A 57,671-nucleotide genomic window follows, 5' to 3' on the forward strand; every position below is an offset into this window, starting at 1 on the left:
TTCCTCTTGCGCGTCTCAAGCGGCTTCCAGGCCGCTTCACCCTTTTCTTCCATGTTCTCCCGGCGGGCGTGCAATTCGGCGAAGGTCAGATCGACATCGATCTTCCGGTTCGGAATGTCGATGATGATCATGTCTCCCTCTTCAACCAGGCCGATAGCTCCGCCTTCGGCAGCTTCCGGCGAAATATGGCCGATGGAAAGTCCCGAAGAACCACCTGAGAAGCGGCCGTCGGTGATAAGCGCACAGGCTTTGCCGAGTCCCTTCGATTTCAGGTAGCTGGTCGGATAGAGCATTTCCTGCATGCCCGGACCGCCACGCGGGCCTTCATAGCGGATAAGCACCACGTCGCCTTCCTTGACCTTGTTGGTCAGGATGGCGGAAACGGCGCTGTCCTGGCTCTCGAAAATCCGGGCCGGGCCCGAGAATTTCAGAATTTCCTCATCGACACCGGCCGTTTTGACGACACAGCCGTCTTCCGCGATGTTGCCGAAGAGAACCGCAAGGCCGCCGTCCTTGCTGTAGGCATTGGCCTCTTCACGGATCACGCCGGTCTGACGGTCGAGATCCAGTTCATCCCAACGACGTTCCTGGCTGAAGGCAACCTGGGTCGGAACACCACCTGGAGCTGCCTTGAAGAAATGGTGGACGCTTTCCGAATTTGTCTGGCGAATATCCCAGCGCGCCAAGGCTTCCCGCATTGAAGCGGAGTGCACCGTGGGCACGTCAGCATGCAACAGGCCGGCGCGGTTCAACTCACCCAGGATGGCCATGATGCCACCTGCCCGGTGAACGTCTTCCATGTGGATGTTTTCAACAGCCGGAGCAACCTTGCAAAGTACCGGCACCTTGCGGCTCAGCCGGTCGATATCATCCAGATTAAAGCCGATCTCACCTTCGTGGGACGCTGCCAGAAGGTGCAGGATCGTGTTGGTCGATCCGCCCATGGAGATGTCGAGGCTCATGGCATTTTCGAATGCCTGGAAATTGGCGATGTTGCGCGGCAGCACGCTTTCGTCGTCCTGCTCGTAGTAGCGCTTCGCCAGATCAACGATCAAATGCCCAGCTTCAACAAACAGGCGCTCGCGATCCGCATGCGTTGCCAGCGTCGAACCATTGCCCGGCAATGCAAGACCCAATGCTTCGGTCAGGCAGTTCATGGAGTTCGCCGTGAACATGCCGGAGCAGGAGCCGCAGGTCGGGCAGGCATTCTGCTCCATGGTCAGCACGTCGGCATCGGAAACATTGTCGTCCGCGGCAGCGACCATGGCATCGATCAGGTCGATGGACTTGGCAACACCGTTTTCAAGAACGACCTTACCGGCTTCCATCGGTCCACCGGAGACAAACACGACCGGAATGTTCAGCCGCATGGCCGCGTTCAGCATGCCCGGGGTGATCTTGTCACAGTTGGAAATACAGACCAGCGCATCGGCGCAGTGGCCATTGACCATGTATTCCACCGCATCAGAAATGACCTCGCGCGAGGGCAGCGAATAGAGCATTCCGTCGTGGCCCATCGCGATGCCGTCATCGACAGCAATCGTATTGAACTCCTTCGCGACGCCGCCTGCTTTCTCGACTTCACGAGCCACCAACTGACCTAGGTCCTTCAGGTGAACGTGACCCGGTACAAACTGGGTGAAAGAGTTCGCAATCGCAATAATGGGTTTGCCGAAATCGTCATCCTTCATACCAGTCGCGCGCCAAAGGCCGCGCGCGCCCGCCATATTGCGGCCGTGGGTGGAGGTTCTGGAACGATACGGGGGCATTTACGTCTCTCCCTATAGTATCGGGCGCCCTCGTCTTTGCCGGATTTCTTCAGACAAAAACAGAACAGGAAGTCGCGCCCAGATTTCAACTTGATATGGGGTTTGACAGGTTTTTGGCCAGAACGAAAGGCCTGTTTGCACAAAAAGAGTACGCTCCGGTACGGTTCGTGGATTTCGCGCCCGATTGCCCGAGAAATGCAAGGTTTTTCATGGCGAGAAGTTCCCTACTTTTTTTGGTAGCAGCACTTGTCGTCCGCATTCTGGACTTGCATCCAGGACCCTGCTTAAGTGAAGCATTAATGCAAACCATTCGCAGACGTTGCAGAGCCGCTACTTTGTCCAAATGGCGGTTCTCTTTCGGGGAGAGGCATATTGCTCATTCTTCTGGCTGTCCTGGCCGCTTTATTCGGTTTTTTGTTTGGCACTGACGTCGGGGTCATTTCAGGTGCGCTGCCCTTCTTGAAAAAGGAATTTGCATTTACGGCACAGAGCGAAGGTTTCATGACCGGGGCCGTTCCGTTCGGAGCTATCTTCGGAGCGCTCGTCGCCCTGATATCGGTCGACAGGTTCGGTCGCAAACCGGTACTGATATTCAGTTCACTTCTGTTTGCAGCCGGCTCCCTGGCCGCCTCTTTGACATTCAGCCTCTGGTTCCTGACGTCGGCGCGCCTTGTCATCGGCATGGCCATTGGTGTGTCGTCGCTGGTTGCTCCGATGTATCTGGCCGAAATTGCTCCCGCCCGCATACGCGGCGCCGTCGTCTCGGCCTTTCAGCTCATGATCACCGTCGGCATCCTGGCCGCGTTCGTCATCGATTGGGCATTTTCCTATTCCGGTTCCTGGCGCTTCATGCTCGGTTTCAGCCTGGTCCCGGCCGCCATTTGCCTGGCCGGGATCGTGAGGGCTCCGGAAAGCCCGCGCTGGCTGGTCCTTGCCGGACGCAAGGAAGACGCAAAGAAGGTCCTTAAAACAGTTCAACCCGACATTCTTCCCGCAGACGTTGACAACACCATTCGCGAGATAGACGAGAGTCTGCCGAAAGATCACAAGGAAGAAAGCTGGAGCAACTTCAAGGATCCGCGATTGCGCGGATTGCTGATCTTTTGTGTGGTGGCCTTTTTGCTTCAGCAGTTCAGCGGTATCAATGTCATTTTAAACTACGCGCCGCGGATCATGGACAATGCAGGGCTGCATGGACTCGCCAACGAACTGATCGCGACTGCGGGCATTGGCCTGCTGAACATGCTGGTCACGTTGCTCGCCATGGTCGCGGTCGACAGGCTCGGGCGCCGCCCGCTTTACATCTTCGGCTTTGCAGGGGCACTTCTGAGCATGACGCTCATCGCCGTCCTCTTCAAGTTGAACAATCCTGAATTTGCCTGGATCACGCTCGTCGCTCTGTTCAGCTTCGTTTTTTTCTACGCAATCAGTCTGGGGCCTCTTCCCTGGCTTTACATGTCAGAACTGTTTCCCCTGCCGCTCAGAGGTAAAGGGATGATGGTTGCGTCGCTGTCCAACTGGATCTGCAATTTTCTGGTGGTCTTTCTCTTTCCCGTTCTTGCTGCCGGACTTGGTGAAGCGGCGACGTTTTCCATGTTCGCGCTCTGCTGTGGCTTCGGGCTTTGGTATTCCTGGCAGTTCGCGCCGGAAACAAAGGGGATCGTCCTGGAAGAGGTCGATCAGACCATTGCGGAACAACAATCGGATCAGGTCTCCCGAAGCGCCTGACCGTAAGAAGAAAACCGGTGCAGGCTCGCGCCTGGCACCGGCTCGCTATCAGACCGCCCTGGAGGGGGTGGATGTCGGGCGGACTGATGTCTTCAAGACCTACTCGGCTGCGACCTGGCTTTGCGCCAGGGTCGGATAGTCCGTGTATCCCTTGGTTCCGCCACCGTAGAGCGTATCGGGATCAAGCTCGTTCCACCCGGCATTCTTCGCCAGCCGGTCGACCAGGTCCGGGTTGGAAATAAAGGGGCGGCCAAAGGCAACGAGGTCGATTGCCTCATTGTGAACGGCATCTATTGCAGTTTGCCGGTCGTAGCCGTTGTTGCCCATCGTTGCCCCATCGAACAAGGCATAGAGTGCAGCCAGATCTCCTCCTTCCGGGATGTCGCGCGGACCGCCGGTCTGTCCTTCGACAAGATGGAGATAGGCCAGGTCATAGCCATTCAACAATTTCACGACGTGAGAAAATGTCTCCTGCGGATTGCTGTCGGCGATATCGTTGGCGTTGGAGAACGGGCTCAAGCGTACGCCGACTCGCCCCCCGCCCCAGACGTCAACGACCGCGTCCATGACTTCCTTCAAAAAGCGGGCGCGGTTTTCAACAGATCCGCCGTAGTGATCTTCCCGCTTGTTGGAGCCATCACGCAGAAACTGATCGATCAGATACCCGTTGGCCGCATGAACCTCGATTCCATCAAAACCTGCACTTCTCGCGTTTTCCGCTGCCTTTCGATAGTCCGCTACGATTCCCGGAATCTCATCAACGCTCAGTGCACGCGGTGTCGGCGTGTCAACAAACTGCGTTCCGTCGAAGGATTTGGAATTGGCTGCAATCGCTGAAGGTGCGACGGGGTCTGCCCCTTCGGGCTGAAGGACCGGATGCGAGATGCGTCCGACATGCCATAGCTGAATAACGATCCTGCCACCCTTTTCGTGAACGGCATCCGTTACCTTTTTCCAGCCTTCAATCTGAGCATCTGAATAGATGCCTGGTGTCCAGGCGTATCCTTTTCCTTGCGGAGAAATCTGGGAAGCCTCGGTGATGATCAGCCCCGCTTCGGCGCGCTGGCCATAATATTCAGCATGCAGTTCAAATGGAGCATCGTCTTCGGCACGTGCACGGTTGCGCGTCAGCGGCGCCATCACCACTCTGTTCTTCAATTCGATGGAACCGGCTTTTGCCGGGGTAAACAGCTTAGCGTCAGACATCGTCAACATTCCTTCTGGCTGTCTTTCGTCAAGTTTTTTGAATTTTTTGGACTGATTAGTCCATAATTGGGCATACCTCACCAAAGTCCGGCAAGGTTTGCCTTGTCTCTGCGGTCTCTTAGGACGAGAGGATCGTTTTTGCTTGTTTCAGTGTATTGGCGATCCGCTCCGCCGGCATTCCGGCCTTGCGTAACGCCAAGGTTCCGATGGCGAGGGAGGAATAGGCGCTGGCCTTGTCTCTCACCGATTCCGGGTGCTGCGGATCAATGGCTTTGGCGAATGTCTCTTCGATACTCTCCAAGTGACGGCGGCCTATTTGAGCCACCTTTTCATCATGTGGGGCAAGTTCAGTAATGCAATTGATCAGCATGCACCCTTGCGGGCCGCCTTTTGGGTCCGACAGGGCTTGCATCATCGCGTCTACGGCGTCGTCCTTTGCTGTGTCTGCAACCTGTCTCAAGTTGCGAATGCCATTTCTCGAATAGTGCTCAAGCGCTTGCAAAAACAGGGATTGCTTGCAGCCAAATGCGCTGTAGAAACTTGACCTGCTCAATCCCATGGCCTTGGTCAGGTCATCCAGAGACGTCGCCTCAAACCCTTTCTGCCAGAACACCTTCATCGCGGCCTCGAGCGCCGCAGCTTCATCGAAGTTGCGCGGCCGACCTGGTCCTGATGTCCGTTTGTCTAGTGCAGAATTCTGAGCTTTGGTCTCTGTCATGCCCCAAGATATGGACTGGCCAGTCCAGAATACAAGTCCCCGTGTGATTATTTCTGGACCGGGCGTTTCAAAATTGGCAGTTCAGAAGATTGAGCGCAGACGATCAGATCCTGCAAGATCCGGAAAAAGCGTCACCAACATCATCAAACACGCGGGCAATGGCTTCCATTTCGTAAAGCTTGCTCGTGCGCCGGACACCCTCAACGAGATAGAAATCCTGAATGGGAAATTGATTGGAGTTAAAGCGGAAGTCTCCTCGCACACTCTCAAACGGAGCTGCACTGATGGCAGAGAGCAAGGCTTCCTTATCCTTGACCCCTCCGGTCAGCTCAAGCGCGAAGTGAATGAGTTTGGCGGCGTCATATCCCTGGGCGGCATAGACGGAAGGTGCGTAGTCATAGGTCCTGCTGAACTCGCGCACAAAACGCTTGTTGGCAGGATTGTCCAGGTTCGGAGCCCAAAGGGTCGCAGAAAACAGACCTTCGGCCATTTCCGACGTATAAGGCAGCGTCACCGCGTTGACGGTGCGCGAAGACAAAAACGGCACAAGGCCCTTCAATCCCGATGTGTGGAACTGGTTGACCAGCTCAACGCCCATTCCACCCGGCATATAAGCGAAGATGGCATCGGGTTCGATCTCCGCGATTTGCTCAAAGTCATCGGAAAAATCCGTATCGCCAAGCTTGGGGAAAATCTCGCGGGCAATTTGCCCCTTGAAATGCCGCCGGAACGCGGCGACGGCATCGCGTGCCGCTTCGTAGTCCGGTGCGAGTGTCACTACCTGCTGATAGCCCTTGAGGCTGGCATAGCGCCCCATGGTTTCATGCACCTGATCATCCTGTGACGCGGTTGAAAAGAAATACCGGTTGCAGTTGCGCCCAGCGATCGGAGCTGGACCGGAATGGGTGCCGATGAAGGGAATTTTGGCGCGAACGACCGGATCGTGCACCGCTAGCATCACCCTTGAGAAATTTACACCGACCAGAACGTCGATACCGTTCTGCTCGATCAGCTTGGTCGCCTGTTCCACCGCATAATCGGGGTCGAGCTTATCGTCCACGACAATAACATTCGTCGGCACTCCCCCCAACGCACCATTGGACTGGTTTACCGCCAGCATGAAGCCATCGCGCATATGTTCCCCGTACGCTGCGGCGGGACCGGACAGGGTTGCCATTAGGCCGATCTTCAGATCCTTCGCCTCCTGGGCAAAAGCGGTCTGGCATGCAAGAGCCAGTGCCGCACTCGCTCCTGCCGCCTTGAGAAGAATGCGCGAGATCTGTTGTCTCATGATGTGTGCCCGCCTGCCTCAATCTGACCACAACAGAAGGTATTGTTCCCTCCGTCCGTGTTGTCCGTTGAACTGATCATGACAAAGACTGGTTAGGTATTTGCAAACGCCCAACCGGGGATAGGCACGGAAATCACATCCTCGTCATATTTGCCCGAAAATTCCTCAGTGACGCCGCAATCCGGCCCGTCTGCCGACGCATTAACAAACATTAATGCGCCGGTAACCAAAAAACTGGCATCCGCTCTGAGCGTGCCTGATCCGCAAAACCTGGAGGGCCAAATGTATTCTGTAATCGCGCCAGCCGCCGGTTGCGACAACCAACAAGGCCACAGAACGGACAATGCAAATCAAGAAAACAAAAAAAATGAGCTCAAGCTTGTAAGCTCTGCCTCCGCTGAGAGCTCTGATGGTCAGGGAGAATTGCAACCGCTTGATCCAAGTGAAATCGCGGCGAAAATCCTGCAGATGCATGCAACATCAGATGACGCGAAATCAGCATCGGCCCGCGAACCGAAGTTGGTCGACAACCAGGACGAAACGTCGTTTGAAATGCCAGGCGTTTTGCGCCGTCCTCGAGAGAGGGATGGCTATTCCGCACTCGAACCAGACGCCGTTCCGGCACTTGAAAACCGCTCCAGGCGCCTTGAATTCAAGCCGAGCGGGCTAAGCCTCAAGATTGCGGTTTGCAGCGCTCTTCTGATTGCCGCAGCCGGCGGGGCCGGTATTGTCTTTGCGATGCCGAGCTTTCTTTCCCAGGAAGAAACCTCATCGCGCCCGGTGGATACTCAAAGCATCGCAACCGAGCCAACCATAGAAAGCATTATCGCTTCGGAAAACGTCGCCACGGCAGAAAACACCACTCAACCAGCTACCGCTCCCGTAGTCGCCGAGACACAAGCAGCACCAGCGGTCGACCCGGCAACTCCGCAGCAGATTGCAAACGCCAAGGATCGTATCAGAAACGCGTTTGCGGCTGGTAACGAGAGCGCACCGGAACAGTCAGGTCCGACGACACAAACGGCGCAAACGACACCCGTCAACGACCAACCCGTGAATGCTCTGGCAAACCAGGCACTGGCGAGGCTGGAACGAAATGGCGACCCGGAAGTTCCGAATTCTGTTGATAGCTCAAACGGCCGGTTGCCGGTATTGGCAAGCACGTCCCGCACCGTGCCGATACCGCAAAGCCTGATGCCCGCACCACCTTCAAGCGGCACCGTTCCGCAGACGAGCGAGGATGTTCCCGTAACCCGGGAAACCGAAGCAGCTCCGCAAACAACGGCCGCCGTGACTTCCGACCCGTCCTATCCGAATGTCGCGACGACATCGGCTTCGGTGAACCTGCGGCAGTCGGACGACAAGAACGCGAAGATCATTGGCGTCATTCCGGAGAACGCCACGGTGCAGTTCAGTGAATGCGGCAAGTGGTGGTGTGCTGTTTCTTACGACGGAAAGACCGGTTTCGTCGGTCAGCGGTATCTGGAAAGGACCGCACAGTCGGAGTGATCTGAACCTTTGCAGTAGTTGCTTGTTAAGTCCGGCAATCTACTGTGACCTGTGAATGTGGCGGTGAGGATTTGCCTGCCGGCGTGCCGATGACGGCAGATGCTGAGGCAAACCAACCGCTGCGAGCAGGAGGCAGATCATGAATATCCGGACAGCTGGCAGTCTTGTATCAATCCTGATTGTTTTGTCCTGTGTTGCCATCGCGCCCGCTCAGGCCCAGGGAACGAACTGCGTGGTTTATGCAACGGACTACGCCAATGCCCGTATGGGCAGCGGCGATGTCGTCGGGGATGCGGTCTCCGGAGGTATGGCAGGAGCGGTCGTCGGCGGCGAGTGGAAAGGCCCGGTTGGAGCATACCGGGGAGCCCGTGCAGGAGGCGCACTCGGCGTTCTTGACAATCTGGGGTCACTTCCCGGTGGTTGGCAGGCACTCTACGACATGGCCTACCAGATGTGTCAGCAGCAGACATCCGGCGTAAACGCCGTCCCTCATTACGGCACGCCTTATTATCCTTCCGGCAACTTGCAAGCACCTGCCGGCGATTGTCGCTCTCGAGCAACGGTCAATGCGCCGTTGAAGCGCGGACCTGACGGAAGCATCATCGCCGGCTCAAGCTTCGGAAACTGCCCCTGACAAGTCGTTCCACTTCATGCCGGAAGGAAGCGGACTTTGAATTCATGCCGGCTGTTGACCTTGCGGGCGAAGCACAGTCAACTATGCCCGATTTCAGCCGGGCTTTTCCCGCGCTTTCGCCCAGATAAATGACAGGACTTTTCATGACCCGCCGTGCGCTCTCAGTTCCCAGCCTCGCCGCCACTTTCATGGCCGGATTTTTCGTTGTTTCATCTCCGGCCATCGCGCAGCAGTGCGGTGGCGATTTCCGGCAGTTTCTGGCGGGTGTGAAAGAAGAAGCCGTGGCCAAGGGACTTTCAGCCCGTGCGGCGGACCGTACGTTGGCAGGCGCCCAGATTGACCGCAAGGTTTTGTCTCGTGACCGGGCCCAAGGCGTCTTCAAAATGACCTTTCTGGATTTTTCCAAGCGGGTCATTTCCAGCTACCGGATGAAGAACGGCGCGGCAAACATGAAGAAATACGCCGGCATTTTCCAGCGGACCGAGCAGGAGTACGGTGTCCCTGCCCCGGTCATCACCGCGTTCTGGGCGCTTGAGACCGATTATGGAGCCGTTCAGGGCGACTTCAACACAGTCAATGCACTGGCAACGCTTGCCCATGACTGCCGCCGGCCGGAGCTGTTCCGTCCGGAACTGATCGCCGCGATCGAAATGGTGCAGAACGGTGATCTGGATCCGCAGCGCACCACTGGCGCCTGGGCCGGCGAAATCGGCATGGTGCAGATGCTGCCCAAGGACATAATCGAGTTTGGCCGCGACGGCGACGGCGACGAACATGTCAAGCTGAAACAGTCTGCTCCCGACGCAATTCTGACCGCCGGTGCCTTTATCGAACACCTTGGCTGGCAACGCGGCCAACCCTGGCTACAGGAAGTGAATGTGCCGCAAAACCTCAACTGGGCGGAAACCGGCCTTGGAAAAACAAAGACCGGCGCTCAATGGGCTGCTCTCGGCGTTCAGCCGCGCTGGGGTGAAATTTCTTCCAACCTTCCCGCTTCCCTGATCCTGCCTCAGGGCCGCAAGGGACCGGCATTTCTCGCCTATCCGAACTTCAACATCTATCTGGAGTGGAACAAGTCTTTCATCTACACCACATCTGCGGCCTATTTTGCCACACGTTTGGCCGGTGCTCCGCGCTACAACGCCGGAAATCCGGATCAGGGCCTGAACGATGCACAGATGAAGCAATTGCAGACCAAGCTCAGAAACATGGGATATGACGTCGGCAAGATTGACGGCATCCTGGGATCAGGTACACGCGCTGCCGTTCAGGACGTTCAACAGAAGCTGGGAATGCCGGCTGATGCCTGGCCGACGCCTCAGCTGTTGAACCGGCTTTAATCGGCCAGCTGTTCCGGAAACCGGGCATGCAACAGTTTCAGAAGCAGACTGGTCTTTTGCGAAAGAGCCGTCTGCTTCTGGTGACTGAACTCGCAGTTCTGGTCGCAGGGCCTGTCCTGCTCATGGGATTGCCGGTTCAGGTTCTCAGGTTCTCGGCCGTCTTCCTGCTCGCCGGATACTGTTTCTGGCGTTTGAAGACCAACAACGCGGCCCGGACCTACCTGCGTTTCAACTGGCCTGGCTGCCACGCCGCAATTCCAGGCATTCTTCTGCGCTGTTTTGTTGGGTCAGCCGCAATCGCTGCGATTGTACTTGCCATCAGCCCGGAACGTCTGTTCTGCATTCCGCGTGCGGATCCGGTGCTCATGCTCCTGATCGTGGCTTTCTACGGCCTGATCTCCGTGCTGCCGCAGGAAATCGCGTTTCGTGGGTATGCTGCCTGGCGACTTGACGCTTACAACATCCCATTTGCGGCCGGAGTCGTTCTGTCATCCGCACTGTTTGGCTGGGTTCACATACTCTTCGGGTCCTGGCTTTCAGTGGGCTTGAGCTTTGCCGCAGGGCTTTCGTTTTACCGGACCTATCGCAAATATGATTCGCTTGCGGCTGTCTGGCTCGAGCACAGCCTTATCGGCATCGCCATTTTTGCAATCGGACTGGACCATCTTTTCTATCTGGGGCCAACACCCGAGGCTTTCGCCTCGGTGTGCTCAGCGACGGCGCCCGCGAATTGAACGGGATTGGTAGCCACATCAATAAAGACCGCGAAACGGGTCCCGCTTGAGTGGGAAAGCCGGTTTGTGCAGGGTGACATAGTCCTGAGTCTGAATGAGAGGACGACCCGGGCGCCAGTAATTCTCAATCACGAACTCGGTGATCTCGATACGTTGCTCCAGAGAATAATCATGTCCATGCGGATAAAGCAGGATCATCCAGACGACCGACATGAACGCCTCAAAATCATCTACCCAGAACTCGACCTCCCTGATCTCAGCATCGATCTTGCATCCTCGCATGTCCGGATCTTCAGAAAATGTCCGGCGAAGCTGAAGCAGGTCCTGCTCGGTTGAGGAACCGAAGAACTTTCCGGCGAAGTGATTGTAGAGCCAGGTTGTCGTACCAGGACGTTGCTCCCGTGCGGACATCATGACCATGTGCATCGCTCCCTGTGGAGCAAGCACGCTGTGGTAGATCGCCTTGATGATGCCCGGCCACTCGGATGCACAGCAGTAATAGAGGCAGTGATGCAGGGTCACGAGATCAAGCTTGCGACCTCCCAGAATGGACTCCAGGGTTTGCGCGGCTACCAGTTCGTTTTCGAAGTCCCGGCTATAGTCTCCCTGCAGCAGGTAAACCTTATCGATTGACTGACGGTCCAACCGTTCCTTGATCTTGGCCAGTGCCGCACCGTCAATGTCGTAAAGCCAGAGCCCACGTTCAAAGGCTGCCTGCAAGATACGGAATTGGGGTTCGTCCCCTGCCCCGATCGCAAGCGCCGACAGTTTGCGGTCACAAGGTGTTCTGGAATGCAGTTCCCGGATTGCCCGCATCAGACTGATTGCAACATCCGGCTTTTCGCTCGCAAAACGTGCCCAGATTTTGTTCTGCTCGAAAATCCTGCACTCGGCGGCCTTCAGACCACGTTCAACCAGACTGTTTTTCGTTGCGACCAGCATTTCATTCCTCCAATTGGGACATGCGCCTCAAGTGGAGCAATTTCTCCTCCTCTCTGCGCCCTTGCGGGAATAAATACTCGAAAAACGCTACGTCATGTGTGAAATCTTGTTCATGTTTCAAACAAACAGACTAGATTGTTCCAACCAATAGATAGAATCTCTGACTCACGGTACGCGAACCGGCAACTTCCATTTACAGCGAGGCGGTAATGACACTGACTATTCGAAGAGCTCAAGAACAGGATACCGGCTCCATGGCGGAAATCCTCAATGAGATCATCGAAAAAGGCGGCACGACAGCTTACCGTGACAAGTTCGATCATCGGCGCATCAGAGAAGAATTCATGCCAGCCAAACTCGGTATCAGCTGTTTCGTTGCCTTGAGCGGGTCAGAAGTGGTCGGGTTTCAAGCTCTTCTGTGGTGCGACCCTGACTGGCCGGGAGACAATGCCTTGCCGGAAGACTGGGCGGTCATTGCCACTTACGTCGATCCAACCACGCAGAAGGGCGGGATCGGACGGGCCTTGTTCAAAGAATCATCACGGGCGGCAAAGGACGCCGGTGTTCGGTTTATCGACGCAACCATCCGCAGGGAGAACAAGGGCGGACAAAGATATTACCAGGGGCTGGGATTTTCAGACTACCGTTCTGACGCGAATTCCGTTTCGAAGAAATTCGCGCCAGTTTGAGAAATACCGGTTACTGGACCTTCGGTTGAGTTGCCCCAGGAGCATCTTCGGCGACAACCGGTTGCGCATCGTCCCCCAGCAGGAAGACGGCCAGTATTTTCAGAGGACCTTCGCCCGTGTTTTCCCCCCGGTGCGTGACGTCCATTGCCTCAAGCAAGCCATCGCCCTGTCGAAAAAGCTTCTTGCCAATTCCGTCATAGGTGACAGTGATCTCACCCTCGAGAATGTAGGCGAAAAGTGGTGTATTGTGCTTGTGCCACCCGGTCACTTCTCCCGGTTCCATGGTCACGACAAGGGCCTTCACCGAGGGATTATCTTGCGGAAACCGCAGCTTTTCACCGGCAACTGTGGTGTTCCCTGAAAAGACTTCCCTGACCTTGTCATAAGACCCTTGAGAGACATCTGCCTCAAGCGCGGCCTTGGAGCCAGGCTTTGCGTTCGGCTGCGAGGGAGCTGGCTTGCCATCCGGAGTGATCGACTTGTCCGCGGCCACTCCCTGCCCGGTCGCCAAAATCACAACCAGACAAGCTAAAACGGATACTTTTCTGAACACCATTGTCACCACTTGATACGTCCATGCGTTCGTCGGGCAAGCATGCCCTGTTCGTCATTTCTAAAGTTCAACACTGACCCCGGGTGTCATCGGATTGACGCGATGTCCATTGCTGCCCATTGCGCCGATGAAAGTTTCCGCGGTCTCATCGATGATCGGGTAAGATCCGTAGTGACACGGCACAATCGTGTCGAAATCAAAGAACCGGTTGCATGCGAGTGCCGCGACCTTGCCACCCATCGTGAATCGGTCGCCGATCGGCACGAGACCGATCTTGGGCCTGTAGATTTCGTTGATCAGAGCCATGTCAGAAAAGATATCGGTATCGCCCATGTGATAGAGGACCTTCTGGCCCGGCACCTCAATGATCACGCCATGCGGATTGCCGAGATAGATGGCTTCTCCCTCGCCCTGTTTCGAAGAAGAGTGTTCGGCTTTGGTCAGAGCGACCTTAAAAGGACCGGCATTCACCATGCCGCCCGTATTCATGGGGCTGAAATTCTCGATCCCCTGTCGGCTTGCCCACATGCAGATTTCAAAGTTGGAGGTCAGCTGGGCACCGGTTTTCTTCAGAATATCAATTGAATCACCAATGTGATCGTCGTGGCCATGTGTCAGGATGAGATGCGTTACTCCCTCGGCCACCCGATCAACACTGAGTTCCCGAGGAAACGAAGGATTGCCGGTCAGGAACGGATCAATAAGGATCGCAGCGTCGTCTGTTTCGATTTTGAAGGCCGAATGACCATACCAGGTGAGTTTCACGAAGCTATCCTCCTAATTCCAGACGGGTTCCTGATCCCGAAATCTTGCAAAGCCACACTATAGTGTCACACTCGACACCCACAACCTCACTTGACCGATAGCGGGAAAAACGCATGTCTCGACACCTCCATTGCCGGATTTCCCACAGCTTGTGGCAGGAACTGCAGGCCGAAGCGTCTCGCACCGGTCACAGCCTCTCGCATATCGTTCAGGAAAAACTGTCTGCCGCATACGACCTTGATCATCATACGATTTTTCAGGTGTCGACAAGTACGGCAGTGACCAAGGGATTGTTCAAGGGTTGTACACGGGTCGCCGACCTGAAGGTCCACGGTGACTTTGGCCTAGGGACGTTTGAAAACCTGGACGGTGAGATGATCCTGTTTGAAGGGCACGCCTATCAGGCACGTGACGGCGGGGTCGTCAGCGAAGCGCCGGACGATGCCCTGATTCCGTTTGCGACGGTGACGCGGTTCACACCGGAAAGGGAAAAGAACCTTTCGGAAATCGGAAACCAATCACAACTTGAGGCTCTGCTCGACACCCTTCGCCCCTCGGAAAATACCTTCGTGGGCATTCGAATCGATGGAACGTTCGAGCGGATCGAATTGCGGGCGGCGTGCAAGGCCGCCCCCGGAGAGGATCTGGTCCAAGCAACCAGCCACCAAAGCGAATTCTCCTTCGAAGCGATTGAAGGCACACTTGTCGGCTTTTGGGCACCGGCCTATGCCAGAACCCTGACAGTCTCCGGATACCACCTTCATTTCATTTCCAAAGACCGGTCAAAGGGAGGGCACCTTATCGGCATCAAGGCAACCGGTCTGAAGGTGCAACTGCATCTGGAAACGGACTTTCACGTCGCGGTTCCTGAAACCGAGCAATTTCTGGCAGCAGACCTCAGGGACGACCCGTCGGCAGACCTTGCCATTGCCGAGCATGGTCACGCCAGCGACCGCAAATGATCGGCCCTTGATTGTTTTTCTGGCCACGTTCCCAAACCCCTGCTAAAGCGCACCCATGGCAAATGACCCAGCACTCAGTCTCGAAGACTTTCTAGCAGCCCTGCCGGCGAACAGCCGCCTGATCGGTCTGGACCTTGGAACCAAAACGATCGGCCTTGCCCTGTCAGACCTTGGCCGGGGTATTGCCTCGCCGATGGAAACAATCCGGCGCAAGAAATTCACGATCGACGCAGAAAAGCTTCTCGACATCTGCGCCAAACAGGAAGTTGGCGGAATCGTCCTTGGCCTGCCGCTCAACATGGATGGCAGCGAAGGACCACGCGCACAGGCAACGCGCGCATTTGCACGCAACCTGTCCCAGAAGACCGACCTTCCCATTACCTATTGGGACGAACGTCTTTCCACAGCCGCAGTTACGCGCACGCTTTTGGAAGCCGATTCCAGCCGCGCCAAACGCGCTGACGTCGTCGACAAGATGGCCGCTGCCTATATTTTGCAGGGTTTTCTGGACCGGCTTGGCTTTATGGGGTTAGAAAACTAACCCTCAACAGCCTGTTTGCGCCCTGCCCCGCCTTTACTAGAATCAACAGTTCTTTTGCCGAGAGTTGTACCCGTCAACACAGCGCGATGCCCTTCGCTGGTGCCTGAAAATGCAAAGCCCAGCAACTTTGTGCTACGACATTGACAAAGCGGTACACATCCATTTAGTTTGCAACCCTCAATAGGGAAACCGCAATGACCTTTGTCGATCACAATTCATATGAGACACGCTCCGGCAGCAATTTCCGGGCGGCGGATTCACGCGGTTTCTTGAAGGAGCGATGAAAAACTAACTATTCTTAGTAAATTCGTTGTTGACCCGAAACCGCCCCAGAGGCGGTTTTTTTGTTTTGGAGACATGTGATGTTCGTCGAACTCACCAAATTGGAAGATATCTTACCGAACATTTCTCTGGGTAGCGGCATAAGCTTGATCGATCGCGGCTCTTACCTGGTGCTTGATTACAATTACATCGAAAAAGACCTGTTCAATTCAGCTTATGCCTTGGAATGCCGAGGGTTGAAGTTCTCGCCTGAAGGCACTCTTCTTGCGCGACCGTTCCACAAGTTCTTCAACCTCGGGGAGAAGCAACAACCGGAAGACATCGACTTTTCGCAACCGCACCTGGTCCAGGAAAAACTGGATGGCTCCATGGTTCACCCCTGCGTGCTGGAAGGTGAGCTTGTGTTTATGACACGTAAAGGCAAGACGGACCATGCAGATCAGGCGCTTGGCATTGCGAGTGACGGTGTCCTCGCTCTGTGCGCCGAACTTCTGGCTGCCGGAGTAACGCCGATCTTCGAGTTCACCTCACCTGAAAACCGGATTGTGGTTGCTTATGATCGTCCGGAACTCACGTTGCTTGGAGCTCGTCACACCAAAAGCGGGCGTTACCTTGCGTTCGAGCAACTGTGTGAACTTTCACATAAGCACAGGATTCCGCTGGTGAAATCTTACGGCAAAGTCGATGATATTGCTTCTTTCAGCCGGAAAACGCGTGGTCTGAAAGATGTAGAAGGCTGTGTCATTACGTTTGCCGATGGACACCGGTTGAAACTGAAGGCTGACGCATATGTATTGCGCCACCGCGCGCTCGAAGGATTGAAGTTTGAGAAAACTGTGCTCTCCTGGATCGCTGAAGGCGCCGTAGACGATGTAATTCCTCTTTTGCGGCCCGATGCACAGGACGCATTGCATGCCTATGTGAAGACGGTTGAAAACAACCTGGCAAAGATCGAAACAGATCTGACTTCGTTTCATGCGGAACACAAAGAGCTTGCGCGCAAGGACTATGCCCTTAGAGCAAAAGAGAAAATTGATGCTCGCCTCACGAATGTGGTATTTGCGCTGCTGGATGGCCGAGATGCGAGAACATCTCTGCTGAACCTTTTGAGCTGGGCCGCACATACTGAAGGCCGTGCAGACAGCATCCGTGATCTGACCGGGGCATCATGGGTCCCACCGGATTTGGCGAGTGTAGAAAGCAGATAGCAAGGCAAAGGGAGTGTCCCACACTTCCTTCGCCCACTTTTGACATGAGGGCTCTGCATTTTTATACGTGTTCGAAATCCGCATTTCTCAATCCTTCCCATTCAACCACCTGAGCTGCACCCCGCCCAGGCTGGAACCGTTTGGTTCCCGCAAACGCCCAAGGCTCCTTCATGCTGACAACGCTTGCCGCCCTGACACCGGTCATTCTTGTTATTGCCTCGGGTTATCTGATTGCCCGTGCCGGCCTGATCACCGGAGAGCAATGGCACGGGGTTGAAAGGCTTGCCTTTTTTGTGCTGTTCCCGGCGGTGTTGTTTCGAACGATTTACCAGGCGGATTTCGAGAGTTTTCCAACATTCGACATGGGAGCGGCGCTGCTGCTGACGATCTTTGTGACGGCCGGGCTTTTGCTGGCGGGACGAACGACGATCAAGCGGATCTGGGGAATTCCGGCGGTACGCTTCACGTCGATCTTTCAGGGCACTTTGCGCTGGAATGCCATGATCGCGCTGGCAATTGCCGACAACGTTGCGGGCGACACGGGCCTGGCGATGCTGGCAGTGGCAATGGTGTTCATGATCCCGGTTCTCAATGTCATGAGCATTCTGGTTCTGTCCCGCTACGCAAGTGGAACTGCGCCAAGCGGCTCCAGGATCCTGAAGGACCTTGTCACGAACCCTTTCATCCTTTCGATTGTCTTTGGTGTTGTGTTGAACCTGAGCGGCCTTGATCTGCCCTTCGTCATTGAAGACACAGTTGAGATCTTTGCCCGGGCTGCCCTGCCGATCGGGATCATCTGTGTAGGTGCCGGGCTCGATCTCAGTTCCCTGCGCCGCCCGGGTCCCGCTCTCACGATGGGCACATTCCTGCGCCCCGTCTTCATGCCCCTGATTGCCTTCGGGATTGCAACCCTGTTCGGTCTCGAAGGGCCGGCAATGGCTGTCATCATCATTGCCTGCGCTGTTCCCTGTGCCAGCAATTCCTATCTCTTTGCCCGCCAGATGGGAGGCGATGCGAAGCTGATGGCTGAAATCATCACTCTGCAAACCCTGGCTGCAACTGTAACAATTCCGTTGGCGCTGCTTCTGTTCACATAGGGATTATTCCATTTTTGTCCTTTTGTTCAAATATTTACCAGGAGTGTGGACAGCGGGCATGAGCAGAAATCGCGTCTTGTGCTGTTGATCGATTCCCCCTATAGGGATGATCTCGATGACCGCGACAGACACCCATCGAGACAGCCCTTTCCCCCATCGTCATTTGCTGGGCATAGAGGGCCTTCACCCCCACGAAATTCTGGGCCTATTGGACCGGGCTGAGGAAGCCGTTGAGATTTCCCGCCAGGTGCACAAACGCAAGCAAGTGCTTGAAGGCCGGACCCAGATCAATCTCTTTTTCGAAAACTCCACCCGCACCCAAAGTTCATTCGAACTGGCCGGAAAACGGCTCGGGGCGGATGTCATGAACATGGCCGTTTCCCAGTCCTCTGTGAAAAAAGGCGAAACGCTGATCGACACGGCGGCGACGCTGAACGCCATGCATCCGGACCTGCTGGTGGTTCGCCATCATGCAGCCGGTGCAGTGCATCTGCTGGCGCGTAAGGTCGGCTGCTCGGTCGTCAATGCCGGGGACGGTCCTCACGAACACCCGACCCAGGCTTTGCTGGATGCACTCACTATCCGCCGGCACAAGGGAAAGATCGCCCGGCTGACCGTGGCGATCTGCGGAGACATCACCCATTCGCGCGTTGCCCGATCCAACATCATTCTTCTGAATGCCCTGGGCGCCCGTGTCCGTGTCGTCGCGCCAACAACACTGCTGCCTTCGGGCATCGCAAAGATGGGCGTCGAGGTCTTCAACGACATGCGAGAAGGCCTGAAGGGGGCCGATATCGTCATGATGTTGAGACTTCAGCGGGAACGGATGAGCGGTGCCTTTGTCCCGTCTGTCCGCGAGTATTACCGCTACTACGGTCTGGACGCAGAAAAGCTCAGCTATGCCAAGGAAGACGCGCTTGTGATGCATCCGGGTCCGATGAACCGCGGCGTTGAAATCGACGCTTCCATCGCGGATGGCGCGCAGAGCCTTATCCGCGAGCAGGTGGAAATGGGTGTCGCGGTGCGCATGGCCGTGCTGGAAGCACTCGCTGCCAACCTGCCGAACAACTAGAAACCAGAGGATCGATATCGTGGCTCTCGACACACCCAAACCTCTGGTTCTTTCGAATGCCAGAGTGATCGACCCGGCACGCGACCTGGATGCGCCCGGTTCCATCATCATTGCCGACGGCACCATCATGGCGGCCGGACCGGAAGCGGCCAACCAGGGTTCGCCCTACGGCGCAGAAATTGTCGATTGCAAGGGCGCAATCGCCTGCCCCGGCCTGATCGATACATGTGTGTCGGTGGGAGAACCCGGCGCAGAACACCGCGAAACGCTCGCAAGCGCGTCTCAGGCGGCTGCAGCCGGTGGTATCACCACAATCTGCACGATGCCCGATACCGATCCGGTGATCGATGATCCCGCCCTCGTGGACTTCATTCTCCGCCGCGCACGCGATACGGCAAGTGTCAACGTCCTGCCCCTCGCCGCCCTGACAAAGGGTCTGGATGGCAAGGAAATGGCCGAGATAGGCCTGTTGAAGGAAGCTGGCGCAGTCGCCTTCACCAACGGCCACAAGTCGGTCAAAAACGCGCAGGTGATGCGCCGGATGATGACTTATGCTCGCGATTTCGATGCGTTGGTCATTCACCACACCGAAGACCCGGATCTTGCGGGCGGCGTCATGAATGCCGGCCTGAACGCAAGCTGGAAAGGTCTGTCGGGAGTTCCGCGCGAAGCGGAAATCATCATGCTGGAGCGCGACCTCCGCCTCGTGGGCATGTCAAAGGGCAAATATCACGCGAACCTGATTTCCACTTCTGACAGCGCGGATGTCATTCGTACCGGAAAGAAACGCGGACTGGATATCACGGCGGGGATTTCAATCAATCATCTCACTCACAATGAGAACGACATCGGCGCCTACCGTACCTTCTTCAAGATGTCCCCGCCCCTGCGCGATGAAGATGACCGGCAAGCGATGATTGCTGCTGTTGCCGACGGCACGATCGACATTATCTGCTCCAATCACGATCCGCAGGATGTGGAAACCAAGCGCCATCCCTGGGCGGAAGCCGAAGATGGAGCCATTGGACTTGAGACCCTGCTGGCCGCAGCGCTCAGGCTCTATCATTCGGAGCAGGTCGACCTTGTAACGCTGCTTGCCACGATGACTTGCCGCCCGGCAGATCGTCTCGGTCTGGAAACAGGCCGGCTCGCCAAGGGAGCGCCGGCTGACATCACCGTCTTCGACCCGGATCGTCCGTGGGTTCTGGAAAAGAGTGCCATCCGGTCCCGTTCCAAGAACTCTCCGTTTGAGGATGCGCGCTTTTCAGGCCGTGTGCTGAGGACTGTTGTGTCCGGCAAGACGGTTTACGCCTACAGCTGACCCTGTTTCGCAGGTTCGCCTACATCGCCATCCGTTGGAATCGACGTCCCGCTTCACGCCACATTTGGCGGCAAGGCTTACGGGAAGATCAATTTCAACGGGTGGTCCTGATGCGTTTGTTCGCGCTTGCGTTTCTTTCCCTGCTCCTGATTTCCGGCGAAGCTCCGGCGTCAGACCTTTACCTGAAGTACAAACTCTATGCCCTCGGCCTGCCGATCGGCTCCGGTACGCTTTCGGTAAGCTTGAATGAGGAAACCTATTCACTGAAGAGCAGTGGACAGACTGCAGCCTTCGGCCGCCTGGTATCCGACGGCAAAGGCACTGTTGAAGTCCGGGGTGGTCTAAACGGCGGCACGCTCGTTCCTGAATCCTATTCACTCAAAGTGAATAGCGAAGATGATACCGGCACCGTCTCGATGCAGATGAAGGCGGGCAAGGTTGCCAAGGTTGCCGTTAATCCGCCGCAAGACCGTATGAAGGAGCGAATCAAGGTAACAGCCGAACACCTTCAAAAGGTTCTCGACCCGCTAAGCGCGGCCTTGCTCCCTGCCCCGAAAGGTCTGGAACCGGACAGCTGCAACAGGTCACTGCAGCTTTATGACGGCAAAGAACGCTACAACGTTCATTTGAGCTACAAGACAAAGCGCAAGGCAAAGACCGCCGACGGTCGGTTCAAAGGTGATGTGCTGGTTTGCAAGGCTCGGTATGAACCGATCGCCGGGCATCGTCCGAAACGCAAGACCATTCAGGAACTCGCCCGAAACAAGTCGATTGAAGTCTGGCTCGCCCCTGTCGGCGAGGCGTCCTATCTTGTCCCCCTTCGCGCCAGCATCAAGGCTCCGTTCGGTGCTTTGGTTGTCCAGGCAGAAAAGTACAAACTGTCGAACTAAGGAATTCGCACTGCGGGTGCCATTTGATTGCGACGACACGTCTTTTCACGTCGGGCGGACTTGATCCGGTCTTCCATACGGTTACATTGCCAGTGCTATTTTTGTCCGCACGTTTTTGGAGGCCTTTGCGTGCCCGATCCGATCAGCTGGGAGTTCGCCTGGCCCTATTATCTTGCCGCTCTTGCATTCGGTTACCTGCTTGGGTCGATTCCCTTCGGGCTGATTTTCACGCGCATGGCGGGCCTCGGGGACATCCGCAGTATCGGATCCGGAAACATCGGCACGACCAACGTGTTGAGGACCGGCAAGAAATCACTAGCAGCCGCGACGCTTCTGGGCGATGCGCTGAAAGGAACAGTAGCCGTTCTGATAGTAGGGGCCGCCTATGGACAGGAAATGGCCCTTGTTGCCGGTTTTGGGGCTTTCCTCGGTCACCTTTATCCGGTCTGGCTGAAATTCAAGGGCGGTAAGGGTTTCGCGACTTTTCTCGGCATCCTGCTTGGACTCTATTGGCCCATGTTCCTGCTCGCCGCTTTGATTTGGCTCGCAGTCGCATTCACCTTCCGCTTTTCCTCGCTCTCGGCTCTAATGTCGAGCCTGGCAACTCCCATCCTTCTTTACCTGGCGTTTGACCAGGTTCAGATGGCGGAAATGTTTTTGGTAGTCGGCATCCTGCTTTGGATCAAGCATCACGAGAACATCGGCAGACTGCTTCGCGGTGAGGAAAGCAAGATCGGCTCCAAGTCCAAATCAGCCCCCGAGACACCGCCTGACACCGACGGCGGAGGATCGTGAGCGGCCCTTCTCAGTATAAAACGCTTCGCCTCTCCGAGGCCCAGCGGCTTGCTTGGCTGCGGCTAATACGATCGGAAAACGTTGGCCCGGCAACATTCCGGGATCTTCTCAATCATGCAGGTTCTGCAGAAAGTGCCCTGGAGCTTCTTCCACGCCTCTCCAGACAAGGCGGCAAAAAGAGCTATCGCATCTGTTCAGTTGAAGATGCTGATCGGGAGCTGGAAGCGCATCACCGCTCCGGCGCCCGGCTTGTCGCCCTCGGCGAGGCCGAATATCCACAGCACTTGAAGCATATCGACGCACCGCCACCGCTGCTTTCGGTGAAAGGTGGTCCTGCTCTGTCTCAACCCAAAACCATTGCGATTGTCGGCGCTCGAAATGCCTCTCTGTCCGGTCGCAAACTGGCAGGCATGTTCGCGCATGAATTGGGAGCAAGCGGATTTGTTCTCGCCTCCGGCTTGGCCCGCGGCATTGATACCGCCACACATGAAGCCTCCCTTCGAACCGGCACAATCGCTGTTTTCGCGGGTGGGATAGATGTTCTCTACCCACCTGAAAACAATCGCCTTTTGGCTGCGATGTTAGAAAACGGCGGCAACGCAATCAGCGAAATGCCCTTCGGATGGAAACCACGTGGCCGGGACTTCCCGCGCCGCAACCGGCTTATTTCCGGCATTTCACTGGGCGTAGTCGTCATTGAAGCGGCAAAGAAATCAGGCTCTCTTCATACGGCCCGCTACGCACTTGAACAAAACCGGGAAATATTCGCTGTTCCGGGCTCTCCCCTTGATCCACGGTCCGAAGGTGCAAATGACCTGATCCGGCAGGGCGCCACATTGGTGACCTCAGTCGCAGACATTCTGGAAGAATTCACTGGCAGAGTTGGCCAAGCGCTTCCCCTTCAACCACGGCTTCTGGAGCATGAAGCCGATCAACCGGGGGCTCTGGCGGAGCCGGGTGACGACCTGCGCTCCAAGATCCTTTCCGCCCTCGGCCCCACACCACTCGATATGGACGAAATCATTCGCTTTACAGGTGCTGAAACACGCGCAATACATGTCATATTGCTCGAACTTGAGCTCGCCGGTCGACTGGAAAGGCATCGGGGGAACAAAATCTCGCTTTTGATGTGAATAAGATTCCCTTTGAATCTCAGTGGATAACCCGAAACTGAACGGCACGGGTTGACCGGAATGAGCGAAAGGTCCATTTGACAGGCGGCATTCGATCCGTGATCGTCTGCGCGCAATAAATCACCTTCTCACCGGGCGGGTGCCCCGTTTCCGGCAAAATAATTTGGGTAAGAATGAACGTCGTCATTGTGGAATCGCCGGCGAAAGCCAAGACGATCAACAAATATCTCGGCTCCGATTATACGGTCCTGGCGTCTTACGGCCATGTGCGGGACTTGCCGCCGAAAGATGGCTCGGTTCAACCGGACGACAATTTTGCCATGAGCTGGCAGGTGGACAGCAAGTCTCAGAAGCGGCTCACCGAAATCGCCAATGCGGTGAAGGAGGCGGATCGCCTCATTCTCGCGACTGACCCCGACCGCGAAGGTGAAGCCATTTCCTGGCACGTTCTGGAAGTTCTCCAGAAAAAGCGCGTGTTGAAAGACAAGCAAGTCGAAAGGGTCGTGTTCAACGCGATCACCAAGAAGGCAATTCTTGAGGCGATGGACAACCCTCGCCAGTTGGACACGCCGCTGGTCGACGCTTATCTGGCCCGCCGCGCGTTGGACTACCTGGTCGGCTTCACACTTTCTCCGGTGCTGTGGCGCAAATTGCCAGGTGCCCGCTCCGCCGGGCGCGTGCAATCGGTCGCGTTGCGTTTGATCTGCGACCGGGAAATGGAAATTGAAACCTTCAAGCCTCAGGAATACTGGTCGATCTTCGCCAACATGAAGACGCCCACCGGCGACATGTTCCAGGCAGGTCTGACCGGATTTGACGGCAAGAAGATCGGTCGCCTGGACATCACAAACGAGGCCGACGCGACAGCGATCAAGACGATGCTGCAAAGTGCCAGCTTCAACGTCGACAGCGTTGCGTCGAAACCGGCAAAACGCAATCCGGCAGCTCCGTTCACCACATCGACACTGCAGCAGGAAGCTTCGCGCAAGCTCGGTTTTGCCGCCTCACGCACCATGCAGGTCGCACAGAAGCTTTACGAGGGCATCTCCATCGGCGGAGAAACTTCCGGCCTCATAACTTATATGCGTACGGACGGTGTCCAGATCGCGGGTGAAGCGATTGCCGCAGCGCGCTTTGTCATCGGCCAGGACTTCGGCGACAATTACGTTCCGGAAAAGCCGCGCGTCTATTCTTCCAAGGCGAAGAACGCCCAGGAAGCGCACGAAGCGATCCGCCCGACTGACCTCTCGCGCCGTCCCAAGGACGTTGCCCGGTTCCTCGATCCGGATCAGGCAAGGCTCTACGAGCTTATCTGGAAGCGCACGATGGCCTCCCAGATGGAATCCGCCGTCCTGGAGCGCACCACGATCGAGATTTTGGCAGATGGCTCCGGTAAACGCGCCAACCTGCGTGCAACCGGCTCCGTTGTCCGCTTCGACGGTTTCCTGGCTCTTTATCAGGAAGGCAAGGACGACGAGGAAGACGAGAATTCCAAGCGCCTTCCCGCTGTTGATGAAGGTGCCGCACTAACGGCCGCATCGGTCGATGGCAAGACGGAAGCAATCGAAGCGTCCCAGCACTTCACCACGCCCCCGCCCCGCTACACCGAGGCGAGCCTGGTCAAGAAGATGGAAGAGCTCGGCATTGGCCGTCCTTCCACCTATGCATCCACGCTTCAGACACTACGTGATCGTGATTATGTCGAACTCGACAAGAAGCAGCTCGTGCCTCAGGACAAGGGCCGCATCGTCATCGCGTTCCTGGAAAGTTTCTTCCAGCGCTATGTGGAATTCGATTTCACTGCGAGCCTGGAAGAACAGCTCGACAAGATTTCCGCTGGCGAATTGTCCTGGCTGGATGTTCTGCGGGATTTCTGGACCGGCTTTTCCGGCGCCGTGGATGAGATCAAGGATCTGCGTGTCGCCGAAGTCATCGACGCTCTCAACGAGTTGCTCGGACCACATATCTTCCCGCCCAAGGAAGACGGCTCCGAGCCGCGCAAATGTCCGTCCTGCGACACCGGCCAGCTTTCCTTGAAAGTCAGCCGCTGGGGGGCGTTTATCGGCTGCTCCAACTATCCGGAATGCGGTTACACCCGCCAGCTTGGCAAGCCGAACGGCGAAGACGGCGAAGCTGACGATGGCCCGAAGGTTTTCGGTGTCGATCCGGAAACAGGACTTGAAGTCTCCCTGCGCAACGGCCGCTTTGGTCCCTACGTCCAGCTGGGCGATGAAGCCAAGCCCAAGCGTTCGTCCCTGCCCCGTGGGTGGTCGGCCGCTGACATGGATCTTGAGAAGGCGCTGCAGCTGTTGTCTCTGCCTCGTGAAGTCGGCCTGCACCCCGAAGACGGCAAGATGATAACTGCCGGCATCGGCCGTTACGGCCCCTTCGTTCTGCACGAAGGCACTTATGCAAACCTCTCATCACCGGACGAGGTTTTCTCCGTTGGCATCAACCGGGCGGTTGATGCTCTTGCGGAAAAGCGGGCGAAAGGCGGTGGCCGCGGCCGCGCGGCGGCGACTCCCTTGAAGGAACTTGGTGAACATCCGCAAGAAGGCGGACCTGTCAACGTCTTTGACGGCAGGTACGGCCCTTATGTGAAGCACGGCAAGATCAACGCAACGCTGCCCAAGGACACCGACCCGAAAGCGGTCACCATGGAGCAAGCGCTTGAACTGATTGCAGCCAAGGCTGCCAAGGGCGGCACAAAGAAGAAAGCCGCTGCGAAAAAACCTGCTGCGAAGAAGACCGCGACCAAAAAGACGACAGCCAAGAAGTCGACAGCAAAAACGACTTCCAAGACCAAGGTCGACGCGTCGTCGGCAGAGGTTCCGTGGGATGACGCGTCTTGAGCGCGAAAAGGATCAACACGCGCAAACACACCAAACGCAAACACGCCAAGGTTCCTGGCGAGATGCCTTCCCGCGAAGACATTCTCGCCTTCGTAGCCGATAATCCGGGACGGGCAGGCAAACGAGAGATCGCCCGCCATTTCGGCATCATTGGCGGCGCCCGAATTCATCTGAAAAAGATGCTGAAAGACCTTGCTGAAGAAGGCTTGGTCGAGAAGCGCAACAAGCGCATGATCCGGCCTGGCGATCTGCCCCGCGTTTTTGTTGCCAATCTGATCGCCCGCGACCGGGATGGCGATCTTCTGGGTGTGCCGGTAGACTGGGACGACGAGGCCGGTGAACCACCGAAAATTCTGGTTCTGACAGGCAAAACGAGAAGCACACAACCTGGTTTGGGCGACCGTGCCCTCATCCGCCTGACCGAAGCTGAAGCAGGGCCAGAAGCTCAATACGCTGCTCGCGTGGTCAAGGTTCTTGAGAAGAAACAGGGCGCAATTCTTGGCATATTCAGGAAGCGCGACAAGGATCGTCCGGCCTATCTTGAACCGATCGACCGCAAGCAACGAGAACTGGACATCGACCCCACCGATCTGAAAGAAGCCGAAGATGGCGATCTCGTCAGTGTTCAGGTGACGCGTTCGGGACGCTACGGTCATCCACGCGCCTCGATCGTCGAGCGTTTCGGATCGATGAATTCGGAAAAGGCCGTTTCGGAAATCGCCCTGCATTCGCATGGTATCCGGCATGTGTTCCCTGCGAGCGTCGAAGCACAGGCCGAGGCCGCCAAACCGGTGGAGAAGCTGGGCACTCGGGAAGATTGGCGGCAAATACCGCTCATCACCATCGACCCGCCGGACGCAAAGGATCACGACGACGCGGTGTATGCCGAGCCTGACGAAACGTCCGGGAACGAAGGCGGTCATGTGGTCCATGTGGCCATCGCCGATGTTGCTTACTATGTGACGCCTGGCTCTCCAATGGACAGGGAAGCGAATTTGCGTGGCAATTCGGTCTACTTTCCTGACCGCGTGATCCCGATGCTGCCGGAGCGCATTTCCAATCAGTTGTGTTCCCTGCGTGAAAAGGAAGACAAACCGGCGCTTGGCGTGCGCATGGTGTTCGACAAGACCGGACGGAAGATCAGTCATACGTTTCATCGCGTTCTGATGCGCTCTGCCGCAAAGCTTTCCTACATTCAGGCACAGAAGGCCATTGACGGCGTCCTTGATGACAAGACGGAGACGCTGCTGGAAGGCGTCCTGAAGCCTCTCTGGGCTGCTTATGACGCCCTAAAGAAAGGCCGGGACGCACGCGAACCGCTGGAGTTGGATCTGCCGGAGCGCAAGATCAAGCTCAAGAAAGACGGAACGGTCGACAGCGTCTACGTGCCGGAACGTCTTGATGCGCACAAACTGATCGAAGAATTCATGATTCAGGCGAATGTTGCCGCCGCCGAGACGCTGGAGAAAAAGAAAAGTCCCCTGCTCTACCGGGTTCACGACGCTTCAACGCCGGAAAAACTTGAAAGCCTCAAGGATTTCCTGTCGACGATCAACATGAAGCTGCCGTCCTCCGGCGGCTTGAGACCCTCTGTCTTCAACGGCATTCTGGCGAAAGTGAAAGACACACCGCAGGCCCATCTCGTCAATGAAGTGGTGCTGCGAAGCCAGGCACAGGCGGAGTACACGCCGCAAAATATCGGCCATTTCGGGCTCAACCTTCGCCGCTACGCGCATTTCACATCTCCCATTCGACGCTATGCCGATCTGATCGTTCACCGGGGACTGATATCCGCGCTCGGTCTTGGCAGCGATGGCCTGCCGGAAGGAATCGAGACCAAACTTGAGGCAATCGGTGCAGAGATCTCTGCGGCCGAACGCCGCGCAATGCTGGCTGAACGCGACACGATCGACCGGCTGATCGCGTTGTGGATGAGCGACAGAGTCGGAGCGACCTTCCAGGGCCGGATCGCAGGCGTGGTAAAGTCCGGACTGTTCATTCGCCTTGAAGAATCGGGTGCAGACGGTTTTGTTCCAGCCTCCACAATAGGCCTGGACTATTACCGCTACGACGAAGGGTCGCATGCACTGATAGGTGACAAAACCGGTGAGACTTACCAACTTGGCGACCAAGTGGAGGTCAGGCTGGTGGAAGCAGCACCTTTTGCCGGCGCGCTGACATTCGAACTACTCAGCAATGGACGGATTGCGGGGAAGAAGATTCGAAAGGCAGCGCCCAAGGCCAGACGCGGACCGCCCAAGGGTGGCCGCACCAAGACCTCCTCAAGCAGAAAGAACCGAAGGAGGTCTTCGTGACGGTTCATTATGAACTGAATGAGAATGTTGAGGTACCGGAGGACGAGGCAAAGGAGAAGCCACGGCGACCCGTTCTTCCGGCAATGCTGCGCGGTGCATTCAACAGGTGCATGAACTGCGGCAAGGGAAGCGTCTTCGATGGTTTCCTGAAAACCAGACATGCCTGCAGCGAATGCGGCGAGGAGTTTCACCACCAACGCGCAGACGACGCACCGCCGTACTTCACCATCACGATTGTCGGACACGTCATTATTCCCGCCTTGCTGCTGGTGGAAGTCTTCTGGCGCCCTGCCATCTGGATCCATATGGCACTTTGGTTGCCATTGACCATCATCCTGTCACTCGCTTTGATGCGCCCCATCAAGGGAGCGCTGGTGGGTCTTCAATGGGCGCTTTACATGCACGGTTTCGACCCGGAAGCGGAAGACGACCTTCCCCCGCTTCCGGAACCATCTGAAAGGGTCTCATGAGCGGTTCATTCGAAAAGCAGCTGGCGAAAGACGAGCGAGCCGGAAACTATCCCTATATCCGACCGAAAGATGCAGCAACGCTGCTCATCCTGGACCGTGACGCCCAGGGAACGATCAAGCTGCTGATGGGTCGCCGGCACATGCGCCACACCTTCATGCCAGGCAAGTTCGTCTTTCCGGGCGGAAGGGTCGATCCGGCGGACTCGCGGATCTCTCATGTGCTGCCGTACCATCCCGATGTGGAAGCGAAACTGTCGGAAGGTTTGAAAAACAGCAAGTCTGCGGCACGCGTGCGGGCCTTTGCCCTGGCAGCAATACGCGAGACCTACGAAGAAGCCGGGCTTTTCATCGGTCAGAAATCAGGCGAAGCTGCGCTTCGGCTGGGTTCCGGCTTCGAAGCGTTCTCTGAACGTGGAATTCAGCCTGATCTTGGAGGCCTGCGCATGATCGCGCGGGCGATCACACCACCTCAGCGCCCCCGTCGCTTCGACACACGCTTCCTGGCTGTTTGGGCGGATGCCATAGCCGACCAGCTTCCGGATGGCAAAGGCCCTTCCGGCGAACTTGAAGACTGCGCATGGCTGACGCTTGAAGAAGCCCGGCAGAAGGAACTGCCGCTTATCACCACGAAGATCCTGACGGATCTGGAAGATCGGCTGAATTCGGACCCCGACCTGTCACCGACAACAGCGGTTCCCTACTATTTCTTCCGCAAAGGTGCGTTCGTCCGGGAAATGATCTAATCGGCTCCACCGAAGCAACTGCTGATCGCCCATGTTCTCAGTGCGGTTTCCTGAGGTTTTTGCCCTTCTCACACCTCGCGCAAGGAATTTGCGAACGCTCAGCCTGCTTTGGTTTATGATAAAGCCTGAGGCAAGTTCTACCAGGCAGGCCTAACTGGCCTTGCCGGAGCGGCTGGAGGGCTGACTGATGAAAAAGCGAGCTATTGTTCCCGACGAATTGCAGTCCCAACATACTGATTGGAAAATGTCTCCCGGTCTCGCCTGCGGAGACTTTCTTTTCCTGACTGGAATGACAGGCGCCGAATCCGATGGCAGCCTATCGAACGATCCGGAAACCCAGATCCGTACTGCATTTCGCAAGGTTGGTCTTGTATTGGCCAAAGATGGTTTGAGCTATTCTGCCTTGGTCGACATGACCACCTATCACGTCGGATTGCTTGATCACCTTGAGCTCTTCAAGTCCATTCGTGCGGAGTATGTGGAAGAGCCATATCCGTCATGGACCGCAATCGAGGTCAGCGGTTTCGTGCGCGAAGATGCCATCATAGAGATCAAGGCGATTGCCAGCAGGATGCCCAAGGCAAACTGACCGCGTTAAGAGCGACTGGCTGCAGAAGTGACGGTAAGAGCAAAGAAAACCTGACGCGATGCACATCAAAATATGACCCGGAGCACAGGGAGTGCTTGACTTTGACGCCCTGATGAGTACTTTGCGCGCTGATTTCAGACATTGGGGCAGATTCACCGCCAGCCAATCTGGCCATAAGAACCCTTTGCCCGATAACCGAGAACAGGATCCAAGGCCATGGCCAAGGCGACAACAATCAAAATCAAGCTCCTCTCCACGGCGGACACCGGTTTCTTCTATGTCACCAAGAAGAACTCCCGCACGATGACCGAGAAAATGGTCAAGCGGAAGTATGACCCGGTTGCCAAAAAGCACGTTGAATTCAAGGAAGCCAAGATCAAGTAATCTTGCCGACCTGGTAAAACAGAAAAGCCCGCCGTTTATGGCGGGTTTTTTTGTGACCGGATTCACAACAAAAAACCGCGCAGAAGCCTGCGCGGATCGGAACCTGTTTTCATTTCAGGAAAATTGTGGTCGGCGGGAACACGGCATTCGAGGAGGCCACTCATCGGCCGGTTCCCTGCCGACCTGCCCCACGGACCCAGGAGATGCGGCGGACCTGAGCACTCCGAGGGGAAACTTTTTTGCCTATCCTACGTCAGGACAATATTTACCTCACGAAAGAGCGGATCGGGTATGACCCTAATCTGCGGTCACCCTATCCCATTGTAACCCGAATGCAACATTTTCCCTAAAATATGCACAGGAACAATGCACTTTTAGTAAATTTGTAATCTTAATATGAGTGAGAGTGGCTTAAGTTGCAATGTGCTTTGACGCTAAGGTGATGAAATCAACACCTTGTGATTGCACGAAATCTTGCGAACTTCTAGACAAGTACGCAGATTTTCATGAAAAACCGGTCACGCCTCTCCCAGATAAGCACGGACAGTTTCAAGAAACTTTGCAACCGAGATCGGCTTGGAGATGTACGCTTCACACCCGCCTTGCCGGATCCGCTCCTCGTCGCCCTTCATGGCGAAGGCAGTCACCGCAATGACCGGAATCGAAGAAATTTCGTCGTCTTCCTTGATCCACTTGGTCACTTCAAGGCCCGACACCTCGGGAAGCTGGATGTCCATGAGGATCAAATCCGGGTGATGTTCACGCGCAAGCTGCAACGCTTCTATTCCGGTACGGGTCTGTAAGGTGTTATAACCGTGAGCTTCGAGCAGGTCATGAAACAGTTTCATGTTCAGCTCGTTGTCTTCTACGATCAACACGGATTTTGCCATATTGTCCGGCCCTTCACCCGGCATTCTGCCGGTCCCATCTTACTCAGCGCAGCGTCTCATCGTCCGCGGTAGAACCCTTCCCCGGCCCGCATTAGATTTGTTCTAACCCGGAATCGTTTCAGAAAGGCAAAAAAACACAATGAAAAATATGCAGGGAAAGTCATTATCCGTTGAAGAAGCACAGGGAATTGCCACAGAGGCGCTCCTGCAGCTCAGCCGGGACCCGGAACAGATCGGTCGTTTTCTGGCTTTTTCGGGTATCGGACCGGATGTGATTCGAACCGCCGCCGGCGAACCGGGCTTTCTTGCTGGAGTTCTTGAATTCTACATGATGGATGAACCTCTTCTGCTTGCATTTTGCGAAAATGCCAGCATTCGTCCAACCATGATCGCCGCAGCTCGCTACGCGCTCGCGGGCGGTGAGGATGAGCATGCCTGAGCCCACACCGGCAAACCCCGAAACGCTTGCCCAAATTCGCCTGCTTCCACAGTCGGATAATCCGTTGATCATTTGCGATGTCGATGAAGTCATCCTTCACATGATCTCACACCTTGAAGACTATCTTCATGAACGTGGTCTGATGTTCCTGAAGCACGAGTATCGGCTCACGGGAAATATCGGCAGCAAGGAAAGCCGTGAAACACTGGCTGCAGAAGATGTGCGCAGACACCTGATGACGTTTTTCGACGACGTCACCCACAGACAGGACATGGTTCCCGGTGCCGATACCGCGCTCAATCAACTTGCCAGGGACTGGGACATTGTCCTGTTGACCAATCTTCCGGGCGGCCACAACAAGCCGACACGTGAGAAACTCCTCAGCGAATTGGGTATTTCCTTTCCCGTTCTCACCAATTCCGGTCCAAAGGGTGGCGCCGTCGCAGCGCTTGCGGCCGGGCGTCCGTCACCCGTCGTCTTCATTGACGACAGCCCGACCAATCATAGATCCGTTCAGGCAACCCTTCCTTCCACGGTGCAGATTCAGTTCATAGCCGATGCGCGCTTTCGCAGCGCAACGCAACCTGAAGGCCATATTGACCTTCTGACTGGAGACTGGCAGGAGACGACGAGCTTCATCGACGCTATTCTTTAAGTGTGAAATCACTCCACAGAACAAAACCGTCGCAAGAACAAACGGTATTGCCGTGACCCAAACCTCTCAGGAGCAAAAAAGTCTTTGCCGGGATTGCGGCACCCGTTTTGCAGCGGCAGCGCAGCGTTGTCCTTCTTGTGGCAGTCCGAGGGTCGTGTCTCACCCGGAACTTGATCTGCTTGCAATTGCCCACATCGATTGTGATGCATTTTACGCTTCCGTTGAAAAACGCGACAATCCTGAACTCCAGGATCTACCTGTGATCGTGGGTGGTGGCCAGCGCGGCGTCGTCTCAACATGTTGCTATATTGCCCGAATTTACGGTGTGCGCTCCGCGATGCCGATGTTCAAGGCACTTGAAGCCTGCCCGGATGCCGTTGTCATCAAACCCAACATGGAGAAATACTCGCGGATCGGCAAAGAGATCCGTACCCGCATGCGCGCGCTCACGCCGTTGGTCGAGCCGCTTTCAATCGACGAGGCCTTTCTGGACCTGACCGGTACCGAGCGTCTGCATCAGGCCACTCCGGCCGAAACACTTGCCAAGTTTATTCGGGGCGTTGAATCCGATATCGGCATCTCGGCTTCAGTCGGCCTGGCTCCCAACAAGTTTCTTGCCAAACTTGCTTCAGATCTTGAAAAACCTCGCGGGTTTTCGGTCATAGGCGCTGCGGAAGCAAAGTCCGTTCTGGCCGAAATGCCTGTCGGACGGATATGGGGCGTCGGCAAGGTATTCCAGAAGAAACTGGAAAACGATGGCATAAAAACAATCGGTCAGTTGCAGACCATGGAGGCAGCCGATCTCGCGCGGCGCTACGGGTCTATCGGATTGCGCCTGGCGCAGCTTTCACACGGCGATGACACCAGAATTGTCAAACCCGAACGTGGCGCCAAGAGCGTTTCTGCAGAAACAACCTTTCGCACCGATATTTCCAGCTTCGAGACTTTGCGGCCAATTTTGCGCGGTTTGTCCGAAAAGGTGTCGGCAAGACTGAAAAAGGCGGAAATTTCCGGCAGCGGTATCACGCTGAAACTGAAAACCGCCGACTTCAAGACAATCACCAGAGCCCGGCACCTGCCCGACCCGACCCAGCTTGCCGATCGGATCTATGCCGCAGGGGAAGCCTTGCTTGAAGCCGAAGCTGACGGCCGTCGTTTCCGCCTGATTGGTATTGGAGTAAGTGACCTGGAATCTGCGGACAGAGCTGACCCGCAGGACCTTGTCGATGAAACGGCCGAACGCAGGAAGAATGCCGAGCTTGCGGTGGACAAGCTCAGAAACAAGTTCGGGAAGGCCGCAGTCGAACTCGGACTGACACACGCAGCCAAGGTCGCCGAGGACTCGAAAAAATCCTGACCTGACCGCAGGCCGCCCTACTGCCTATGGTTTGGAACAATCTGCTTCGTCGTAAAGCTCAAGCGCGGCCATCTTGCCCTGAATGGTGAAGTCACCATAATCCAGCTTCAGGTTTCCGCTGATACCGTTCTCGTAAAGCCAGAAAGAAAGCTGGTAAACCGGCATAAGCTCACCAGAGCCCTCTTCGTCCGTCGGATCGAAATAGGCGACTGTCACCGGCCAGTAGCTCAGTCCGGCAAGCGGAGCGTCGGGACCATCGGATCCCGCTTTCACCGGACTTGTGGCCTTTGCACCAATCACGGTGGTCGTGGCGTAGACCTTTTCACCGGTTTCTGCGCCGTCATAAATGTCCGCGGCTACAAACGGAACGCCCTCTTCCGCAGCATTCATGATCGAAAGCAGGTGTTCAGTCGGAAAGAGCACTTCCCGCCCGATATCAAGCGACTTTTCAGACGGCTCCTTCAGCTCGACCGTCCTGCTGTCCTGTCCGAGGCGCGCAGTTCCCCTTGTTGCCTCGACCAGTTCCTGGTCGACAAAGGTCTTCGACAGAAACTGATAGCTTTCCGCCTGCGGCTCCTCGAAGGAAGTGGTTTGAAGGTCCGTAACCTGAGAACCGCCATCCGCGTTCTGGAATTCGGTCACGAACCGGAAATTGACGCTGTAACCTTCACAGGCGCTGCCGGAAAAATCGTAGACCATCCGTCCGTTCAGACCTGCGATACCCGACTGATCCTCCATTTCGCCGAGTTTCATGTCATAAACTGCCCGGTGTGGAGCGAGCTCATGGACGGCCGCGACACCCGCCGTGGCGGCGAACGCGGCATTCATCGGAACCAGTCCGACGGTGAAAGCCAGAATTGCAGTGGAGTTTGCCAGGGACAAGCGCTTTGAAACGCACAGCATCAGGGTACCTCGTACTCGTTCGGGTAGCAAACGATGCCGCCCTCGCCGTCATTATGCGATTATCTGTGTCTTTCGCCATAGCGAATTGGAGCCCCTCCAAGATATCCTCAGATCGCACGGAAAACTTCACAGAAAACTACGGAAGAATGATGGTGAGACGCCGGTTTTGCTTGCTTAAGCGCTCATAACCCAGACAGGCGGTAGAAATTGACCTTGTCAGTTTTCGGAATTTGCGCCAAGACACCTCTCCAATATGTGCAAATGCACAAGTTCCTGAACCTGAGTTGACAAGTGCGGAGAAGCCAAATGAGCACGACCATAGAAGCCCGTCTGAACGAGCTGGGCATTACCCTGCCGAACGCTGCCGCTCCCGCGGCGAACTACGTCCCTTTCGTCAAGACAGGCAACCAGCTTTTCGTTTCCGGCCAGCTTCCGATGAGTGACGGAAAGATCGTCGCGACCGGCAAGCTGGGTGACGGACTTGGTATCGAAGACGGCAAGGAAGCCGCGAAGCTGTGTGCCATCAACCTTCTGGCTCAGGCCAAGGCCGCGACGGGCGATCTGGAAAAAGTGGTTCGTCTGGTCAAGATTGTCGGCTTTGTGAATTCGACCGCAGAATTTGGCGATCAACCCCAGGTGATCAACGGTGCCTCCGACTTCCTGGTCGAAGCCATGGGTGACAAGGGCCGCCACGCGCGTTCAGCCGTCAGCGCTGCCTCGTTGCCGTTCGGGGCTGCGGTCGAGATCGAAGCCATTTTTGAAATCGCCGACTAAAGCCGTTTCCTGCGGCGCCTTTCAATCAAGGCGCCGCTGTTTTCTTTATCGAATTAAGTCCGACCCATGACCCCTGCCCTCAAGACTATTTTCGCCCGCCCGGTCGCCCATCGCGGATATCACGATGCTGACAACGGCATCATTGAAAACACCCCTACCGCCGTTCAGAAAGCAATTGATAAAAATTTCGGCATCGAAGTCGACGTTCAGGAAACGGCTGATGGAGAAGCGCTGGTCTTCCATGACTACACGCTCGACCGGCTTGCGGAAGGCACCGGCAAGGTGATCGAACAAAACTCCGGCGATCTGATGCAGATCCATATGAAGACCGGAACAGACAAGCTGTGGCTGCTTCAGGATCTGTTCGACCAGGTTGACGGCAAGGTACCGCTGGTCATCGAGATCAAGTCATTGATGCGACGGGACGCACAAGGCGATTTTGTTCGACGTGTCACGGACCAAGTGGCAGCCTACAAGGGGCCTGTCTGCATCAAGTCCTTCGACCCTGACATGATTTCACATGCCAGGAACCACAAGCCCTCAGTTCTGCGTGGCATTGTTGCTGACGGGGCCGAAGCCGGACCGGATTACGCTCGGTACGGTCGAACGGACCGCTTCATTCTGCGCCATCTCTTGCATGTCCCGCGCACCCGGCCGCATTTCATCTCCTATGGCATCAACGACCTGCCCAAGGCGGGGCCAAGTCTGATGAGATCTCTGCTCAAGCTGCCCCTGATGACCTGGACGGTTCGTACACAGGAGCAGCGCGCCAAGGCCACCCGGTATGCAGACCAGATCGTCTTTGAAGGCTTTGACCCGGACAAATAGCCGAAGGCAGATTTGAGGCCGGGGGAAACTGATCTCGCGGCCTCTTGCGCGGCAAAACAGCCGCGCTACATTTAAGAGTTCATGATCTGGAATTTTGGTTTTCTACAACGCATGACCTCTTCCTCCTCGACGGATAGTACCAGTGCGGCCGAAAACAGCGGCCAGCAGACGATTTCGCTGCGCGTTCTGTCTTCGCTAAGCGATGTGGCACCTGAAGCCTGGGACAGTGTGGCCAACCCCGGATGGCGGCTCTCCGGCAGCGGAACGCTCCAGAAACGCCAATCCAAAGGCCTACTCGATGACTTGACGAGCGCACTTGACATTGAAGTTAATCCAGCTTCTGAAGAAATATCTTTTAACCCATTCCTTTCTCACGCATTTCTTGATGCCCTCGAGAGCTCCGGTTGTGCAACTGGAGACACCGGATGGCTGCCGCGGCACCTGATTTTGGAAGATGAAACCGGTACTGTTCTCGGGGCCGTCCCGGCGTATCTGAAAAGTCATTCACAGGGTGAGTATGTCTTCGACCACGGTTGGGCGGATGCGTTCTACCGGGCTGGCGGAGAATACTATCCAAAACTGCAAATCTCGGTTCCCTTCACGCCTGCGACCGGACGCCGTTTCCTGACCGGAGCAGGTGTAAACCGGGAAGCGGGATTGCAAGCGCTAGCGGCCGGTCTGGTGCAGCTTTGCAAGCGAACCGGGGCCTCTTCCGTTCATTCGACATTTCTGACCGAGGCGGAATGGACCACGCTTGGAGAGCTGGGTTACCTGCAACGAACCGACCAGCAGTTTCATTGGGAAAACAACGGCTACGACAGTTTCGACAACTTCCTTGCCGATCTTGCTTCTCGCAAGCGAAAGGCGATCAGAAAGGAACGCCGTGAAGCGCTATGCGCCGAGGGGATCGAAGTGGAATGGATTACCGGCCGGGATCTGACCGAGGCTCATTGGGACGCTTTTTACAAATTCTATATGGACACGGGTTCTCGGAAATGGGGCCGTCCTTATCTCAACCGGAATTTCTTCTCGCTTATCAATGAGCGTCTTGCGGAACAGACGCTTCTGGTACTGGCCAGGCGCAATGGCCGATACATCGCGGGTGCATTGAATTTCATGGGCTCCGAGACACTGTTTGGCCGGCACTGGGGCTGCACGGAACATCATCCTTTCCTCCATTTCGAGCTTTGCTACTACCAGGCCATCGACTTTGCCATTGACAGAGGATTGAAGCGCGTCGAAGCGGGAGCGCAAGGCGCGCACAAGCTGGCACGGGGCTATATGCCCGCAACGACCTATTCAGCGCACTGGATTGCGCATGAGGGGCTCCATCAGGCTGTCGCGGATTACCTGGAACAGGAGCGCTTCGCAGTCGAACGGGAAAACGAAGCGCTCGCAGAACATGCGCCATTCAAGAAAGGCTAGCCAAGTGCCCGGCGCTTACCCTCGCCTATTTCAAGTGGCCGGCAATTGCATCAAAGGCCGCGAGACGAGGCTTGTTAGTTTCGCGAGCGGCATTTGACGCGCTTTTGGCTGACGAAAACGTAGCGATGACCACATTCTCCGCCTGATTGACGTAAAGGTGCTGACCGAACACACCTCTGAAGGTTCCGATACCTTTTTCGGCGTCATGAACCCAAAGATAGTTCTTGTAGCCCTCCAGCCAGTCATCGAAGCGTGGTGCTGCCGGGTCCTTGTAATCGCTTTGCGACATCTGTTGCAGCTCTTCTTCCGTCAGGCTGAACGTATCCTTGACCCAAAATTCCGGAAAAACCTGCACGCCGTTATATTCACCATTGTTGGCAACGACCTGACCAACCCGGGCAAAGTCGCGCAAGGTGGTGTTGAAGCCGCCTGTTGCGATGGGATTGAAGGCGACGTCGGACATGAAGAATGCATCATGTTCCACGCCCAGCTTGTTCCAGACATTATCTGCAATGAACTGGTGAAGCGGCTTGCCTGAGACACGCGCGATAATCCAGCCGGCAACATCCACATTTGGCGAATGGTACTCGAACCGGTCTCTCGGCTTGAGGTCCGGGTTCCCCTCAAAACGGGGCAAGAACTCCAGGATGCCGCGAGGGGTATCGTCTTTCTTCGGGTTCATCGCCATCAAGTCAAACGCGGGAATAAAGCCAAGCCTGCGGAAGTACTCCGTACTGACCGCGCCGGGTTCGAAATTCTCATAATCCTCCGTGTAGCCGAGGGCCGAGACCATGTTGAGAACGTCGCGTACCGTTCGATTTCCGAAATAGGTCCCCTTCAGTTCGGGAATGTAGGTCTCGACCAGATCATCGACATTGACCTTGCCATCCTCCACAAGGAGCCCCATGGCCAGGCCGACCAGCGACTTGGTGCTCGAAGCCCAAAGATGGTGATCCCGTTCACCAAAGCCATTGAAGTATTCTTCGTAAACGATCTTGCCGTCCTTCAGAACGACGATCCCGTCCGTGTCGTCTCCGATCATTGCTTCGCGAACCGTGTATGATTTGCCGCCGTAATCGAAACTGAGATCACCGATCGAGGGGTCCGGAATTTCCTCCAGCATCACGATATCGCCTGCCCTGGGCACCATGAGGCTGGGAGCAATGCCGACATTCCGGAAGGCCCACTGGCTGTAAGGCTGCTCGGACCAGTTCATGAAGGTGACCTGCGCATCCGGTTTGGCGGGAACCGTGTCCATCGCTCCCGATTGTGCCATTGTTTGCGAAACAGGCAGAAGACTTATTGCGGCCATTAGCGGTACAACCATTGTTTTCATCAGTTAATTCCCTCTGCGTCGCCTCGATGGATATCCTGCCCTCTATTTCTCACGGAGCGCGATCTTGTTCGTTTCGGTGCGAGACATGCCCGCAACCGCGATGTGGTCACGACAATTTCCGGTTTCCAGAATGCCAAGATGAAATCGAAGTAATGTTCGGCTTGAAACGCACCGTTTCAGAACGCCTCACAGAGTGAGATGCATTTCAAATTGCTGCAGAATGTCCTCCGCTCCGGCCTGGTTCAGGAACGCATTGATCCCGGTCGCGCTTTCGTCAATGTTCACAAAGGTAAGCTGTTCCGTACCAGCTCTTTCGGCCAACTGGAACAATATGGCCTGACCGACACCCGATCTGCGTCGGTCCTTTCGGACCCCAATCTGCGCAACCGCGCCATCCCGAAACACCGCTCCCCAACCCACGAGGTCGTCACCGTGCCAGGCTCCAATGATTTGGGTCGTTTCAGCCAATCCGATCAACGCCGAACGGCTGTTCTGAGGTGTCGGGACGGTATCGAAATACCCGGTTTCGTCTTCGGGCAGTTCATCAACGTTCAAGGTCGTGAATTCAACGCCACCCGGGTTTGAAGCGATCAATCCTGTCGTCTTCAACTTGCACACCCGCAGTTTCCGCGTGCTGACAAAACCGAAGGCTTCATATGCCTTGATGGCCTTGGCATTGGTCGAAACCACTTCCAGCTGAAGACCGCTTGCGGCGTCAGACCTTTGAACCTCTATCACCGCCTCCAGCAACTGCCGGGACAGACCTTTGCGACGATGTTTCGGGCAGGTTCCAACCGATAGCGTATAAGCTCTGTTGTCATAGGCCGGACTGGGTGAGCCAGAGAACCAGAAGGCTGCAATCTCCTCACCTTCGAGTGCGACGAAGGAATGGCGGTCGGAAAAACCGCGTTGCTTCTGAAAATCCCTGAATGCTTCAACCGTCATGGAGAGCGGGACTACATAATCGGAAAAGGCCGCATTCATGGCAGATGTCAGCCTCTCTGGGCCGAGATGGTTACAATCGACAATCTGATAGGACATGTAATTCTTTAGAGCAGGCACAGGCGGTAGGCCTGTGTGGAAAATTGAAGGGTACTCCTCGTCTTCGATCGCGCTTGAAACCAGCGGAGCGAGCAAGGTCCTCGGAACTTGGGCGGCGATCAGCTTTGTTCGCCGCCGTTATCTATTCTTGCAATACCGAACTTCAGTCAGATGTCGAAACTCTCCGCCACGTCATACATGACCGGTTCGAAATGCTTGCACAATGCGCTTATGCGTCGATTGCGCTCACGCATTTCCGGCGAACGGAGCATGGCCAGGAAATCCTCCCTCTTGCGCCATTGGGAGTAGTTGGCGATGCGCGTCTGTGCGTCATTCACATGAAGCCCGGCACCGATAAAACCCGGCTGATGCCGAATAAAGTTCTCGTAGGCGTCCTTAAGCTCCTCCAGCAAGTCGTAACAGGTTCCCGGTGTCATTTCGAAGGTGGTGATAACGGTCTGGCAATCGCGATCACTGGAAATTTCAGGCATGTCTTCTCTCCTCCGCCTTGGAGTCAGAGGCTGGCATGTTTTTGAAGTTGCGGCAATATCGGGGAACTACGAGGCGAATCCGCTTGCCGGCAGACTGGCGAACGCGCCGCAGGATGATTCAGCTCCAGTACCCTCGGTGACAGCGGGCCCTTTCGCGACCGGCGCAACCTTGTAAGCAATACGTAGAGCCTAGACACAGCAATTGGCGACCATGGCAGGCAATCACTCAACTGCGTCTCGTCCAAAGACACGATTTTTTTGATTAAGCAGATTTCCTCGCGACAAAAACACCCTAAATCTGAAGTACGTTATTGAGATTACATTTGAAAATTCCGTATAGTTATAATGCCTCTTTATTTGGACACCTCATGGTAGAGATTACGAAACGCAAGCTGATAGGATTGCTTTCCTTTGTGGCATCTCTTTTAGTTACCTGGCTTACCGGAGCAACGAGTTCGGCCAGGGAGCACGGTCAGGACGTGTCGACTTCTGCTCAGGCAAACAGCTGGCAATTGGCCAGGCAAAGACTGGACCTATCGACCAGTCCATTATCCATACCTGCACCAACGCCCGGTGAGGTTGGAGGACTGGACGTTCAGTCCATCGCCAAAGAGCAAAAAATCATGGTCGCTGCTTACGAAAGCGAGTCCCCCAGCGTCGAGGCAGGATCGGGAACCCATCCGATCCCCCTGCACTTGTTTGTCCCCAAGAACAACGGCAATTACGAACCGACCTCGGACAACGAGCGCATGACCCTGGAACGCTTCTTGAACATGGAAGTACGCATTCGCAAGCAAGCTGAGAGGTGCGAAACCAGGGCCAAACTCGAAGGTACGCCTTATCTTTGTATTTCCGAGGTGCTTGAGGAACTCGGGGACAGACTGGATCGGGAAGCCAAACGCGGAAGCGCGGTGGCGGAAGCGGCGGTCCCGATCGTCAGACAAATGGCTATTGAAGTGCGTGAAGCTGACAGTGGCGAAGAAGCCATCGCGGCCATTCAGCGGGGGATTGGCAAAGTTCAGCAGATCAGCGTCGTCCGATCGCAGGACATCGTGATTGCAAACCGTCAACGCCAGCAACGCGCAGTGCTCACCGAAACTCTGCAAGCGGTCGAAATCAGCCTCGCAAAAGCCATCGCGATATGACGGGAGCACTGTCATGACAAGCTACATAACTTCATTCGGGCAAAGCCTCAGGAAGTTCCGTCTTGTCTCCAGCGTGAGTCTGGCATTCGTTTCTGCCTTTTCGGGCGGCGCTACTGCACAGAACAGTGACGCGGAAACGCGAATGGCTTTCGTGGTCGGCAATGCCAGTTATGGTTCCGATATGTTGCCAAATGCGCGAAACGATGCGGAGAGCATGTCCGCAACGCTTCAGACACTCGGGTTTGACGTCACCCTGGTGTTGGACGCCACGCAAGAGGACTTCACCAGGGAGCTCCAGGAGTTTTCAAAAAGTGCAGCCCAGCGAGATGCCGGCGCGGTGCTGGTCTACTATGCCGGTCACGGTGTGCAGTTGGGCGGCAAGAACTATCTCATACCGGTGGATGCAAACATTCAGGATGTCGATACCCTGGTCAGCGAAAGCCTGCATTTCGATCAACTTCTGGAACAGGTCGGCAGCAGCAGTGCCTTCAAGATGGTATTTCTGGACGCGTGCCAGAACAACCCGTTCCAGGATCGTATCGATCACTTCAAGGCCGGTCTCGCACCACCACCCGATGTGAGCGGGTTCCTGATCGGCTTTGCCACTCAGCCCGGCAAAGTTGCCTATGACGGCGCAGGCAACAACAGCCCTTACGCGTCGGCCTTGCTCTCACACCTGCGCGCTCCCGGGCAGGAGGTTCTTTCAGTCCTGGCCAAGGTCAATAAGCATGTGCGCAAGGACACCGGCGGCGCCCAGGTTCCTTATGTTCAGTTTTCAGTCAAACCCGAATTCTTCTTCAAGCCGGGTCCCGAGGCCGAACAGGATCTGGAAGGCAGACTTTGGCAACTGTCGGCCCGGCAAGAAGACCCGGAACTGATCGGCCTCTACCTGCGCCGCTATCCAGAAGGACGTTTTGCGGAGGAAGCCCGATCCATTATCGGCAAAGGCAATTCATCGCCAGGAACCGCCCGTTCAGAAAACCCGGAAAATGTCTCCAGCCTGGAGGACGCCATCTGGACCAATGCGCTTGATTCCCGGAACAAATCCCTGCTCGAATATTACATAGAGCGCTTTCCTAACGGCCCGAATGTCGATCAGGCGAAGCAGCTCGTTTCGCAAATGGCGTCAGACAACCCTGACAACATGACTTCTGCGGAACTTTGCAGGAAGTTCGCGACACATCCCAACGATTCAACGGTCGCTTTTCAAGGGGTCTCGCTCAATCGCCTGGCAGATAACGCAACAGCTGCGATCAATGCATGTCAGGTTGCAATTCAGACTTTTCCGGAAGACGCCCATTACAAGGCATTGCTCGCCCGGGCGTATGCTGCGGTCGGCAACACGGACAGTGCCATCGACTTTTACAAGCAGGCGGCAACTGCCGGTAACACGAGGGCACTGGTAAGCCTGGGATTGCTGTATGAGCTGGGGCAAGGCGTGCCCAAAGACCTCTCGGCAGCAAGAGAGCATTTCGAGCAAGCTTACCAGAATGGCAGCGCCGACGGGGCGATCAATCTCGCTGTCTCTCTTTACACGGGAACCGGCGGCCCGCGCGACGTTCAACGCGCAATCACGCTGTTGGAATATGCCTCCTCCGAAGGAGCTGCCAGAGCGACTTTCAACCTTGGTGTCTTTGCCAAGGAAGGCATTTACAAGTCGCCTGAACAGGCAGTTGAGTATTTCGAACTGGCCGCTCAGCAGGGCTATGCGGAAGCAGCCCTGGCAGCTGCCGCAATTTACGATGAAGGTTTTCACACCGAGAAGTCGCCTCGCAAGGCGTCAGAGCTTCTTCTGTCCGCATTGACTGCGGACAGGGGTGAAACCCTGGCCAAAATCACAGCCGAAGCGCTGAGCTGGTCACGCGACACAATCATAGAAGTTCAGTCTAGCATGAAGACGGCAGGCTATTATGAGGGCGCCCTGGACGGGTTGCCTGGCCCGCTCTTCAATCGCGGTCTGGAGCTATGGCGACTTTACGGAGGTTCTGTCTCTGGAAAGTCAGCAGGTTAAATTGAAATTGCCGATGTCCCCAAACGGATTGAAACATGGATCTTGACGTCCTCTATCTTGCTGACCTGCGCTTTCCCGGCGGTTCCACCACTTCATTGAAATATGATCTTCGCGCCTGTGGGCAGGCTGGCCTCAAGGCCGGGATCATTCCCTTGTCATCTCCATTATTCGCCCGCAACCAGGTTCTGAGCGCATCCCTGATTGAAGAAATCCGCTCGACCGGAACCGTCATCGTTCCGCGCACCGAAAAACCAAGAGCAAGGATCGCCCTCCTTTACCACCCGTCTCTGCTGGACGCGAAAGTGCCTTGCAGAACCGAGTTCGCCGCGGACACGTTCTATCTTGTCGTCCACCAAACAACGCGAGACCGAAGAGGAAGACCGAACTTCCTGACGGAACACTGGTTCGACCTGGCAACCGACTGGTTTGGCCATCCATTGAAACTGCTGCCCGTCAGCAACATCGTTCGGAAAGACCTAGAGCTGAATGGTCTTTCTCATGCATTGCACGGCAGTGACTGGATCAACCTGATCGATCCGTCCGATTTTCCACGAAAGCGGCCACGCTCCCACAACTCGAAACTTGTCATCGGGCGGCACAGCCGGCCCAGTCCTGACAAATGGCCCGCCCCTCAAGATGCTCTGGCCTGTTATCCGGCTTCATCGAGGTTCAGCTTTCGCATGATGGGCGCATCCCAGTCCTACCTCGACCAGTTTGAGACCATTCCCAGCAACTGGCTAGTCCTCCCATTTTCGAAACTTCCCATCTCCGGATTTCTGCAAGACCTTGACGTTTATAGCTACTTTCACTCCGACAGCTTGATTGAGGCCTTTGGTTATTGCGTGCTGGAAGCGCTTGCATGCGGACTGCCATGCGTCATACCGCGCTACCTGGAGGAGATATATGGCGAGGCCTGTTTCTATGCGGAACCGAAGCAGGCTCCTCAAGTCTATGATCGTCTTTTATCCAGCTGCACGATGATGGACGAAACCGCCGAAAACGCTCTTTCTTTCGTGAAATCCAACTTCGGGCTGGACCTGTACACGCAGAAGTTCGACCAGGTTGCCAACATCCCAACGGAGCCACGCCCAGCGACGACAGGTGCCCCAACCACGCGATCAAGACCTGTGGTCATCTCAGTCACTTCCAATGGGGTTGGTCTTGGGCACCTTTCACGTCAACTCGCTATCGCCAAGGCACTCGGCCCGGACATGAACACTGTCTTCTTCTCAATGTCAGAAGCCATCGAAATCGCACGCTCAATGGGGTACCTGGCCGAGTTTCGTCCGTTCAGCCGCCGACTGGACTTGGATACCGAGATCTGGAATGCCTATTTCTTTCAGGAGCTGCTCGACGCGCTCAATCTATACAAGCCGTCTCTGGTCCTGTTTGACGGAAGTGTGCCGTATGCCGGGTTTCTGGGAGCCGTTGACGCCTATGGAAATTGCCCCAACGTCTGGATCCGGCGCGGCCTCTGGCGCACGGACCAGCCCCAGTTGTCATCTCTTGACGGCCATTTCGACGCGGTTTTCGAACCCGGAGAGCTGTGTCAGGCCATGGACCCCGGATACGCGGGAAACGACCCGGAACGGTTTGCCAGGGTCCACCCTGTCCTGCTGACCCAGCCGAACCATCAGTTGGGCAAAACGCATGCAAGACGGGAACTCAACCTGCCGGAGAACGCGACGCTCTGCTTGCTCCAGCTGGGTTCAGAGGCGAATTTCGACATGACACTTGCCCGTCAGATCCTGCTGGAGTTTCTGGACAGGCACCCCGACGCCATTGCAGTCGACGTCAGGTCTCCGCTGCACATTGACGACCGGTCCGATTTTCATGAGCGTCTGCTGTCCCGCAAGGTCTTCCCTCTCGGCCGCTATCTGAAGGCATTCGACTATGCAATTTGCGCTGCAGGATACAACACTTTCCATGAAAATATCGCAGCTGCGCTTCCCACCCTCTTTGTTCCAAACAGCCATCCGGAAATGGACCTTCAGGAAGCAAGGGCCGTATACGGCGCACGCGCAGGTTGGAATCTAAACTGCTCTGCCGACGACCCATACGGCATTGGCGAAAAACTGCTGCTTCTTCACAACCCGGAAGCACGAAACGCCATGACATTGGCCTGTGCACGAAACCAGGACTGCTGGAACGGTGCTACGCAAATCGCCCAACAATTGCGGATACTGGCGCAATTGCCGGAAACCCCGATAGATCGGGGTTAGATCTCGGAAGAGAGAATGATCAAAGAACGCTTTCACAATCTTAGCCTCCGATTTGCGCTGCGCAGCCTCCGCAATCTCGTGACCGGTCGAAAGTCGGGTGCCGTGTTGCTTTCGGAAACGCGACAACAGGGCAATGTCGCTCTTGTCTGGGCACTCGATCAAGAGGCGGAGCATCTATCCGAAGAAGTCCTAAGTCAGCTGAAAAAACTGAATTCCTTTGAAACCGTGATCGTTGTTTGTCCGCCGCGCCACTTCTCCGCGTTGCGTGGCATGGAGCACTTTTTCGAAACCTTGCCTTCGAAATCGGACATTGCACGTTCCGGCATTAGGCGTGATTGGGACCTTTATCTCAGTCGGCGGATATCCCGCATCCGGAGTACGTGGGCGCCTGATTTCGAGTTCACAGTCGGCCCATCTCCGGAGGACTATCTGAAAAACTTCAGCGATGATGCTCAGTTTCAGTCCACAGGTTCATAGCTGACAGACACAAATTCGACCTGTTACCAAGAGGCACGACCTTGCTGCACTTCTTTTCCCGAGCTCATTCTTCTATTCTCAAGTTGAGAATGTGGATGCAAACGGGAGGGCCGATTGAAGCCCCAGCACGTTGAGTTGATTGTGACAATCGCTGATCTTGGCAGCCTCGGCGCTGCCGCTCAGCGGATGAACAAAACGCAACCGGCAATCACGAAAGCCCTGAAGGCCGTTGAAGCCGACCTGGGAACTCCAATCTTCTTTCGCGCGTCCTATGGAGTGGTGCCGACGAAGGAAGGACAAATCATCGTAGATCGGTGCCGAAAGATATTCGGCGACATCAAGAAACTTCGCGAAGAAATCGCACAGATCCAAGGTGACTACGTCGGCACGATCGACATTATCGTCTCCCCCCTTGCTGCCCTGAAGATTGTTCCGACCGTCCTGCGTCGGTTTCAGCAACGGTTTCCAGGCGTGAAAATCGGAATTACCGGTGGCCACGCGCCGGCTGCCTTTTCTCCGCTTCGCCGGGGAGAAGCAGATTTTGTCCTGGGCCCCTGCCCCTCTTCAAATGATCTTCCGGGCCTTCACGCCATCGAACTGTTCACAACCCCGATCTCGATCCTGACAGGCAGCCAGTCGAAGTATCTGAGCGTGACCAATCCGGTTGAACTGCGGAACGGACGCTGGATCATGATCGGACCGAAGGATCGGCGTCCGGTCTATTATCAGTTTTTCGAAGACAGAGGCATTGCCCCCCCCGAACCATTCGCACGATCCGATTCTGTCCTCAGCCTTCTTTCCATGCTGGAAGGGACAGATCTTCTGTGTTCGTTTCCCAGCCTGCCGATTCCTGAAATCCGTTCAAAGTGGGACATCGGGATCGTTCCCATTGAGGATCCGCTTCCAACCGTCTCGATCGCGCTGACCTCGGCGAAAGATCGGGTACTGACACCAGCTGCGATCGCCTTTGCCGATCTGGTTCAGGATCACTGCAAGGATTGGGACTAAGCCATAACCAAAATTCTCCATCTGGAAAAATACTCATTTGATAGCTATGGGTCGTTGGATTTACCCTGACCGCTAAGCGAACTTGGGAGGGGATCCGCTGAATATTCTGTTCATCATGTATGATCAGTTGCGCTTCGATTATCTGAGCTGCGCCGGTCATCCGCATCTGCACACACCGAATTTTGACCGCGTTGCCGCAATGGGCGTGCGGTTTGCAAACGCCTATGTGCAATCGCCGATCTGCGGTGCAAGCCGAATGAGCACGTACACCGGGCGCTATGCTTCGTCTCACGGAGCTCAGTGGAACGGTTTCCCCTTGCGCGTCGGTGAGCAGACCATGGGCGATCACCTTCGCAAGGCGGGCATGGGATGTTGGCTGATCGGCAAGACCCACATGAAGGCCGACAAGGAAGGAATGGCCCGCCTCGGCCTCAGTCCAGACAGCGTGATCGGCGCACGTCAGGAAGAATGCGGCTTCGATGTGTGGGTCCGCGACGACGGGTTGTGGGGCCAAGGTCCGGATGGTTTTTATGACGAAAAACGATCTCCGTATAACGAGTATCTGAAATCGAAAGGCTATGACAGCGACAACCCCTGGGCCGACTTTGCCAATGCCGGCATTCAGAACAATGAGCTCGCCAGCGGCTGGATGTTCGACAACGCCGACAAGCCCGCCAACATCCGGGAAGAGGACAGCGAGACGCCGTGGCTGACGTCGCAGGCAATTTCGTTCATCAAGCAGGCAGAAGAGCCATGGTGTGCTCATGTCAGCTATATCAAGCCGCACTGGCCATACATTGTGCCCGCGCCGTATCACAACATGTATGGCAAAAATCACGTTCCGCAGCCGATAAGGCACGCGAGCGAACGCGAGGAAGCACACCCTGTTTACGGCGCTTACATGAACGGTCCGATTGCCAGGGCGTTCCAGCAGGACGAGGTTCGCGACAAGGTGATCCCCGCGTATATGGGCCTGATCAAACAGTGTGATGACCAGCTTGGAAGACTGCTGGACTTTCTGGAAGCCACCGGCCGAATGGACGATACAATGATCGTCCTGACTTCCGATCACGGCGATTATCTCGGAGATCATTGGCTCGGCGAAAAAGATCTCTTTCACGAGCAGTCGGTCAAGGTACCGTTGATAGTCTATGATCCGCGCCCTGAAGCTGACGAAACCCGCGGAACACAGTGCAACGCATTGGTCGAAGCCATCGATCTTGCCCCGACATTTGTCGAAGTGGCCGGCGACAAGGTGCCCGACCACATTCTGGAAGGCCGCAGCCTGTTGCCTTTCCTTCACGGTGAGGACGGCCACAGACGGGACTACGTGATCAGCGAATTCGATTATTCGCCAACGCCGCAATGTGCCAAACTCGGCCTTGAACCACGTGACGCGCGCCTGTTCATGGTCTTTGACGGCCGTTACAAACTGATGCATGCGGAAGGCGGTTTTCGCCCGATGTTGTTTGATCTGGAGACGGATCCTGAAGAGTTTCACGATCTGGCAAAAGGAACCGGACATCAGGCTGAAATCGATCGCCTCTACGGATATCTCGCCCAGTGGGGCCGCCGGCTGGCCCAGCGCGTCACAAGATCGGAAGACGATATCAAGGCCATGCGCGGCAAATCAAAGCGCAAGGGCATACTTCCGTTCCTCAAGGACGGCACCGAGGTTCCGGCTGAGCTGACCCGGGCCTATCGCGGGCCAGTCAGGCAGACCCATATCGAAGAGGCCGAAGATGCCGCAGAATGAGGCGCTTGAGAGCCCGGATACGGCGATAGACGGGCAACACCCTACGGGGCGACTGAATGTCAGTTTGTCGGATGCAATTGCGTTCTGTTTTACCCTGATCATCCTGATCTATGCGGCATCGGGACCGATTTCGGAATTTGTCCGGTGGTTCATCGAGATCACTACACCCGGTTTCGACGAGTTGTCGCGCCGCGACAAACGAATGCTCCTCCGCGAACATTGGCTTGGAGGCAGCTATCGAAGTTTCGAAAGAAACTTCATGCTGCCGACCGGGCTGATCCTCGGCCTTCCCATTCTATTTGCCTTTTCGATCTCGTTGCTGACGCTTCATCGCTCCCGAAAGCTGCAGTGGCTGAACTGGCTCCTGACGGTGCTCGCGCTCGTTGCCTTTGTTGCCTGGATCGTAAAAATCTTCGCAACGGATGGCGGCGCGTTGCCTTCGGCTCAGCCGATCGACTATCTGATGTTTCCGCTCGCGACTGCAATCACGCTGTATCTGACCTGGAGGATGTTCGGCGGCTTCATCGTTGCGTTTTGCCTGTTCTGGGTCGTCTATTTCTTCGTGCGCGGTGACCTACCGCAATGGACCGGAATTCTTGCAGGGTCCGAGGCCAGCTTTCTGCAGAACTTACGCTCGATGGTGCAGAATTTCTGGGCGCAGACAGGCGGCATGTTCGGCCAACCACTTCAGGTCGTCTCAACCAATGTCCTGATCTACATCGTTTTTGGAGCCGTGATGATGGCCTCTGGAGCGGGCGATCTGCTCCTCAAGATCGCCAACCGCCTCACCGGGGGCTTTGTTGGCGGCGCGGCCCATGCTGCGGTGGCAAGTTCAGCACTTTTCGGCACACTTTCGGGGGCCGCGATCTCAAACGTCGTCTCCACCGGCGTCATGACCATTCCAGTCATCAAGAAATCAGGCTTCAGGCCCGCATTCGCGGGTGCGGTGGAAGCTGCCGCTTCAACCGGCGGTCAGGTGATGCCACCGGTCATGGGTGTGGTTGCCTTCTTCGTCGCCGGACAGATCGGCCTCGAGTATCGCTATATTGTGGTGGCCGCGATCCTTCCGGCAGTGTTCTACTATTTCGGCACGTTTCTGACGATCTACTTTGAGGCCAGAAAACAAGGCATCGGCAAACTTCCCGCAGACGAAAGACCTGCACTGAACCGTAACGAACTTGTTCAGTGCCTGGTCTTTGTCTTCCCGCTTGGAGTCCTCACTTATTTCCTGTTCGTTCAACCCTCCGTGCCGAAGGCCGGGTTTTACGGTCTCGCAGCCGCGCTCGCTGCCGCACTGGTTCTTTTTCCCGCATTCAGGTCACCTGAACGCCTGTGGTCGGCATTCGTCTCCGCAGGACGCATGTCAGCCGCTATTGTCGTGATCGTCACCGCAATCGGCCTGATCGTCGGATTGATCCAGGTATCGGGCTTTTCCGGACGCCTCGCCCTGCTGCTCACTCAACTCGCAAGCGGCCCGTTGCCTCTCGTCCTGATTGTCGTTGCATTGGGGTCGATTGTTCTGGGCATGGGACTGCCTCCCGGTGCCACCTATTTCATCATCGTGATCGCGCTGAGCTCCGGCATTGAAACTGTTGGCATTCCACCTTTGACGCTGCATCTCTTCGTGGTGTTCTTTGCGGTCATGTCAACGGTAACACCGCCAGTTGCGCTTGCCGCCTTTGCCGCGGCGCCAATAGCCGGCGCGGACCCTGTTCGAACCGGTTTCGAGGCAGCACGCATAGGCGTTGCCGGGTTCCTGATCCCGTTCGTTTTCGTCTATCATCCTGCCGTTCTCTACAAGTTGCAGATGCTCTTCGTCTGGTTTGGGGAAGAGCTCCCGAACAGCCGGGCCATGCTCGATATCACCGCGGTCGGCTGGTTTGAATTCTTCTGGGTCATCATCGCTTTCGCGTTTGCCATGTGGATGACCGCCTCCGCTCTCAGCGGATTTGACAGGAGTGCAATTGGAACGGGCGAACGGATTGCGAGGCTCATTCTGGGACTTCTGACGCTCGTGCCGAACCTGATGATAGCAGGCGGAGCCGTTGCGCTGTGTCTTCTTCTGCTCGGCAGACACTTTCTGATGAACCGCGCAACGTCGCGCGCATCCAACGAATTCGCATGACAAAGGGAGGAAACATCATGCGTAAACTCACTCTGGCCACCATTTTTGCTTCGACGCTGTTTGCCACTTCCAGCTGGGCGGAGGACGTAACACTCAAGATGGCCACGATCGCTCCAAGCCTTGGTCAGGCAATCACGATGTCTACCTTTGCCAATATCGTGACGGAGAACGTGGACGGTATATCGATTGAAGTTGCAGCCGGCGGAGCCGCGACCGTGCATATGCTTGAGGTCGCAAATGGTAATCTGGATATGTCGATGGGATCTCCGACGATCCACTTTCTGCTCACCAACAAGAAGGCGATGTACAAGGACGTGGAGGATAACGAGGCGCTTGCCGCGAATGTCAGCCAACTGATGGCCTTTCCATGGGGGGCCTATCATTTTGCCGTTCGTGCGGACAGCGACATTGAATATCTGGATGACATCGAAGGCGCCACGGTGTTTCTCGGCCCTCAGGGCGGTGGTGCCTACAATGCCGCAAAAGGCTGGATAGCAGCAACGACGGGTCTGGTCGCGGGTGAGGATTACGACGCCATCAAGGCAAACTGGAAAACCGGATTTCAGGCATTTCTGGATGGCAAGATCGACATGTATGTGAACGGCTGCATCGATCCGTGCCAACAGTTCATCCAGTTCACCGAAACGGAAAAAGTCCGCTTCATCGGGCCTGAAGATCACACTGGCGAAGCCGTCGACAAGTTCCTCGGCAAATTTCGTCACCGGGCGGAAGTGCCTGCAGGACTTTACGAAAATCAGATCAATGACGGTCCGGTCATGTCAAACGATACCGGTGTCAGCATTGCTGTTCGCACTGACATGGATGAAGACCTCGTCTATCAGATGACCAAGGCATTCTGGGAAAATGTCGGCAACATCACCTCCGATGCTCCGTGGGCAAAAGTCCTCACTCCCGAATATGGCGCCAAGGCAGAAGGCACGATCAAACTGCATCCCGGGGCCGAGCGCTACTACAAGGAAGTCGGGGCGTTATAAGACTGCAAGCTTATTGAAAGCATCCACAAGGCCCAACGCCGGGTTTCGGAAACCCGGCGTTGCTCATTTTCAGGAAACCACGGCCTGACTATCGAATGCCCCAGCTCTTCGCAAACTTGTGCCACAACATCGCAATCGCAAGTGCCACGCTCCCACCCATGGCCATATAGTCGGCCAAAGTGATTGGTAGCGGCTCTTCACCTTCTATGTTTTCACGAATTCCAAAAATGCCCGACCAGTCATAGGAAAGAATATCGCCGGGTCCCTGTTGCCTCGTGATCATGAAAAAAACCGCACCAGCGACAACACCCGCAATCGGGATCAAAGGATACTTGGCCTGAAAGGCTCGTTTCCTTTTGGCGCGTTCTCCCTGCATTTCCTTTTGCATGCCTCTGCATTGCAGATAAACAACGACGCCAATGACAAGCACAATTGGCACAAGCGTCAACGGCGGAAATTCTTTGTCCGCAGTCCAATAGAAAGCGCTCGCGATGGTCGAAACTGCAATACCGATTGCCACGATTACGGGCCAAGGACGGTTGACAGCGATGCGTACAAAGAAAGGATCTACGTAGTCAGCTTCCCCATCCTTCGCCGTTTTTTGCCTCGACATGATTGCCTTGGTCCCTGGATCGGATGTCTGGGTGCGTTTGCCGAATGATCGATTTTGTTTCACAGCTGAACCTTACAATCAAAACCACACGGACGATGGCAACTACAATTTAAAATTTCATTGCACCCGAATCTGCGAAATCAAACTCGATCCGACTTTTTTCAATTTCTGTATCAGCGCCCAAAAGATTTCCGAGAATTCATACCAAGCGGAACTCCGTCAAAAAGACTCGTTCCCAATCGACAAAACCTCTCTGTCTTGAGAAATCGCCTTCTCTGAAAACATGCAAACTATATTTTTTTCTTGAAACCCTGCGTCATCTTGAGCTCTTCAGATTCAGGAATCTTCTTGATTGCATGTGGAATTAAAGTTGTACTGATATCTTCCTGTAAGTGAGAAGTTTCAAATTTTGGCAGACAAGACAAAAATTTTCTTCCGACCTATGAATGAAGAGGACCTGGACTCCTTGCATCACTGGTTCGCCTGTTTCGAGGATATTGCGCTTTTCGACCGAGGCTTGCCCGTGCCCGTGAACCGGCAGTATGTCGTTGAAAGCTGGAAACCGGCTCTGCAGTTCAACGATCCTCCGAAAGCGCTTTGGTTTATTACGGAAGACCCGGACGGAAAACCGGTCGGCGTCTGTGGTGTTCAGGCGATAAACTACATTCACGGGGACGCCGTCATCCCGATGTTCGTCTCCAAGGAATACAGATGCGTCGGGCTGGCATCTACGATGTTGCTGGCATTGCTGGAATTGGCATTCGGCCAGCTTCGCCTGCATCGGGTATCGACCATCTACCGGGCCGATAACGAGGCCTCCCGGAAACTCCTGTCAGCCACGGGGTTCGCAGAAGAAGGCCGCACCCGTGAAGGCTGGTACGCAGACGGCCAACATCATGATACAATCCACGTTGGTCTTCTTAGGTCTGAGTGGACAGATAACAGACAATACATCAGCGAACGCCTTACAAGGTCGCCCTTTGAACTAATCAAGCGGCCAAGGTTTCCTAATTGACGGTATAGTAATATGAACGGCGGGTCTGAGCACGGCTTGAAAAGACGCCTCGCTGCAATCGTATTTGCAGACGTCGTTAATTATAGCCGCATGATGGGCGAAGACGAAGTCGGGACCACCCTCGCCGTTCGCGCGCGCCTGGAAAAATTCACGGCCCTTGCCCAATCCCATTCCGGAGAAGTCATCAACACCGCCGGTGACGGCATCTTTCTGCTGTTCAACAGCGCGGTTGACGCGGTGACATTCGCAGTGGAAATCCAGAACCAGCTGCAGGAGATGAACGAGGACCTTGCCGGAGACAAGAAGATCATCTTCCGCTTCGGCATCAATCTGGGAGACGTCCTTCAGAGTGACGGCGATCTGTCCGGTGACAGCATCAATATCGCCTCGCGCATAGAATCCTTTTCCGAACCGGGCCGTATCTGCATTTCAGGCTCTGTCTATGACAGCGTCAGCGGCAAGATGGCAATCGGGTACGAATATCTCGGCGCGCAGAAATTCAAGAACATCAAGGACAATATCGACGTCTTCCAGATCCATGAAAATCCGACCAGTGCGGCGATGACCGCTGGCCTGCGGCGCGAACGCAAGGACACCGGCGAAAGCGAAGGTGGCCCGATCATCGACCAGTCAATCGTGGTTCTGCCCTTCGCCTTTCAGGGAAGCGATCAAACCGACAGCTGGTTCGCAGATGGCCTCACCGAAGACATCACCACAAGCCTGTCAAAATTCCACCAGTTCTTCGTCATCTCGCGAAATTCCGCCTACATCTACAACGACCGGCAGATGACACCACTTGAAACAGCGCGTGAACTTGGCGTCCGGTACGTTGTCAACGGTTCTGTCAGAAAAGCGGGCAACAGGATCAGGATCACCATCGAACTCATCGATGTCATCCGCAACCGGACAATATGGGGAGAGCAATACAATCGGGAGATCGAGGACCTGTTCGACCTGCAGGACGAGATAACCCAGATCATCGTCTCCGCCACGGCAGCGAAAATTGAATCATCGGAACTCGACAGGCTAAAGCAGACACCTCCGGCCAACATGGCGGCCTACGGCTTTGTATTGCAGGGTCAGCGCTACATCTTCAGCTACACCCGCATTGGCGTCAGTTACGCGCGCGAGCTTTATGAAAACGCTCTTCACAACGATCCGAACTACGCGCGTGCAATGGCTGCCAAATCCCGGACATTGAATTTGGATTGGCGCTACAACTGGGCACCGGAACCGGAGATTGCCATAGACAACGCACTTGTTCTGGCGCTTGATGCGATCGAGCTGGATTCACTGGACGCGCGCGGTTTCGGTGAACTCGGTTTTGCGCATCTATACCGCAAGGAGCACGATGCGGCGATCAGCGCCTATGAGCGCGCGGTCAAGCTCAATCCCAACGACGCCGACCTCATGTCGGACATGGCCGATGCGCTTGCTCACTGCGGACGCTCCGTGGAAGCAATCGAGCTTCTGGAAAAAGCCATGAAGCTCAATCCCTTTTATCCCGACCAGTATCTCTGGCACCTTGGCGGCGCCTACTACAATCTCAAGCAATACGAAGAGGCCATTTCGAGCATCAAGTCCATGCAGAACCCAACCGAGGGGCGCAGAATTCTGGCGGCGAGCTACGGCATGTTGAACAAGATGGAAGATGCGAAACACGAGGCCGAGATGGTTCTCAAGGCCCATCCGAACTTCGACATTGATCACTGGGCCTCGGTCCAACCGGACAAGGAAACGGAAGACCTCAGGCATTTCGTGGAAGGCTTGCGGCGCGCCGGACTTTGAGACGGTTTTTGTCGGAATATTTCGATCAGGGCACATTCGTGCTCGCGCCAACAATGTCGCCGGGTAAAAGCGCTCCAAATTCGCGCCTTGCAATTTTGCCAGTTCAAAGGGACCGTCAGAATTTGATGCCCCCCCAAGGATGCCTGTGGATGCCCGCCGTAATCATATTGAGTGCCGCCCCGATGCCTGAAACTATTGACGAGGGGCAAGATTTACAGTGGCGGTGCCGAGCGAAGCTTGAAGCATTCCAGCTGTCGCAAAAACACCGTATGTTCGCCTCCCCAAAGCGCAAAACAAATCAGGATCGACAATGAGCGGACTACTTGCCCTTCTCGACGACGTCACGGCCATTGCAAAAGTTGCTGCGGCCTCGGTGGATGATGTCATTGGTCAAGCGGCAAAAGCCGGATCCAAGGCCGCCGGTGCCGTCATTGACGATGCGGCCGTAACTCCGAAATACGTCACCGGCTTCAGCCCTGCGCGCGAACTCCCGATTGTCTGGCGCATCGCCAAAGGCTCGATGAAAAACAAGCTGATTTTTCTTCTGCCCATCGGCTTGCTGCTGAATGCCTTCGCCCCGTGGACGATCACGCCGCTTCTCATGCTTGGCGGAGCTTATCTGTGCTTTGAGGGCGCAGAGAAGATCCATCACCTGTTCGCCCCCAAGCATGAGACAGCCGACAAGCCGGCAAGCGCGCCGGTGGACGCCGTTCACCTGGAGGAGCAGAAAGTGTCCGGCGCCATCAAAACCGACTTCATCCTGTCGGCAGAAATCATGACCATAGCGCTTGCCGAAATCCCAGATGGCAGCATCTGGATGGAAGCAGCAACTCTGGCGGTCGTCGCCATCGGCATCACGGTGATGGTCTACGGCTCCGTCGCACTGATTGTCAAAGCAGACGATCTTGGATTGATGATGTCCGCCAAGGGCCGCCTGTCGATCATCCGCGCGCTCGGTCGGGGCATCGTCAAGGCCATGCCCGGCTTCATGAAACTGCTCATGATTGTCGGCACCGCCGCCATGCTATGGGTTGGCGGCTCAATCGTCCTGCACGGTATGAAAGAACTTGGTGTCGGTTGGCTCTACAGCAAGATCCATGACCTGGCCCACGGTCTGGCGCATGCCATCGGACAGGCTGAAGGCTTTGTTACCTGGGCTGCCACTGCCGCGCAGGATGGCGTATTCGGGCTGGTTCTCGGACTTATCCTGATCCCGATCTCCAGCAAACTGATCCTGCCGATCTGGAATTCTTTCCGAAAAAATCCGGGAGAAGTCGGAGGACACTGACAGTCTGCAAGACGTGCGCCGGCATTTGGCATGTGGTTTTCGGCGCACCGATGCGCGCCGTTTCCTGGTGATCCGTTTGCAACAACAGTGAACGGATGCCTGGTCGCTGAAATCGGGATGATCGGAAAAGGTGGCGGCGGTCAGGTCAGTTCCTTCAATCCTGTCGGTGTTTCGATCACGGCCCGATAGCGGACCTTGGGACCCCTGACAATTTCCGGCGGCTGATCAACCATCAGATCCCGGTACATTCTTTCAATTGCAACAGGATCAGGATGCTCAAGCGTCAGTGATCGAAGCCGCGTCCCAAGATCGGGAATCTCAGCCATCGAAGTGGGATCGCCTTTATGGTCGATCAGCGACGGCACCGCACCGTCAAGCGGAAGCGAGCCGTCTTCGGGAATGCAAAAGGCAAAGGATGGCTTGTCGAAAGGCAGCGGCACCTCGCCGCCGAAGTGAGCTCGATGCTCCGAGGGAATGGAATTGAAACTGTCCGAATTGGCGACCCAACCCCGCAGTCGCCGGCCTTCCTCCCAGTCCGATCGAACACTTTGCTGGTC

At 55.7% G+C, this 57,671-nt stretch carries 52 protein-coding genes (2 of these 52 running past the window's edge); 38 read left to right on the plus strand and 14 right to left on the minus strand.

The window, feature by feature from the left end:
* A protein-coding gene (gene ilvD, locus ABLQ08_RS00560) for a dihydroxy-acid dehydratase (protein ID WP_352938197.1) crosses the window boundary here: on the minus strand, positions 1 to 1,769 show its 5' portion. Its footprint begins 76 nt before the window's first position; 1,769 of the gene's 1,845 nt are visible here — the first part of the coding sequence; it begins with the start codon at positions 1,767 to 1,769; its stop codon lies off the left edge, out of view.
* 372 nt (positions 1,770 to 2,141) lie between these two features.
* On the opposite strand from ilvD, the gene ABLQ08_RS00565 reads away from it, so the two are divergent.
* Positions 2,142 to 3,497 carry a sugar porter family MFS transporter gene (locus tag ABLQ08_RS00565; protein ID WP_352938199.1) on the plus strand — a complete coding sequence of 452 codons (1,356 nt, stop codon included), beginning with the start codon at positions 2,142 to 2,144 and terminating at the stop codon, positions 3,495 to 3,497.
* 99 nt (positions 3,498 to 3,596) lie between these two features.
* Here the strand turns inward: ABLQ08_RS00565 and ABLQ08_RS00570 are convergent, their stop codons facing one another.
* The 3 genes from ABLQ08_RS00570 to ABLQ08_RS00580 all read right to left on the minus strand — a co-directional run bounded on the left by ABLQ08_RS00570 (position 3,597) and on the right by ABLQ08_RS00580 (position 6,712).
* Positions 3,597 to 4,703, minus strand: a complete 1,107-nt coding sequence (locus tag ABLQ08_RS00570; protein ID WP_352938202.1) for an alkene reductase — start codon at positions 4,701 to 4,703, stop codon at positions 3,597 to 3,599.
* A 118-nt stretch (positions 4,704 to 4,821) separates the two neighbouring features.
* Positions 4,822 to 5,421 carry a TetR/AcrR family transcriptional regulator gene (locus tag ABLQ08_RS00575; protein ID WP_352938204.1) on the minus strand — a complete coding sequence of 200 codons (600 nt, stop codon included), beginning with the start codon at positions 5,419 to 5,421 and terminating at the stop codon, positions 4,822 to 4,824.
* 103 nt (positions 5,422 to 5,524) lie between these two features.
* A complete protein-coding gene (locus ABLQ08_RS00580; RefSeq protein ID WP_352938206.1) occupies positions 5,525 to 6,712 on the minus strand; it encodes an ABC transporter substrate-binding protein in 1,188 nt (395 codons plus the stop codon).
* 423 nt (positions 6,713 to 7,135) lie between these two features.
* Between ABLQ08_RS00580 and ABLQ08_RS00585 the strand changes: the two genes are divergently transcribed.
* The 4 genes from ABLQ08_RS00585 (at position 7,136) to ABLQ08_RS00600 (ending at position 10,929) form a co-directional block, all read left to right on the plus strand.
* Complete coding sequence (locus ABLQ08_RS00585) at positions 7,136 to 8,221, plus strand: SH3 domain-containing protein (protein WP_352938209.1); 1,086 nt, start codon at positions 7,136 to 7,138, stop codon at positions 8,219 to 8,221.
* Positions 8,222 to 8,360: 139 nt separating this feature from the next.
* Positions 8,361 to 8,855: a hypothetical protein gene (locus ABLQ08_RS00590; protein WP_352938212.1), complete on the plus strand. Its 495-nt coding sequence runs from the start codon at positions 8,361 to 8,363 to the stop codon at positions 8,853 to 8,855.
* 188 nt (positions 8,856 to 9,043) lie between these two features.
* Positions 9,044 to 10,195, plus strand: coding sequence for a lytic murein transglycosylase (locus tag ABLQ08_RS00595; RefSeq protein WP_352940485.1), 1,152 nt, complete (start codon positions 9,044 to 9,046; stop codon positions 10,193 to 10,195).
* 26 nt (positions 10,196 to 10,221) lie between these two features.
* Positions 10,222 to 10,929: a CPBP family intramembrane glutamic endopeptidase gene (locus ABLQ08_RS00600; RefSeq protein WP_352938215.1), complete on the plus strand. Its 708-nt coding sequence runs from the start codon at positions 10,222 to 10,224 to the stop codon at positions 10,927 to 10,929.
* A gap of 18 nt (positions 10,930 to 10,947) precedes the next feature.
* Here the strand turns inward: ABLQ08_RS00600 and ABLQ08_RS00605 are convergent, their stop codons facing one another.
* Positions 10,948 to 11,871, minus strand: coding sequence for a hypothetical protein (locus ABLQ08_RS00605; RefSeq protein WP_352938218.1), 924 nt, complete (start codon positions 11,869 to 11,871; stop codon positions 10,948 to 10,950).
* A 209-nt stretch (positions 11,872 to 12,080) separates the two neighbouring features.
* On the opposite strand from ABLQ08_RS00605, the gene ABLQ08_RS00610 reads away from it, so the two are divergent.
* The gene (locus tag ABLQ08_RS00610) at positions 12,081 to 12,560 is read left to right on the plus strand and encodes a GNAT family N-acetyltransferase (RefSeq protein ID WP_352938221.1); all 480 of its coding nucleotides are present in this window, start codon (positions 12,081 to 12,083) and stop codon (positions 12,558 to 12,560) included.
* A 10-nt stretch (positions 12,561 to 12,570) separates the two neighbouring features.
* Here the strand turns inward: ABLQ08_RS00610 and ABLQ08_RS00615 are convergent, their stop codons facing one another.
* Both ABLQ08_RS00615 and ABLQ08_RS00620 read right to left on the minus strand, forming a co-directional pair.
* Positions 12,571 to 13,116 (minus strand): cupin domain-containing protein, encoded by a 546-nt coding sequence (locus tag ABLQ08_RS00615; protein ID WP_352938224.1) that lies wholly within the window; start codon positions 13,114 to 13,116, stop codon positions 12,571 to 12,573.
* Positions 13,117 to 13,173: 57 nt separating this feature from the next.
* A complete protein-coding gene (locus ABLQ08_RS00620; RefSeq protein ID WP_352938227.1) occupies positions 13,174 to 13,878 on the minus strand; it encodes a metal-dependent hydrolase in 705 nt (234 codons plus the stop codon).
* 113 nt (positions 13,879 to 13,991) lie between these two features.
* Here ABLQ08_RS00620 and budA point away from each other — a divergent pair, with 113 nt between their 5' ends.
* From budA to rpmG, 15 genes are all read left to right on the plus strand, one after another.
* Positions 13,992 to 14,840 carry an acetolactate decarboxylase gene (budA, locus tag ABLQ08_RS00625; protein WP_352938230.1) on the plus strand — a complete coding sequence of 283 codons (849 nt, stop codon included), beginning with the start codon at positions 13,992 to 13,994 and terminating at the stop codon, positions 14,838 to 14,840.
* A 55-nt stretch (positions 14,841 to 14,895) separates the two neighbouring features.
* Positions 14,896 to 15,381, plus strand: a complete 486-nt coding sequence (gene ruvX, locus ABLQ08_RS00630; protein ID WP_352938232.1) for a Holliday junction resolvase RuvX — start codon at positions 14,896 to 14,898, stop codon at positions 15,379 to 15,381.
* 362 nt (positions 15,382 to 15,743) lie between these two features.
* Positions 15,744 to 16,871: an RNA ligase gene (locus ABLQ08_RS00635; RefSeq protein WP_352938234.1), complete on the plus strand. Its 1,128-nt coding sequence runs from the start codon at positions 15,744 to 15,746 to the stop codon at positions 16,869 to 16,871.
* A gap of 170 nt (positions 16,872 to 17,041) precedes the next feature.
* Positions 17,042 to 17,968, plus strand: coding sequence for an AEC family transporter (locus tag ABLQ08_RS00640; protein ID WP_352938237.1), 927 nt, complete (start codon positions 17,042 to 17,044; stop codon positions 17,966 to 17,968).
* 115 nt (positions 17,969 to 18,083) lie between these two features.
* Positions 18,084 to 19,040 carry an aspartate carbamoyltransferase catalytic subunit gene (locus ABLQ08_RS00645; RefSeq protein WP_417714879.1) on the plus strand — a complete coding sequence of 319 codons (957 nt, stop codon included), beginning with the start codon at positions 18,084 to 18,086 and terminating at the stop codon, positions 19,038 to 19,040.
* A gap of 19 nt (positions 19,041 to 19,059) precedes the next feature.
* Positions 19,060 to 20,361, plus strand: coding sequence for a dihydroorotase (locus tag ABLQ08_RS00650; RefSeq protein WP_352938243.1), 1,302 nt, complete (start codon positions 19,060 to 19,062; stop codon positions 20,359 to 20,361).
* 110 nt (positions 20,362 to 20,471) lie between these two features.
* Positions 20,472 to 21,251, plus strand: a complete 780-nt coding sequence (locus ABLQ08_RS00655; protein ID WP_352938246.1) for a DUF3108 domain-containing protein — start codon at positions 20,472 to 20,474, stop codon at positions 21,249 to 21,251.
* A gap of 129 nt (positions 21,252 to 21,380) precedes the next feature.
* A complete protein-coding gene (gene plsY, locus ABLQ08_RS00660; protein ID WP_352938249.1) occupies positions 21,381 to 22,046 on the plus strand; it encodes a glycerol-3-phosphate 1-O-acyltransferase PlsY in 666 nt (221 codons plus the stop codon).
* The gene (dprA, locus tag ABLQ08_RS00665) at positions 22,040 to 23,179 is read left to right on the plus strand and encodes a DNA-processing protein DprA (protein ID WP_352940486.1); all 1,140 of its coding nucleotides are present in this window, start codon (positions 22,040 to 22,042) and stop codon (positions 23,177 to 23,179) included. The genes plsY and dprA overlap by 7 nt, the downstream gene beginning before the upstream one ends.
* Before the next feature lie 173 nt (positions 23,180 to 23,352).
* Positions 23,353 to 26,031 (plus strand): type I DNA topoisomerase, encoded by a 2,679-nt coding sequence (gene topA / locus ABLQ08_RS00670; RefSeq protein WP_352938252.1) that lies wholly within the window; start codon positions 23,353 to 23,355, stop codon positions 26,029 to 26,031.
* 62 nt (positions 26,032 to 26,093) lie between these two features.
* Positions 26,094 to 28,346 carry a ribonuclease R gene (rnr, locus tag ABLQ08_RS00675; protein ID WP_352940487.1) on the plus strand — a complete coding sequence of 751 codons (2,253 nt, stop codon included), beginning with the start codon at positions 26,094 to 26,096 and terminating at the stop codon, positions 28,344 to 28,346.
* Positions 28,343 to 28,816: a DUF983 domain-containing protein gene (locus ABLQ08_RS00680; RefSeq protein WP_352938255.1), complete on the plus strand. Its 474-nt coding sequence runs from the start codon at positions 28,343 to 28,345 to the stop codon at positions 28,814 to 28,816. The genes rnr and ABLQ08_RS00680 overlap by 4 nt, the downstream gene beginning before the upstream one ends.
* Positions 28,813 to 29,559 carry an NUDIX hydrolase gene (locus tag ABLQ08_RS00685; protein ID WP_352938257.1) on the plus strand — a complete coding sequence of 249 codons (747 nt, stop codon included), beginning with the start codon at positions 28,813 to 28,815 and terminating at the stop codon, positions 29,557 to 29,559. Before ABLQ08_RS00680 ends, ABLQ08_RS00685 begins: the two co-directional genes overlap by 4 nt.
* Positions 29,560 to 29,746: 187 nt before the next feature.
* The gene (locus ABLQ08_RS00690) at positions 29,747 to 30,148 is read left to right on the plus strand and encodes a RidA family protein (protein WP_352938260.1); all 402 of its coding nucleotides are present in this window, start codon (positions 29,747 to 29,749) and stop codon (positions 30,146 to 30,148) included.
* A 216-nt stretch (positions 30,149 to 30,364) separates the two neighbouring features.
* Entirely contained in the window at positions 30,365 to 30,532 is a 168-nt protein-coding gene (rpmG, locus tag ABLQ08_RS00695; protein WP_008192710.1) for a 50S ribosomal protein L33, read from the plus strand.
* Between the two features lie 518 nt (positions 30,533 to 31,050).
* On the opposite strand, the gene ABLQ08_RS00700 is transcribed toward rpmG, so the two are convergent.
* Positions 31,051 to 31,422: a response regulator gene (locus tag ABLQ08_RS00700; protein WP_352940488.1), complete on the minus strand. Its 372-nt coding sequence runs from the start codon at positions 31,420 to 31,422 to the stop codon at positions 31,051 to 31,053.
* A gap of 139 nt (positions 31,423 to 31,561) precedes the next feature.
* On the opposite strand from ABLQ08_RS00700, the gene ABLQ08_RS00705 reads away from it, so the two are divergent.
* From ABLQ08_RS00705 to ABLQ08_RS00715, 3 genes are read left to right on the plus strand one after another with little or no spacing between them, the layout of a single operon-like run.
* Positions 31,562 to 31,861 carry a DUF3572 domain-containing protein gene (locus ABLQ08_RS00705; RefSeq protein WP_352938262.1) on the plus strand — a complete coding sequence of 100 codons (300 nt, stop codon included), beginning with the start codon at positions 31,562 to 31,564 and terminating at the stop codon, positions 31,859 to 31,861.
* The gene (locus ABLQ08_RS00710) at positions 31,854 to 32,516 is read left to right on the plus strand and encodes a hypothetical protein (protein ID WP_352938265.1); all 663 of its coding nucleotides are present in this window, start codon (positions 31,854 to 31,856) and stop codon (positions 32,514 to 32,516) included. The genes ABLQ08_RS00705 and ABLQ08_RS00710 overlap by 8 nt, the downstream gene beginning before the upstream one ends.
* Before the next feature lie 52 nt (positions 32,517 to 32,568).
* Positions 32,569 to 33,873, plus strand: a complete 1,305-nt coding sequence (locus tag ABLQ08_RS00715; RefSeq protein ID WP_417714880.1) for a DNA polymerase IV — start codon at positions 32,569 to 32,571, stop codon at positions 33,871 to 33,873.
* 24 nt (positions 33,874 to 33,897) lie between these two features.
* Here ABLQ08_RS00715 and ABLQ08_RS00720 read toward each other — a convergent pair whose 3' ends face one another.
* Positions 33,898 to 34,776, minus strand: coding sequence for a cell envelope integrity EipB family protein (locus ABLQ08_RS00720; protein WP_352938267.1), 879 nt, complete (start codon positions 34,774 to 34,776; stop codon positions 33,898 to 33,900).
* 306 nt (positions 34,777 to 35,082) lie between these two features.
* Between ABLQ08_RS00720 and ABLQ08_RS00725 the strand changes: the two genes are divergently transcribed.
* The 3 genes from ABLQ08_RS00725 to ABLQ08_RS00735 all read left to right on the plus strand — a co-directional run bounded on the left by ABLQ08_RS00725 (position 35,083) and on the right by ABLQ08_RS00735 (position 37,803).
* The gene (locus ABLQ08_RS00725) at positions 35,083 to 35,550 is read left to right on the plus strand and encodes a RidA family protein (RefSeq protein WP_352938269.1); all 468 of its coding nucleotides are present in this window, start codon (positions 35,083 to 35,085) and stop codon (positions 35,548 to 35,550) included.
* A gap of 66 nt (positions 35,551 to 35,616) precedes the next feature.
* Positions 35,617 to 36,378 (plus strand): glycerophosphodiester phosphodiesterase family protein, encoded by a 762-nt coding sequence (locus ABLQ08_RS00730; RefSeq protein WP_352938271.1) that lies wholly within the window; start codon positions 35,617 to 35,619, stop codon positions 36,376 to 36,378.
* A gap of 111 nt (positions 36,379 to 36,489) precedes the next feature.
* On the plus strand, positions 36,490 to 37,803 hold the full coding sequence (locus ABLQ08_RS00735; RefSeq protein ID WP_352940490.1) for a GNAT family N-acetyltransferase: 1,314 nt from the start codon (positions 36,490 to 36,492) through the stop codon (positions 37,801 to 37,803).
* 25 nt (positions 37,804 to 37,828) lie between these two features.
* Here ABLQ08_RS00735 and ABLQ08_RS00740 read toward each other — a convergent pair whose 3' ends face one another.
* The 3 genes from ABLQ08_RS00740 to ABLQ08_RS00750 all read right to left on the minus strand — a co-directional run bounded on the left by ABLQ08_RS00740 (position 37,829) and on the right by ABLQ08_RS00750 (position 40,671).
* Entirely contained in the window at positions 37,829 to 39,139 is a 1,311-nt protein-coding gene (locus ABLQ08_RS00740) for a serine hydrolase domain-containing protein (RefSeq protein ID WP_352938273.1), read from the minus strand.
* A gap of 186 nt (positions 39,140 to 39,325) precedes the next feature.
* Complete coding sequence (locus ABLQ08_RS00745; RefSeq protein WP_352938275.1) at positions 39,326 to 40,180, minus strand: GNAT family N-acetyltransferase; 855 nt, start codon at positions 40,178 to 40,180, stop codon at positions 39,326 to 39,328.
* A 167-nt stretch (positions 40,181 to 40,347) separates the two neighbouring features.
* Positions 40,348 to 40,671, minus strand: coding sequence for an antibiotic biosynthesis monooxygenase family protein (locus ABLQ08_RS00750; protein WP_352938278.1), 324 nt, complete (start codon positions 40,669 to 40,671; stop codon positions 40,348 to 40,350).
* Positions 40,672 to 41,039: 368 nt separating this feature from the next.
* Here ABLQ08_RS00750 and ABLQ08_RS00755 point away from each other — a divergent pair, with 368 nt between their 5' ends.
* The 8 genes from ABLQ08_RS00755 to ABLQ08_RS00790 all read left to right on the plus strand — a co-directional run bounded on the left by ABLQ08_RS00755 (position 41,040) and on the right by ABLQ08_RS00790 (position 52,410).
* The gene (locus ABLQ08_RS00755) at positions 41,040 to 41,816 is read left to right on the plus strand and encodes a hypothetical protein (RefSeq protein WP_352938280.1); all 777 of its coding nucleotides are present in this window, start codon (positions 41,040 to 41,042) and stop codon (positions 41,814 to 41,816) included.
* Between the two features lie 13 nt (positions 41,817 to 41,829).
* A complete protein-coding gene (locus ABLQ08_RS00760) occupies positions 41,830 to 43,827 on the plus strand; it encodes a caspase family protein (RefSeq protein ID WP_352938283.1) in 1,998 nt (665 codons plus the stop codon).
* Positions 43,828 to 43,862: 35 nt separating this feature from the next.
* Positions 43,863 to 46,049: a glycosyltransferase gene (locus tag ABLQ08_RS00765; protein ID WP_352938285.1), complete on the plus strand. Its 2,187-nt coding sequence runs from the start codon at positions 43,863 to 43,865 to the stop codon at positions 46,047 to 46,049.
* A 15-nt stretch (positions 46,050 to 46,064) separates the two neighbouring features.
* A complete protein-coding gene (locus ABLQ08_RS00770) occupies positions 46,065 to 46,526 on the plus strand; it encodes a hypothetical protein (RefSeq protein WP_352938287.1) in 462 nt (153 codons plus the stop codon).
* Positions 46,527 to 46,661: 135 nt separating this feature from the next.
* Positions 46,662 to 47,534, plus strand: a complete 873-nt coding sequence (locus tag ABLQ08_RS00775; RefSeq protein WP_352940491.1) for a LysR family transcriptional regulator — start codon at positions 46,662 to 46,664, stop codon at positions 47,532 to 47,534.
* Between the two features lie 97 nt (positions 47,535 to 47,631).
* Positions 47,632 to 49,290, plus strand: a complete 1,659-nt coding sequence (locus ABLQ08_RS00780) for a sulfatase-like hydrolase/transferase (RefSeq protein ID WP_417714893.1) — start codon at positions 47,632 to 47,634, stop codon at positions 49,288 to 49,290.
* Positions 49,277 to 51,415 (plus strand): TRAP transporter permease, encoded by a 2,139-nt coding sequence (locus ABLQ08_RS00785; RefSeq protein WP_352938293.1) that lies wholly within the window; start codon positions 49,277 to 49,279, stop codon positions 51,413 to 51,415. The genes ABLQ08_RS00780 and ABLQ08_RS00785 overlap by 14 nt, the downstream gene beginning before the upstream one ends.
* Positions 51,416 to 51,432: 17 nt before the next feature.
* A complete protein-coding gene (locus ABLQ08_RS00790; RefSeq protein ID WP_352938296.1) occupies positions 51,433 to 52,410 on the plus strand; it encodes a TAXI family TRAP transporter solute-binding subunit in 978 nt (325 codons plus the stop codon).
* Positions 52,411 to 52,498: 88 nt separating this feature from the next.
* On the opposite strand, the gene ABLQ08_RS00795 is transcribed toward ABLQ08_RS00790, so the two are convergent.
* A complete protein-coding gene (locus tag ABLQ08_RS00795) occupies positions 52,499 to 53,023 on the minus strand; it encodes a hypothetical protein (protein WP_352938299.1) in 525 nt (174 codons plus the stop codon).
* Between the two features lie 409 nt (positions 53,024 to 53,432).
* Here ABLQ08_RS00795 and ABLQ08_RS00800 point away from each other — a divergent pair, with 409 nt between their 5' ends.
* The 3 genes from ABLQ08_RS00800 to ABLQ08_RS00810 all read left to right on the plus strand — a co-directional run bounded on the left by ABLQ08_RS00800 (position 53,433) and on the right by ABLQ08_RS00810 (position 57,114).
* Positions 53,433 to 54,038 carry a GNAT family N-acetyltransferase gene (locus ABLQ08_RS00800; RefSeq protein ID WP_352938302.1) on the plus strand — a complete coding sequence of 202 codons (606 nt, stop codon included), beginning with the start codon at positions 53,433 to 53,435 and terminating at the stop codon, positions 54,036 to 54,038.
* A gap of 36 nt (positions 54,039 to 54,074) precedes the next feature.
* Positions 54,075 to 55,826 (plus strand): tetratricopeptide repeat protein, encoded by a 1,752-nt coding sequence (locus ABLQ08_RS00805; protein WP_352938305.1) that lies wholly within the window; start codon positions 54,075 to 54,077, stop codon positions 55,824 to 55,826.
* A 310-nt stretch (positions 55,827 to 56,136) separates the two neighbouring features.
* A complete protein-coding gene (locus tag ABLQ08_RS00810; RefSeq protein WP_352938308.1) occupies positions 56,137 to 57,114 on the plus strand; it encodes a DUF808 domain-containing protein in 978 nt (325 codons plus the stop codon).
* Between the two features lie 140 nt (positions 57,115 to 57,254).
* Here ABLQ08_RS00810 and ABLQ08_RS00815 read toward each other — a convergent pair whose 3' ends face one another.
* On the minus strand, positions 57,255 to 57,671 hold the 3' portion of the coding sequence (locus ABLQ08_RS00815) for a VOC family protein (protein ID WP_352938311.1). 222 nt of this gene lie beyond the right edge of the window; 417 of the gene's 639 nt are visible here — the last part of the coding sequence; the start codon falls outside the window, past its right edge — the gene reads right to left on this strand; the stop codon is at positions 57,255 to 57,257.

It is taken from the genome of Roseibium sp. SCP14, assembly GCF_040329475.1.
GTDB lineage: Bacteria > Pseudomonadota > Alphaproteobacteria > Rhizobiales > Stappiaceae > Roseibium.

What these genes read in the sequence shown, in the direction of transcription:
- ABLQ08_RS00570 (WP_352938202.1), bottom strand. Translation starts at nt 4,703, where the DNA reads ATGTCTGACGCTAAGCTGTTTACCCCGGCAAAAGCCGGTTCCATCGAA.
- ABLQ08_RS00575 (WP_352938204.1), bottom strand. Translation starts at nt 5,421, where the DNA reads ATGACAGAGACCAAAGCTCAGAATTCTGCACTAGACAAACGGACATCA.
- ABLQ08_RS00580 (WP_352938206.1), bottom strand. Translation starts at nt 6,712, where the DNA reads ATGAGACAACAGATCTCGCGCATTCTTCTCAAGGCGGCAGGAGCGAGT.
- ABLQ08_RS00590 (WP_352938212.1), top strand. Translation starts at nt 8,361, where the DNA reads ATGAATATCCGGACAGCTGGCAGTCTTGTATCAATCCTGATTGTTTTG.
- ABLQ08_RS00595 (WP_352940485.1), top strand. Translation starts at nt 9,044, where the DNA reads ATGGCCGGATTTTTCGTTGTTTCATCTCCGGCCATCGCGCAGCAGTGC.
- ABLQ08_RS00600 (WP_352938215.1), top strand. Translation starts at nt 10,222, where the DNA reads ATGCAACAGTTTCAGAAGCAGACTGGTCTTTTGCGAAAGAGCCGTCTG.
- ABLQ08_RS00605 (WP_352938218.1), bottom strand. Translation starts at nt 11,871, where the DNA reads ATGCTGGTCGCAACGAAAAACAGTCTGGTTGAACGTGGTCTGAAGGCC.
- ABLQ08_RS00610 (WP_352938221.1), top strand. Translation starts at nt 12,081, where the DNA reads ATGACACTGACTATTCGAAGAGCTCAAGAACAGGATACCGGCTCCATG.
- ABLQ08_RS00615 (WP_352938224.1), bottom strand. Translation starts at nt 13,116, where the DNA reads ATGGTGTTCAGAAAAGTATCCGTTTTAGCTTGTCTGGTTGTGATTTTG.
- budA (WP_352938230.1), top strand. Translation starts at nt 13,992, where the DNA reads ATGTCTCGACACCTCCATTGCCGGATTTCCCACAGCTTGTGGCAGGAA.
- ruvX (WP_352938232.1), top strand. Translation starts at nt 14,896, where the DNA reads ATGGCAAATGACCCAGCACTCAGTCTCGAAGACTTTCTAGCAGCCCTG.
- ABLQ08_RS00635 (WP_352938234.1), top strand. Translation starts at nt 15,744, where the DNA reads ATGTTCGTCGAACTCACCAAATTGGAAGATATCTTACCGAACATTTCT.
- ABLQ08_RS00640 (WP_352938237.1), top strand. Translation starts at nt 17,042, where the DNA reads ATGCTGACAACGCTTGCCGCCCTGACACCGGTCATTCTTGTTATTGCC.
- ABLQ08_RS00645 (WP_417714879.1), top strand. Translation starts at nt 18,084, where the DNA reads ATGACCGCGACAGACACCCATCGAGACAGCCCTTTCCCCCATCGTCAT.
- ABLQ08_RS00655 (WP_352938246.1), top strand. Translation starts at nt 20,472, where the DNA reads ATGCGTTTGTTCGCGCTTGCGTTTCTTTCCCTGCTCCTGATTTCCGGC.
- topA (WP_352938252.1), top strand. Translation starts at nt 23,353, where the DNA reads ATGAACGTCGTCATTGTGGAATCGCCGGCGAAAGCCAAGACGATCAAC.
- rnr (WP_352940487.1), top strand. Translation starts at nt 26,094, where the DNA reads ATGCCTTCCCGCGAAGACATTCTCGCCTTCGTAGCCGATAATCCGGGA.
- ABLQ08_RS00685 (WP_352938257.1), top strand. Translation starts at nt 28,813, where the DNA reads ATGAGCGGTTCATTCGAAAAGCAGCTGGCGAAAGACGAGCGAGCCGGA.
- ABLQ08_RS00690 (WP_352938260.1), top strand. Translation starts at nt 29,747, where the DNA reads ATGAAAAAGCGAGCTATTGTTCCCGACGAATTGCAGTCCCAACATACT.
- rpmG (WP_008192710.1), top strand. Translation starts at nt 30,365, where the DNA reads ATGGCCAAGGCGACAACAATCAAAATCAAGCTCCTCTCCACGGCGGAC.
- ABLQ08_RS00700 (WP_352940488.1), bottom strand. Translation starts at nt 31,422, where the DNA reads ATGGCAAAATCCGTGTTGATCGTAGAAGACAACGAGCTGAACATGAAA.
- ABLQ08_RS00705 (WP_352938262.1), top strand. Translation starts at nt 31,562, where the DNA reads ATGAAAAATATGCAGGGAAAGTCATTATCCGTTGAAGAAGCACAGGGA.
- ABLQ08_RS00710 (WP_352938265.1), top strand. Translation starts at nt 31,854, where the DNA reads ATGCCTGAGCCCACACCGGCAAACCCCGAAACGCTTGCCCAAATTCGC.
- ABLQ08_RS00720 (WP_352938267.1), bottom strand. Translation starts at nt 34,776, where the DNA reads ATGCTGTGCGTTTCAAAGCGCTTGTCCCTGGCAAACTCCACTGCAATT.
- ABLQ08_RS00725 (WP_352938269.1), top strand. Translation starts at nt 35,083, where the DNA reads ATGAGCACGACCATAGAAGCCCGTCTGAACGAGCTGGGCATTACCCTG.
- ABLQ08_RS00730 (WP_352938271.1), top strand. Translation starts at nt 35,617, where the DNA reads ATGACCCCTGCCCTCAAGACTATTTTCGCCCGCCCGGTCGCCCATCGC.
- ABLQ08_RS00735 (WP_352940490.1), top strand. Translation starts at nt 36,490, where the DNA reads ATGACCTCTTCCTCCTCGACGGATAGTACCAGTGCGGCCGAAAACAGC.
- ABLQ08_RS00740 (WP_352938273.1), bottom strand. Translation starts at nt 39,139, where the DNA reads ATGAAAACAATGGTTGTACCGCTAATGGCCGCAATAAGTCTTCTGCCT.
- ABLQ08_RS00745 (WP_352938275.1), bottom strand. Translation starts at nt 40,180, where the DNA reads ATGTCCTATCAGATTGTCGATTGTAACCATCTCGGCCCAGAGAGGCTG.
- ABLQ08_RS00750 (WP_352938278.1), bottom strand. Translation starts at nt 40,671, where the DNA reads ATGCCTGAAATTTCCAGTGATCGCGATTGCCAGACCGTTATCACCACC.
- ABLQ08_RS00755 (WP_352938280.1), top strand. Translation starts at nt 41,040, where the DNA reads ATGGTAGAGATTACGAAACGCAAGCTGATAGGATTGCTTTCCTTTGTG.
- ABLQ08_RS00760 (WP_352938283.1), top strand. Translation starts at nt 41,830, where the DNA reads ATGACAAGCTACATAACTTCATTCGGGCAAAGCCTCAGGAAGTTCCGT.
- ABLQ08_RS00765 (WP_352938285.1), top strand. Translation starts at nt 43,863, where the DNA reads ATGGATCTTGACGTCCTCTATCTTGCTGACCTGCGCTTTCCCGGCGGT.
- ABLQ08_RS00770 (WP_352938287.1), top strand. Translation starts at nt 46,065, where the DNA reads ATGATCAAAGAACGCTTTCACAATCTTAGCCTCCGATTTGCGCTGCGC.
- ABLQ08_RS00785 (WP_352938293.1), top strand. Translation starts at nt 49,277, where the DNA reads ATGCCGCAGAATGAGGCGCTTGAGAGCCCGGATACGGCGATAGACGGG.
- ABLQ08_RS00790 (WP_352938296.1), top strand. Translation starts at nt 51,433, where the DNA reads ATGCGTAAACTCACTCTGGCCACCATTTTTGCTTCGACGCTGTTTGCC.
- ABLQ08_RS00795 (WP_352938299.1), bottom strand. Translation starts at nt 53,023, where the DNA reads ATGTCGAGGCAAAAAACGGCGAAGGATGGGGAAGCTGACTACGTAGAT.
- ABLQ08_RS00810 (WP_352938308.1), top strand. Translation starts at nt 56,137, where the DNA reads ATGAGCGGACTACTTGCCCTTCTCGACGACGTCACGGCCATTGCAAAA.